The organism is Micromonospora profundi (assembly GCF_011927785.1).
Lineage (GTDB): Bacteria > Actinomycetota > Actinomycetes > Mycobacteriales > Micromonosporaceae > Micromonospora > Micromonospora profundi.
The window spans coordinates 6,202,501-6,260,171 of the sequence record NZ_JAATJK010000001.1 but is presented as its reverse complement, the minus strand read 5'-3'; the positions used below and the strand labels follow the sequence as shown (position 1 = coordinate 6,260,171).

Sequence of the window (57,671 nt, the reverse complement as noted above, 5' to 3'; positions counted from 1 at the left end):
TTGTCGGGCTGGCCCGGGCGCTGGAGGGGGCGTTGCGGCACGGGGACGAGCTGTACCGGATCGGTGGTGACGAGTTCGTCGCGGTGATCGAGGTGAACCGTCCGGAGGAGGCGGTCCGGATCGCCGAACGGCTGGCCGAGGCCGCCCGCCGCATCGGGCGCACGATCAGCGTGGGTGTTGCGCTGCCCCGCCCCGGCGAGTCCCCCGACGGCACCCTGCGAAGAGCCGACCAGGCCCTCTACGCGGTAAAACGCCAAGGCCGAGACGGAGTCCACCTAGCAGCGGCCTAACCAAATCTGGCCCTCGCGCTGCTCCCCCGCGCCCGCGCGCCCTCCCCCTGCGGGGTCGATCATGGAGTTGTGGTGCCTCATAAACCGGGCATCACGACACCATCTGCCCACCACAACTCCATGATCGACGGGGGCGGGGAGGGCAGGGCAGGGCAGCGACGGGGCAGCGCAGGGCAGGGGCGCCGGTTACTGGTTTTTTAGCTCTTTGGCTATTAGTTCGGCTATCTGGGCCGTGTTGAGGGCTGCGCCCTTGCGGAGGTTGTCGCCGGTGACGAAGAAGTCCAGGGCGCGCGGGTCGTCGAGGGCGCGGCGGATCCGACCCACCCAGGAGGGGTCGGTGCCGACCGCGTCGATCGGCATCGGGAACTCCCCAGAGGCGGGGTCGTCGACGAGGATCACGCCGGGCGCGTTGCGCAGCGCCTCGCGGGCGCCTTCGGCGTCCACCTCGGTGGCGAAGACCGCGTGGACGGCCACCGAGTGGGCGGTCACGACTGGCACCCGGACGCAGGTGGCGCTGACCTTGAGGTCGGGCAGGCCGAGGATCTTCCGCGACTCGTTGCGGATCTTCATTTCCTCGGACGACCAGCCGTCGTCGGCGGGTGAGCCGGCCCAGGGCACCACGTTGAGCGCCAGCGGGGCCGGGAACGGGCCGAGGTCGTCGCCGACGGCCTGGCGGACGTCGCCGGTGCGCGAGCCGAGCGCGCGATCACCGGCGACCTTGGCGAGTTGGTCGTGCAGGATGTCCACCCCGGCTTTGCCTGCTCCGGAGACCGCCTGGTAGGAGGCGAGCACCAATTCCCGCAGGCCGTACTCGCGGTGCAGCGGGGCGACCGCGACGATCATCGCGAGGGTGGTGCAGTTGGCGTTCGCGATGATGCCCCGGGGCCTGTTGCGTACCTCCTCGGGATTGATCTCCGGAACGACGAGCGGGACGTCCCGGTCCATCCGGAAGGCGCCGGAGTTGTCGACGGCGATCGCGCCGCGGGCGACGGCGATCGGCGCCCACTCGGCGGAGACCTCGTCAGGCACGTCGAACATCGCCACGTCGACGCCGTCGAAGGCCTCCGGTGTCAACGCCTGGACGACGAGTTCCTCGCCCCGGCACTGCACCCGCTTGCCGACCGACCGCTCGGAGGCGAGGAGCCGGATCTCACCCCAGACGTTGCGACGCCCGGTGAGCAGCTCACACATCACGGTGCCGACGGCACCTGTCGCTCCGACCACGGCGAGGGTGGGCAGCGCCGTCATGGGGCGCTACCTACCCGTCCCCGCGTAGACAACGGCTTCGCTGTCGCCGCCCAACTCGAACGCGTCGTGGATGGCGCGCACCGCGGCGTCGAGGTCGGTGTCCCGGCAGACGACGGAGACCCGGATCTCGGAGGTGGAGATCATCTCGATGTTGACACCTGCCGCGCCGAGCGCGGCGAAGAAGCCGGCGGCCACACCGGGGTGCGAGCGCATGCCGGCGCCGATCAGCGAGACCTTGCCGACGTGGTCGTCGTAGAGCAGGCCCTTGAACTTGACCGGCTCCTGGATCTTGCTGAGGGCGGCCATCGCGGTCGGGCCGTCGGCCTTGGGCAGCGTGAACGAGATGTCCGTCCGGCCGGTGCCCTCGGTGGAGACGTTCTGCACGATCATGTCGAGGTTGATCTCGGCACCGGCGACGGTGTCGAAGATCCGCGCGGCGGCACCCGGCTCGTCGGGCACGCCGACGATCGTGATCTTGGCCTCGCTGCGGTCGTGCGCGACCCCGGTGATCAGTGCCTGCTCCATGGAAAGGTCCTCCATCGATCCGGTGACCATCGTGCCGGTGTTGGTCGAGTATGACGAACGGACGTGGATCGGCAACCCCGCCCGGCGGGCGTACTCCACGCTACGAAGGTGCAGCACCTTGGCGCCGCACGCGGCCAACTCCAGCATCTCCTCGTAGGTGATCTGCTGGATGTGCCGCGCGTTGGGCACGATCCGAGGGTCGGCGGTGAAGATGCCGTCGACGTCGGTGTAGATCTCGCACACGTCGGCGTGCAGCGCGGCGGCGAGCGCCACGGCAGTGGTGTCCGAACCGCCCCGACCCAGCGTGGTGACGTCCTTGGTGTCCTGCGAGACGCCCTGGAAACCGGCCACGATCACCACAGCGCCCTCGTCGAGCGCGCCCTTGAGCCGCCCGGGGGTGACGTCGATGATCCGTGCGCGACCGTGCACCGAGGTGGTGATCACGCCGGCCTGCGAGCCGGTGAACGAGCGGGCTTCGTACCCCAGGTTGTGGATCGCCATGGCCAGCAGGGCCATCGAGATCCGCTCCCCGGCGGTGAGCAGCATGTCCAGCTCGCGGCCCGGCGGCAACGGGCTGACCTGATTGGCCAGGTCGAGCAACTCGTCGGTGGTGTCTCCCATCGCGGAGACCACCACCACGACGTCGTCGCCAGCTTTACGGGCGGCGACGATGCGCTCGGCCACCCGCTTGATGCGCTCGGCATTGGCGACGGAGGACCCGCCGTACTTCTGCACCACGAGTGCCACGACGGTGCACTCCCTCCCAGCGTCCCTGAGCGTGCCGACGCCGCCGGAACCGGGGCCGGCGGCGCGTGTCAGACCCCATGAGGGTATCCGGCGGGTCAGGACGCCGGGTTGTGTGATCCCACCATCCGGCCCGCGCGGGCCAACGGCCAGCGCGGGTGACCAGGTCCGCAAGCCCGCACGGTACGTCGGCACGCCGCGCCCGACACGCCGAGGGCACGCCGCGCGCCGCTTCCCCGCGATCCTGCGGCACCCATCAGAATGAGCCGGTGCCCGTCCTCATCCGCTCGGCCGGCCGCGTGCTCGGGCCGCTCGTGTTCGCCCTGCCTGCTGTCCTGGTCTCCTGCACCAGCGAGCAACCCGCTCCCCCACCGCCTGTCGATCCCGGGCCGGTGAGGGTGGACGCCGCCCGGGACGAGCTTGCCGCCCTGGCCGCGGCCGCGCAGGATCGCCACCTCGTGGCGCAGTACGTCTTCAGCCAGCCCGGCCGACCGGACCGCAGCATCGTGTTCACAAGCGCGAACGACGGCAGTTGGCGGGTCGACGTGCCAGGTGGTGCGCTTGGCGGCACCGTCGACGTCTCGCTGGCGGCCACCACCGACGGGCTGTTCCAGTGCGCCCTGCCGTCGAGCGCTCGACCGGAGCCGGCGCACTGCGTACGCCTCGGGGATCGCGACGACGCGCTCCCGCGCCGGTTGGACCCTCGCGTCCACCATCCGCTCACCGACTGGCTGGCTGTGCTTACCGACAGGCGTGCGCCGTTGGCGGTGGCTCCGGCCAGCCCGCAGGAGGGCGTCACCGGCGCCTGCTACTCGGTGGAGTCCACCTCGGCTTCGCTGAACGCCCCGTTGGACGTCGGCATCTACTGCTACGACCGGGACGGCACGCCGACAGGTGTCCGGACGGCGGCCGGGACGCTGCGGCTGGCCGCCCCGCCCGGTCCCGCGCCGGCGAGCGTGCAGTTGGCCGGGCCGGTGGTGGTGGACGTGGAGCCCCTCGGCACGGCGGCGCCGCCGACTCCTGACCCGTCGGACAGCCCAGGCGCGGGAACGTCTTGACCTTCGTCCCGTTACGGGTGTCATTGACCACATTTGGGGAGCCCATCCTGAGCGGCGAATCACCCATACAGGACGATTCTCGGCATGGCTGACCTCACCCCGCTGCTCGCCTTCCGCTGGAGCCCCTGGGCCTTCGACCCCCGCGCCGAGCTGACCCCGGACGAGGCGGCCTCACTGCTGGAGGCCGCGCGCTGGGCGCCGTCGGAGGAGAACGGGCAGCCCTGGCGGTTCGCCCTCGGTCACCGGGACGACGAGAACTGGAAGCGGATCATGGTCAGCCTCCCGGACGACGACCAGTGCTGGGCCCGGCACGCCGCAACACTGGTGGTCGGCGCGCACACCGGCGGGGACGCCGAGCGTGCCGCGTACGACCTCGGTCAGGCGATGGCCCACCTGACCCTTCAGGCCACCGCGCTCGGCCTGCACGTGCGTCAACTCACCCGCTTCGACCAGGTCAGCCTCGCCACCGAGCTCAACCTGCCCGTCGGCGTACGCCCGCTGGTTGTCGCCGCCGTCGGCCGTCTCGGGGACCCGTTCGCCCTCCCGGCCGACCTGCGCGCCCGCGAAACCGGCCTCCGTCACCGCCGCCCGGTCACCGACCTGCTGCTCTGCTGAGCGCCCCTCGGATCACCCGCCACGGCTTGCCCGGAGCAGGACCTTCGCGGCCTCGGTATTGCCGTAGAGGACGTGCCGGCCCTGCCGAACCCGGTGGACCAGGCCGGCGGCGTGCAGCGCGGCCAGGTGCTGGGAGACGTTCCCGGCGGACATCCCGGTGAGTCGGGCCAGATCGGTGGTGCTGGTCGCGGTGTCGAGCAGGTGCAGCAGCGCCGCCCGGCCCGGGCCGACCACCCGTGCCAGCGAGTCACCAGGTGGCGACGGGGTCGCCTCCCAGAGCGTTCCGACAGCCCGGACCGGGTACGCGCCGGCCGGCAGCGAGTCCTCCAGCAGGTTCCACAGCACCCGCCGCTCGGTGAACACCGTCGGGTTGAGCGCCAACCCACGACCGCGCAGGTCGAAGTCCCGCTCGAACGGGTCGTCGCTGACCACCCGGTCACCGAGCCAGCGCAGGCTCGGGTGGAGCTGCTCGAAGAACCGGCCGGCACCGCCCTCGGCGAGCTGAGCGGCGCGGTACGCCACATCGGCGTCGAGAAGCGCCCGCATCCGCGGCCAGTCCGGGGCGATCGCCTCGTCGTACCAGACCCGTACGGCGTCGACGAGCTGCGGCAGCAGCCCGCGGGGATCGGCGAGCAGCGCAAGCCCGAACGGGCTCAGCGGCCGGCGCGGGGTGGTCGCCAGCAGGTCCTGGACCACCACGGCCGGCGGCGTCGCGGCGATCTGGTCCAGTTGCTCGGCCATCTCCACGTTCGGTCGGGCCGCCGGGGTGAGGAAGTCGGGCAACCAGCAACCCGCCCGGGCCAACTCCGTGAGCGGGCGAACCCGGGCGGCCACCTCGGGACGACGCACCGTCACCCGGGCCCTGTCGATCCAGGGCAGGTGCACCGCATAGCGGACCGGGCTGCCAAGCGCCCACATGCTCATGACCGTCTCGTTGACCGGCGACACGGCGAGCCGTACTCCCGCGACGTCGGCCAGGCTGAACCGCAACTCCGACACACGCACCCCCGCACGATTCGGCCCAGCCTAAAAGGTTCGACCGATGCCGTGGGGGCACGATTCACTCAGCAGCCATGGGGGCCAGAGACATCATCCGCACCGCCGTCCGTAACGTCGTACCGCCGCCCGGGCTGACCCGCGCCCTGGCCGTGCAGGCAATGGTCTACGCCGTCGGTAGCGGCCTGTTCCACGCCGGCAGCGCCGTCTTCTTCACACGGGCGCTCGGGCTCAGCGCCGCCCAGGTCGGGCTGGGGCTGTCCATCGCGGCGGGGGTGTCGCTGCTGGGCACGGTCCCGCTGGGCGGGCTCACCGACAGGTACGGACCGCAGCGGGTCTGGGTGTTCGGGCTGGTGCTGGACGCGATGCTCTTCGCGACGTACCCGTTCGTCGGCGGCTTCGCGGGCTTCCTCGCCGTGGTGGTGGCGCTGGCGACCGTGGACGCCGCCACCGGCGTGGCCCGTCAGGTCTACTCGATCAACGCGCTCCCTCCGGCGGAACGGGTCACGGGGATGGCGTACCAGCGTTCGTCGCTGAACGTCGGGTTCGGGCTGGGCGCGGTGATCAGCGGCGTGGTGCTGGCGGTGGACACGATGGCGGCGTACCGGGGGATGGTCTGGTTCATCTCGACGGTGATCCTGGTGACGGCCCTGTTCGTGCGGCGACTGCCACGGCTGCCCCACGTGGTCCGGCCCACGGAGCCGATGAGCCGGCTCGCCGTACTGCGGGACCGGCCGTTCCTGGCGGTGTCCCTGCTGTCCGGGCTGCTCACCGCGCACGGGGTGCTGTACCTGACGGTGATGCCGCTCTGGATCCTCACCCACACGGATGCCCCGAAGACGGTGATCGCCGCTCTGGTGCTGCTCAACACGGTCCTGATCGTGCTGCTCCAGGTACGCGTCAGCCGGGGCGCCGACACCGCTGCGGGCGCGGCGCGGGCGTCGCGCCGGGGCGGCCTGCTGATCGCCGTGTTCTGCCTGGTCCTGCCGATCTCCGGCGTTACCCGGGGTGGGCTCACCATCGTGGTGCTCGTGGCCGCCGCGACGCTGCTGATCCTCGCCGAGTTGATCGAGTCGGCGGGCACCTGGGGCCTCACGGCCACCCTGCCACCGGCCGACCAGCGCGGCGCCTACGTGGGGGCGTTACGCCTGGGCACGCAGGTGCAGTTCCTGATCGCCCCGGCCGGGCTGACGGCGCTCGGGGTGACCACCGGCGGATGGGGCTGGTATCCGACGGCGGCGATCTTCGTTCTGGTCGGGCTCGCGATCGTGCCCGTGGTGGCCTGGGCTGAGCGGACTCCGAGGCTGGGTGCCATGGCCCCGGAGGAGAACATGACGTCGGTCCCATAGTCCGGACGTTCCTTTCCACCCCCAGTTCCATCACGTAGGGTGACCTGGTCATGTGGCAGGCGCTTCTTCTCCTTAGCCGCCGCGACGAGGCCTAACCGGCCGGCACCTCGTCGCGGAGTCGCATCGCGCCGTCCAGCACATCCGAGCTTTTCATCGGCAGTCGCGTGGGCACCGCAGCCCGACGCCTCGCCGACACCTTCCGATCTGCTGACGCCACATGTTCCAGGGAGCACTCTGAGATGGCTCAACCTGTCACCGACGCTGAGACCGATCCCTTCGCCCGGCAGCGCCCGAGCGGAATGCCGTACCACCGCTACCAGCCGTACCAGGAGCAGTTCCGCATCGACCTGCCGGATCGCACCTGGCCCACCCGCCACGTCGAGGCCGCGCCGCGGTGGTGCGCGGTAGACCTGCGCGACGGCAACCAGGCGCTGATCGACCCGATGTCACCCGAGCGCAAGCGCCGGATGTTCCAGTTGCTGGTGCAGATGGGCTACAAGGAGATCGAGGTCGGCTTCCCGTCGGCGAGCCAGACCGACTTCGACTTCGTCCGGCAGCTCATCGAACAGGACATGATCCCGGACGACGTCACGATCCAGGTCCTCACCCAGTGTCGGGAGCACCTGATCGACCGGACGTTCGAGTCGCTGCGCGGCGCGAAGCGGGCCATCGTGCACTTCTACAACTCGACGTCCACGCTCCAGCGCCGGGTCGTATTCGGCCTGGACCGCGACGGCATCGCCGACATCGCCACCAGCGGCGCCCGGCTCTGCCAGAAGTACGCAGAGATCCACACCCCGGACACCGAGATCTTCTACGAGTACTCGCCGGAGTCCTACACGGGCACCGAGCTGGAGTACGCGCTGGAGGTCTGCTCCCGGGTCATCGACGTGATCGACCCGACGCCCGACCGCCCGCTGATCATCAACCTGCCGGCCACCGTCGAGATGGCGACGCCGAACGTGTACGCCGACTCGATCGAGTGGATGCACCGGCACCTGCCGCGCCGCGACAGCGTGGTGCTGAGCCTGCACCCGCACAACGACCGGGGCACCGGTGTGGCCGCCGCCGAGCTGGGCCTGCTCGCCGGCGCGGACCGCATCGAGGGCTGCCTGTTCGGCAACGGCGAGCGCACCGGCAACGTCGACCTGGTGACGCTGGGGCTCAACCTGTTCTCCCAGGGCATCGACCCGATGATCTCCTTCTCCAACATCGACGAGATCCGGCGGGCCGTCGAATACTGCAACCAGCTGCCCGTGCACGAGCGCCACCCGTACGCGGGCGACCTGGTCTACACCGCCTTCTCCGGCTCCCACCAGGACGCCATCAAGAAGGGCTTCGACGCCCTCAACGCCGACGCGAAGGCGGCCGGCGTGCCTGTGGACGAGCAGACCTGGGCGGTGCCGTACCTGCCGATCGACCCGAAGGACCTGGGCCGCACCTACGAGGCGGTCATCCGGGTCAACTCGCAGTCCGGCAAGGGCGGCGTCGCGTACATCATGAAGAGCGAGCACCAGCTGGACCTGCCCCGGCGGCTCCAGATCGAGTTCTCCGGTGTGGTGCAGCAGGTCACCGACCACGACGGCGGCGAGGTCGAGCCGGCCGCCATGTGGGAGATCTTCGCGACGCACTACCTGCTCGACCACCAGCCTGACCCGGCGGTCCGGCTGGCCGGCTACACGATCGGCACCACCGACGGCAAGGTCGAGATCGAGGCCCAGGTCGGCGTCGGCGCCGAGGAGCGGTCGCTCACGGCGATCGGCAACGGCCCGATCGATGCGTACGTCAACGCGCTCCAGTCGATCGGCGTCGGCGTCCGGGTGCTCGACTACCACGAGCACGCGCTGTCCTCCGGTGGGGACGCGCAGGCCGCCGCGTACGTGGAGTGCGAGGTGGACGGTCACACGGTGTGGGGTGTCGGCACCGACGCCAACATCGTCACCGCCTCGATCAAGGCGGTCACCAGCGCCGTCAACCGCGCCCGCCGCTGAGCTGTAAGGAAGGGCCCCTTGTTAGCGCCCAGGCGTTAACAAGGGGCCCTTCCTTACATCGGGGCGTTTCCTATCGCGGAGGTGTCGCGGCGGGCATCGAGTGGCAGGGCTGCGACGGCGGGGCCGCGCGGGGCGGTCGGTGGACCAGCACGAGCGCCAGCGCGGCGCCGGCCAGCAGCAGGCCCGCACACCACAGCAACGAAGCACGGTACGCGTCGGTGAGCGCGGCCTTCTGCTCGTACCCGCCACCGGAGAGGCCGACAAGCAGCGGCAATGCGGCGACCGCTAGCAGACCGCCGGCCCGGGACGCGGCGTTGTTGAAGCCGCTGGCCACCCCGGAGAACCGGTCCTGCACCGCCGCCAGCACCGACGCGGTCAGGGGCGCCACCACAAGGGTCAGTCCGAGACCGAAGAGCAGCACTCCCGGCAGTACGTCCCGCCAGTACGACGCGCCCGGCCCGACGCCGCGGAGCAGCAGCAGACCGGCGGCGGCCACCACCGGCCCGACGGCAAGCGGCAGCCGCGGGCCGATCCGCGCGGACAGCGCACCGGCCCGTGCCGATCCGACGAGCAGCAGGACCGTCATCGGCAGCAGCGCGATCCCGGTGCGGAAGGCCGACCACTCGACGACGTTCTGGAGATAGACGGCGAAGAAGAAGGTGAAACCGCCGAGCGCCGCGTAGACCACCACTGTGAAGATGTTCAGCACCGAGAAAAGTCGACTGCTGAAGAGCCCGGTGGGCAGCATCGCCGTGTCGCCGCGTCGCCGTTCCAAGAGGACGAACGCCACTGCGGCCAGCACTCCGACGAGCGCCGCGACAAGCACCGGGGCGGAGGTGTGGCCGCGCGCGGGCGCGTCGATGAGGGCGTACGTAATGCCGGCGAGTGCGAGCGCGCCGAGCAGCGCCCCGGCCACGTCGAACCGGCGTCGGGTGCGCCCCGGTCCCTGCGTCCGCGAGACGTTCTCGTCACGGCTCTCCGGCACCCACCGCACGGCGGCCAGCACCACGAGTACGGCGAGCGGCACGTTCAGGAAGAAGATCCACCGCCAGGACAGGGCGTCGATCAGCCAGCCGCCGATGAACGGACCCAATGCCGTGGAGACACCGGACAGTCCGGCCCAGGCACCGATCGCCCGCCCTCGGTCGTCGGGGTGGAAGCTCGCCTGGAGCACCGACAGGGACCCGGGGGTGAGCAGCGCGCCGCCGATACCCTGGAGGAACCGGGCCGCGATGAGCGCGCCGGTGCCCTGGGCCAGCCCGCACAGCACCGAGGCTACGGTGAACCACACCACCCCGATCAGGAAGACCCGACGCCTGCCGAAACGGTCCCCGAGTGCCCCGCCGAGCAGCACGAACGCCGCCAGCATCAGCAGGTAGCCGTTGACGGTCCACTGAAGATCGGCCACATTGGCATCGAGATCCTGGCCGAGTTTCGGCAGCGCCACGTTGACGACGGTGCTGTCGAGGAAGACCATTCCGGAGGCGAGGACTGCGGCGAGCAGCGTCCCCCGACCGGCGGCGGTGCCCATCCGCAGAGCGGGCGCGGGTGCGGAGGCGGTCATCTCACCAATCTGCCCTGCAGGATGTGGGAGACGCCACGAAACGCCGAAACCGTTCCCCGGGTACTGTGCGCAATCGCCGGGAGCCCGCAAGCTGGAGAGGTGTCGTCTGTGCGTACCAGATCAGGATCGCGCGCGGCGGTGACCGCGCTCGTCGCGGCGCTGGCGCTTGGCGTTGCCGGTTGTGTCCCACCGGATGAACCGGAGGCTGCCCCGTCGTCGGGTGGCGGCGGCAACACGGCCCAGCAGTTGGGTGAGCTGACCGTCGCCGAAGCAGGCTCGATGAAGGGCTACAGCCGGAGCCGTTTTCCGCACTGGCGGAACACCGGCAAGAACTGCGATGTGCGGGACACCATCCTGCAGCGCGACGGCGAGGACGTGAAGCTGTCGGGCTGCAACGTGGTCGGTGGTCGGTGGGAGAGCGTGTACGACGGTCGCAGCGCCGCCGACCCCTCCGACGTGGACATCGACCACATGGTGCCGTTGGCCAACGCGTGGCGCTCGGGTGCCGACGAGTGGGACGACGCGAAGCGCGGCGATTTCGCGAACGACACCACACGACCGCAGCTCTTCGCGGTTTCGGCGTCGTCGAATCGGTCGAAGGGTGACCAGGACCCGTCCCAGTGGAAGCCAGCAAACCGGTCGTACTGGTGTCAGTACGCGGAAGACTGGGTAGCCGTCAAGCACTACTGGCGACTGACGGTGACCAGTGCGGAGAAGTCCGCTCTGACCGACATGTTGGAGGGCTGCAGGGTGGGGAGCAATTCGTGACAGAGGCCGAGGGGGCTGGTGACAAGACCCCGGCCACAGCAGGCATGACCGCGGACGGTGCCGCCGAGACCCCGGCCGCCGTGCCGGGGGCCGGCATGGTCGCGGATTCCGACGGTGCCGGCGGCGCGCAGAGCCGTACCGCCGACATCGTGCCGGGGCCGGGCGGGGTGATGACCGACGAGGTCGGCGTCGTCACCGGCGAGTTGACCCTGCGCACCGATTACGCGGACGGCAAGGTCACGCTGCAGGTGCAGTACAAGGACGCCGACGAGTGGTACGCGGTGACCGGCGGGTCGGTCCCGCTGGGCGACCCGGCAGGGCTGGACGCGGTGCACGGTGTCGCTGTGGCACTGCTGCACCGCCCGGAGGGCTGACCGCGCCCGACAAAGTGATACCTCTGAGTCATCTTGATGACTCAGAGGTATCACGCTCACGAGGCAACGGCCCCGCGCCCCGTCAGACGTACGAGCCGGGCTCGCTGGGTGCGGAGACCACGCCCGGTGACTCGCCCTCGCCCTCGGGGCGGACGATCTGCACGCTGACCTTGTGCGGGCGCAGTTCCCCACTGGCGATCTGCTCGGCGAAGTGGCAGGCCACCCGGCTGGTGCCGATCTCCCGCAGCACCGGCCGCTCGTCGGCGCAGCGGGTGGGCTGCGCCCACGGGCAGCGCGTGTGGAAACGGCAGCCGGACGGCGGGTTGGCCGGCGAGGGCAGGTCGCCCGCGAGCAGGATCCGCTCCCGCCGGTCCTCCACATCCGGGTCCGGCACGGGCACCGCGGACATCAACGCCCGGGTGTACGGATGCAGCGGCTCGGTGTAGAGACGGTCGCTCGGCGCTTCCTCGACAAGCGCGCCCAGGTACATCACGCCGACAGTGTCGGAGATGTGCCGCACGACCGCCAGGTCGTGCGCGATCACCAGGTAGGTCAGCCCGAGGCTGTCCTGTAGCTCGTCGAGCAGGTTCACGACCTGGGCCTGGATCGAGACGTCCAGCGCCGAGACCGGCTCGTCGGCGACGATCAGCTCCGGCCCGAGCACCACCGCACGGGCGATGCCGATGCGCTGGCGCTGCCCGCCGGAGAACTCGTGCGGGTAGCGGGACAGCGCCCAACGGGGCAGCCCCACAGCGTCAAGGGTCTCGCCGATGATCCGCCGACGGTCGTTGCGGTCGGCGCCGATCCCATGGGTCTGGAGGCCCTCGGTCAGGATCGACTCGACGTTCTGCCGGGGGTCGAGGCTGGACATCGGGTCCTGGAAGATCATCTGCATCCGGCGCCGCATGGTGCGCAGCTTGCCCGCCGGCAGCTTCGTCAGCTCGACGCCGTCGAAGTTCACCTCGCCCGCGGTCGGCGGTGTGAGCTGGAGCAGTGCACGACCGAGCGTCGACTTTCCGCAGCCGGACTCACCGACCAGCCCGTACGTCTTGCCGCGCGGGATGCTCAGGTCGACCCCGTCGACGGCCTTCACATGCCCGACCACCCGGTCGAAGAGCACTCCCCGTCTGATCGGGAAGTGCACCTTCAGGTCGCGTACCTCGACGAGGATGTCGTTGTCGCTCACGCTGGCTCCTCCTCGCGTGGGGCGGGCACCGTGCCGGGCACGGGCTCCGGGTTGACGCACCGGTAGCTCCGCCCGTCGTAGGTGTGTACCAGCTCCGGCGACTGCCCCACACACTCGTCGGTCCGACGGGCGCAACGCGGGGCGAAGGCGCAGCCATCCGGCCAGGGCAGCAGATCCCGGACCGAACCGGGAATCGGGGTGAGCTTCTCGCCCCGCCCGGCGTCCAGGCGCGGCACCGAACCGAGCAGACCCACTGTGTACGGGTGACGCGGCTCGCGGAACAGCGGACGACGGCGGGCCGTCTCCACCACCCGGCCGGCGTAGAGCACGTTGACGGTGTCGACCATGCCGGCCACCACACCGAGATCGTGCGTGATCATCAGCAGCGCGGTGCCGGAGTCCCGGACCAGTTCCTTGAGCAGCTCCAGGATCTGGGCCTGGATGGTGACGTCCAGCGCGGTGGTCGGCTCGTCGGCGATCAGCAGCCGAGGCTGGCAGGCCACCGCCATCGCGATCAACGCCCGCTGCCGCATCCCGCCGGAGAGCTGGTGCGGGTACTCCTTCAGCCGGCGCTTCGGGTCCGGGATGCCGACCCGGTCCAGCAGCGACGCAGCCTCCTTGGCCGCGGTCTCGCCCTTCATCCCCCGGTGCCGGGCGAGCACCTCGGTCACCTGCAACCCGATCGGGATCACCGGGTTCAGCGAGGAGAGCGGGTCCTGGAAGATCATCGCGATGTCCCGGCCCCGGATGTCACGCCGGGACCGGTCGTCGAGCTGGAGCAGGTCGGTGCCGTCGAAGACGGCCTTGCCACCGACGCGCAGGCCAGGCTGCTTCGGCAACAGGCCCATGATCGCCAGTGACGTGACGCTCTTGCCGCAGCCGGACTCGCCGACCAGGCCGACGACCTCACCGGCGTCGACGGAGAAGGACACGCCGTCGACCGCGTGCACGGCCCGCTGGCCCCGCCGGGCGAACGTGACGGACAGATCATCCACTTCGAGCAGTGCCATCAGGGGGCCTACTTCCGCAGCTTCGGGTCGAGGGCCTCGCGCATCGCCTCACCCAGCAGGGTGAAGCCGAGCGCGGTGATGATGATCGCGACCGCCGGGTAGATCGCCAGTGACGGTCGGATGCCGAGGTACTGCTGCGCGTCGGCGAGCATGACCCCCCATTCCGGTACGGCGGTGTCGGGGTTGCCCAGACCCAGGAACGAGAGCGCCGCGGCCTCGATGATCGCGGTGGCCAGGGTCAGGGTGGCCTGCACGATCACCGGGGCGAGGGAGTTCGGCACCACGTGGGTCAGTGCGATCTTCGACTTCTTCACGCCGAGCGAGGTGGCCGCCAGCACGTAGTCGCTGTTGGCCTGGGAGATCATCGAGCCGCGCAGCAGCCGGGCGAAGACCGGCACCGAGACCACGCCGACCGCGATCATCACAGTGGTCAGGCTGGCACCGAGCAGCGCGGCGATGCTTACCGCCAGCAGCAGGCTCGGCATCGCCAGCAGCATGTCGACGAACCGCATCAGGGTGGTGTCGATCCACCGCCCCCACCGGCCACCGAGGCCGGCCGCGGCACCGGAGACGCCGCCGATGAGCGCGCCGACCGCCAGGCCGATCAGTGTGGAGACCACGCCGACCAGCAGAGTCTGCCGGGCACCCACAATCATCCGGCTGAACTCGTCACGACCCTGGTGGTCGTAGCCGAACCAGTGGTCGCCGTTGGGGCCGGGGATGACACCCGGCTTGATCAGACCCTCACGGATGCCGATCGTGTCGGTCGGCGCGTACGGCACGAGGAACGGCCCGATCACCGCGACCAACACGAAGATCGCCAGGATGACCGCACCGACGACTGCCGCCGGGTTACCGCGCAGCCGGCGGAAAGCCTCCTGCCACAGGCTGACGCCACGCTCGTCGTCGCGGGCGGCCAACTCCGAGAGCCGGTCGATCTTTTCGCGCTTCTTGCCCGGGCTGAGGGTCATCGCACCCTCACCCTCGGGTCGATGAAGCTGTAGGAGAGGTCGACCAGAAGGTTCACCAGCACGTACACCACCGCGATGATCAGAATGAAGCCCATCAGCACCGGATAGTCGCGTTGGCCGATGGCCTCGGCGACGAAGGCCCCGATGCCGCTGAAGGCGAAGACGGTCTCGGTCAGTACGGCGCCGGAGAGCAGACCGCCGGCGAGCAGGCCGATCGACGTGGCCACCGGCAGCATCGCGTTACGCAGCACGTGCCGGGTACGGACCGTCCGCTCGGTCAGACCCTTGGCCTCGGCGGTCCGGACGAAGTCCTCGTTGAGCACCTCCAGCACGCTCGCCCGGGTGATCCGGACGATGATCGCCAGCGGGATGCTGGCCAGCGCGATGGCGGGCAGCACGAGATGCCAGAGGGCGTCGGCTGCCGCGTCCCACTCGCGGGTCATGAGCCCGTCGAGGACGAAGAAGTTGGTGATCCGGGTCGCGCCGAGCGTCGGGTCCTGCCGACCGCTGGACGGGAACCAGTGCAGGTTCTCCGAGAAGATCGCCTTGAGCACGTAGCCGAGGAAGAAGACCGGGATGCAGATGCCGATCAGCGACCCGCCCACCGAGGCGTGGTCCAGGAACCGGCCCCGACGGCGGGCGGCCAGATAGCCCAGCGGGATGCCGACGCCGATCGCGATCACCATCGCGGTGATCGTCAGCTCCACGGTTCCGGGGAAGCGCTCGATGAACTCGGTGGTGACCGCCCGCTTCGTGGAGGTCGAGGTGCCCAGATCGAGCTTGATCATCCGGCGAACGAACCGCCCGTACTGCACCAGGATGGGCTCGTCGAGGCCCATGTTGCGGCGGATGGCGGCACGCATCTCGGGCGTACCGCGCTCGCCGAGGATCGCGGTCTCCGGGCCGCCGGGCAGCCGGCGGAGCCAGATGAAGAGCAGAAGGGAGAGCCCGAACAGCGTGGGTATCAGCTGAAGCAGGCGCCTGACGATGAACCGGAACACGGCGGCCTCGAAGGGGTGCGGAGGGTTGCGGGCGGGCGCTGTGCGACAGCGCCCGCCCGCGTTCCTTGCGTCAGATCAGGACTTACTTGAACTCGGCGGTGGCGAAGCGCTCGTCGGTGAGCGGGCTCGCCTTGACGCCGGTCACGTCCTTGCCGAACACGATCGCCGGCGGCGAGTGCGAGATCGGCACACCAGGCAGGAAGTCCATCACGGACTTGTTCAGGGCCTTGTACTTCTCGGTCCGGGCCGCGATGTCGGCGGTGCCGTCCGCGTCCTTGAACTGGTCGAACAGGGCCTTGTTGTTGAAGCCCCACTCGTCCTTCGGCCGGTCGAAGAACGTACCGATGAAGTTGTAGGCGTCGCCGTAGTCACCGGTCCAGCCGAGGAAGTGCAGGTCGTGCTTGTTGCCCGAGGTCGTAGCGTTGAGGTAGTCCGGGCTCCACTTGAGCGGGATCGCCTCGACCGTGATGCCGACCGCCTTCAGGTCCGCCGAGAGCAGCTCGAAGATGTCCTTCGGGTTCGGCATGTACGGCCGGGTGACCTCGGTCGGGTAGTGGAACTTCAGCGTGAGGTTCGACGCGCCGGCCTCGGCCAGCAGCGCCTTCGCCTTGGCCGGGTCGTAGGTGTACTTGGTGACGTCGCCGTTCCAGCCCTCGACGGTGTCGGGCATGAAGTTGTCGGCGACCTTGGCGCCCGGGGGCAGCTTCGAGTCGACAAGCTGCTGACGGTTCAGCGCGTACGCGATGGCCTGCCGGACCTTCAGGTCGGCGAGCTTCGGGTTGCCCTTCTGGTTGATCGCCAGGTAGAGCACGTTGAACGCCGGGCGGGTGAGCATGTTGAAGCCCTCGCTCTTCAGCGGCTCAACGTCGGCCGGGCCAACCAGGTCGTAACCCTGGATGTCACCGGAGCGCAGCGCCTGCTTGCGAGCGTTCTCGTCCGAGATCGTCTTGAAGATCAGGGTCTTCAGCTTGGCCTTGGTGCCGGCGTAGTCCTCGTTGCGCTCCAGGGTCAGCGTCTTGTTCGCGACGTCCCAGGACTTGAACTTGAACGGGCCGGTGCCGGTCGGGTGCTCAGTGGCGTACGACGGGTACTTGATGTCGTCCGCGGTGCCGCCCACGTTGCTGGCGTCGAACTCCTGCAGCGCCTTCGGGCTGTGGATGGAGAACGAGGGCAGCATCAGCGCGGCCGGGATCTTGCTGGAGACCCGCGTGAACGACAGGTCCACGGTGGTCGCGTCCTTGGCGGCGCAGGACTTGAAGAGGCTCGGCGGCAGGTCCGCGTTCTCGTTGGCGGCGAAGCCACCCATGACGTCCTGCCAGTACGCGGTCACGTCCGGGCTCTGCATGAGGCCCTTGGCGTTGTACCAACGGTTGAAGTTGACGCAGACGGCCTCGGCGTTGAAGTCGGTGCCGTCGTGGAACTTCACACCGGAGCGGAGCTTGAAGGTCCAGGTGGTGCCGGCGGCGTCCGGGGTCCAGGACTCGGCCAGACCGGGGGTGACCTTGGTGCCACCCTCCTCCGGGCGGACCAGGGTCTCGAAGACCTGACGCGCCACACGCAGCGACTCGCCGTCGCTGGCGAAGCTCGGGTCGAGCACCTTCGGGTCTCCGGCGACGCCGAAGACGAGGGTGTCCTTCTTACTATCGCTGGAACTGTCGTCGCGGTTGCTCTCGGCGCAGCCTGCTACCGCGAGGGCCGCGACCGCGACGGCCGCGATCGCGACCTTCGGCCTGGGTGCACGCATCGTGCTTCACCTCGTCCTTGGGGGTACGGACAACGTGGTGACAGGGGTCACCGATGGCGGTGACCATAGCTCCCGTGGCGTCCAGCCGGAAACAGGCGGGTGGACGGTTGGTATCGGATCGTGCCCCAACAGCCGTTTGACATTCGAATCGAAGGCCAACATCGCTCTGCACCGAACAATCTGAATCCACGATGCCAAACTGTTACGTCTAACCGGCCCGATGAGCACGCAGGTGTCAGATCAATTCAGGGCAGCGACAAGGGCATGACGTGGTGATGGTCGGCACCCGGACCGGGTGCCGACCATCGGCTGCACGAAACGGATTTCAGACTGCCCGGCGCCCCTCGAAGGCCCGACCAAGGGTGATCTCGTCGGCGTACTCCAGGTCGCCCCCGACCGGCAGCCCACTGGCCAACCGGGTCACCGCGATGCCCATGGGCTTCACCATCAGCGCCAGGTAGGTGGCGGTCGCCTCGCCCTCGGTGTTCGGGTCGGTGGCAAGGATCAACTCCCGCACCGTCCCGTCACCGAGCCGGATCAGCAACTCCCGGATACGCAGGTTGTCCGGCCCGATCCCCTCCAGCGGATTGATCGCGCCGCCGAGCACGTGGTAGCGACCCCGGAACTCGCCGGTCCGCTCGATGGCCACCACGTCCTTGGGCTCCTCGACCACGCACAGCACCTCGTTGGTGCGGCGCGGGTCGCGGCAGATCCGGCACTGCTCGGACTCGGCCACGTTGTAGCAGGTCGTGCAGAACCGCACCAGCTCCTTGACCTTGCGCAGCGCGCCGGCCAGCCGGTTGACGTCGGCCGGATCCGCCGACAGGACGTGGAACGCGATCCGCTGAGCGCTCTTCGGGCCGACGCCCGGCAGCCGACCGAGCTCGTCGATCAGGTCCTGGATGGCACCTTCGTACATCTGCCGGCTCAGAAACCGGGCAGGCCGAGGCCGCCCATGCCACCGGCGACCGGGCCCATCTTGCGCTCGGTCAGCTCCCGTGCGGCCTCGGCGGCGTTGTGCACGGCCGCAACCACAAGGTCCTCAAGCGTCTCAACGTCGTCCGCGTCGACGGCCTTCGGGTCGATCTTGATCGCCTTCAGCTCACCGGAGCCGGACACGGTCGCGGTGACAAGTCCACCGCCCGCCGTACCGGTCAGCTCGGCCTCGGCCAACTCGGCCTGCGCGGCGGCGATCTGCTGCTGCATCTTCTGCGCCTGCTTCAGCATCTGCTGCATGTTCGGCTGTCCACCTGGGCGCACGGATGGCTCCTTCTCGCACTCGTCTGCTCGGCCGCCGCCCAGCCTAACCGCTGTGGCCGCCCCCGCCCCGCCCGGTGCGCGCGCCCACGCCGAGCAGCCGGAACGACCCCGGGTACGGCTACCACCACCCTCAATCGGCCATCTGGCGGTAGTGCGCCGGGCACCGCCGCGCTGGTCTGCTCGACGTCATGAATCTCAACCGCACCGGCCGCGTCGGCGCGTTGTGCTTGGTGGCCGCGGCACCGGTCTTCCTGGTCGCCAACCTGGTGACCGGCCTGCGCTGGCAGGACCCCACCTACAGCTGGGCCACCAACAACATCAGCGACCTCGGCAACGTCCACTGCGGGATCTGGGACACCACCCGCCCCCGCTACGTCTGCTCGCCCTGGCACCCGCTGATGAACACCGCGATGCTGGCCACCGCCGCACTCCTCGCCGTCGGCCTCCTGCTGACCTGGCGCATCCTCGGTCGCGGCGGTGTGGTCCGCTCGGCCCAGGCGCTGCTACTGCTGGCCACCATCGGGTACGCCCTCGCCGCCCGCTACCCGGCCGACGTCGACGAGAACCTGCACGTCCTCGGCGCGTTCCTGATCATGGGAGTGGGCAACATCGGCCTGCTCCTCGCCGGCTTCGCCCCAGGCAGCACACTGCTCGGCCGGTGGCGGCGGCTCACCCTCGCCGCCGGGCTCACCGCGCTGGTAGGAACAGTGCTGTTCGCCGCCCAACAAGGCATAGGGATCGGGGTAGGAGGCATGGAACGCATAGCCGTACTCCCGTTCCCCCTGTGGGCCTGCTGTGCAGGAGTCCTACTAGCCGAAACTCCAACCCCAGCCCCCGGCGCCCCTGCCCCGCCTAGCCCCGCCCTGCCCGTCCCACCCTCGCCCCGTCGATCATGGAGTTGTGGTGCCCGCTTTGATCAGTGAAGGGTGGTTTGTCCCCCACCACAACTCCATGATCGACGCGCGAGGTTGGGACGGGCGAGGTTGGGGCGCGCACGGTTTGACTAGCGGGCGTCGACCTCGTCGATCTTCTCGGCGCCGAACGTCTCGCGGAGCAGCCGTACCGCCTGCTCCTCGCTGGACTCCCGGGCGGTCTTCTCGTCGATGACCTCGTCCAACGGCTCGTCGCCCGGGTCGAATCCCTCGTAGGTGGGCGTCGCCGCCGGTGCCGCCGCGCCGGGCCGCCCGCCCCGCAACGGTCCGTCGAAGTCCGGGTCGTAGGGCGGTTCGCCGGCCCATTCGGCGTCCGCGGGAGGCCGGCCTGCCGATGCGGTACGCGCACCGCGCCCCGCAGCCGCCGCGCGAGCTGCGGCGATGGCACTGCTCACCGGGGCACCACCGGCTGAAGCCGGCTGCCGGGCCGCCGGTGCCGAGTTCCCGCGCGCCCCCGGGTTACCGCCGCTGGCGGCTGGACCGGAATTACCTGCTCCAGCGCTGTGCGCGCCGGTGCCGTGACCGCCGGCACCGTTGCTGCCCGTGCCGATAGTGCCCGTGGCGTTGCTGCCCGTGCCGATAGTGCCCGTGGCGTTACTGCCGGTGCCGATAGTGCCCGTGCCGTGCGTGCCGGTCGCTGTAGGCGCCGAGCCGGAGCCGTCAAGTGCGCCGGTGCCCGCGTCGCTTCCGGCCGACACGCCACCCGGACGGGCGGCCTCCGGCCAGTCCTCGTCATCCGTCGCCTCGGCAGCGGCGGCATCGCCGCCGGGGCGGGCCGCCTCCGGCCAGTCGTCATCGTCATCCGCCGCAGCGGTGGGCGGCGCTCCACCCTGCTGGCCCGCACCGTGGCCGCCGGAGCCCAGGCCACTAGAGCCCAGGCCACCGTTGCCGTGGCTACCGGAGGCGGGTCCCCCGGAGCCCTGGCCACCGGGCGCACCCGTTCCAGCAGCTACGCCGCCACGGGCACCCGGGCCGGCGACGCCTGTCGGATTCGCTTGGGCAGGCGGCGCGCTGGTCGGGCCGGAAGCGGCGGTTGATATCCGCGCGGTGGGCTGAGCGCTCGGCGGAGCAGCAGTGGTGTTGATGCTCGTCGCGGGCTGCGCGCCCGACGTGGCGTGCACGTTCCCCGAGGCGGGTTGCGCGCCTGCGGCGGCAGCGCCGTGCATGTTCGAGGCACCCGGTGCGCCCGACGGGGCGTTCAGGCTCGTCGCGGCCGGCTCCGTGCCCGGCGTTGCGACTGCGGCAGATGGATTCGGTGCCGACGGCTCGGCAGGTGCGGCCGGCGGTGCGGCGGGACGGGCCGGTGCGGCTGGCTGCGAGCGCGGCGGGCCGGACAGCGACGCGGCGCCCCGTTCGCCGGCCACCTCGCAGCGGATCTGCCAGCGCCCGCCCAACTCCTCGTAGAGCGCATCGGTGAGCACCGCCGCGTGGTCGGCCATCATCTTGGCCAGCACTGTCGACTTCACCGTCAACACCAGCATGTCGCCGTCGAGTTCGCGTACCACGGCGTCGCGCATGAGGGCGGCGATCCGCTTGTTGGTCCGGTTGACCTTGCCGACCACGTCGGGCCAGACCCGTCGGACCGCTACCGCGTCCAGCGCAGCGGCCGGCGCACCCGGTCGAGGCGGCTCGGGCGTGGCCGGGTCGGGTAGCACCGCCGACGGCGGCACCACACGGCGTGGGGCCGGCGAGCCGGTGCCCGGCCCGGCGGGCGAGACGGGTACGGCCCGATCGGCGACTGCCTGCCCGCCGGCTGACGCGCCGGGCGACACCGCGATCGGCGAGTCGACACCCGCAGCATGCGACGCGGCAGAGCCGGAATCGGTAACACCCGAGGCAGCGGTGGTCTGCGCCGAGGGCGCCACCGGGTCGACGGACCATGGCGGTGCAGAGGTCGGTGCGGCAGCCGGAACCGGAGGGGCTTGCTGTGGGCGTACCCCTGGGTTGGTTGCGGCGGCCGGCGGCGCGTCGGTGCCGGTCAGGGTGAGACGGCGCTCCATGCGTTCCAGGCGTTGGAGCAGGCCGCGGGTGGAGTCGTCGGCGCCGGGCAGGAGCATCCGGGCGCAGATCAGCTCCAGCAGCAGCCGGGGCGCGGTGGTGCCGCGCATCTCCACCAGGCCGTCGTGGACGATGTCGGCGCAGCGGGACAGCGTGCCCGGGCCGAGCTGGGAGGCTTGGGCGGCCATCCGCTCGATCTGGTCGGCGGGGCCGTCGATGAGGCCCTTCGCGGCGGCGTCCGGCACCTGCTGCAGCACGATCAGGTCGCGCAGCCGCTCCAGCAGATCGGCTGCGAACCGGCGTGGGTCGTGGCCGGCCTCGGCCACCCGGTCGACCGTGGCGTACGCGGCGGCGCCATCCCCGGCGGCCAGCGCGTCGCACATCTCGTCGATGAGCGCGGCGTCGGTGACCCCGAGCAGGGCCGCGGCCCGCGCGTAGCTGACGCCTTCGGGGCCGGCGCCAGCGATGAGCTGGTCGAGCACGGAGAGGCTGTCCCGGGCGCTGCCGCCACCGGCACGGACCACGAGCGGGAAGACCGCCGGTTCGACCGCGACGCCCTCGGCCTGGGTGAGTTGCTCGAGGTACGGGCGGAGCACCTTCGGCGGGATCAGCCGGAACGGGTAGTGGTGGGTCCGCGACCGGATAGTGCCGAGGACCTTCTCCGGTTCGGTGGTGGCGAAGATGAACTTGACGTACTCCGGGGGCTCCTCGACGAGCTTGAGCAGGGCGTTGAAGCCCTGTGTCGAGACCATGTGCGCCTCGTCGATCACGTAGATCTTGAAGCGGCTGCTGGCCGGCGCGAAGAACGCGCGCTCGCGCAGCTCACGGGCGTCGTCGACACCGCCGTGGCTTGCCGCGTCGATCTCGATCACGTCGATGGATCCGCCGCCGTCGTTGGCCAGTGAGCGGCAGGACTCGCACTTGCCGCACGGCTCGGGGGTGGGGCCCTGCTCGCAGTTGAGCGAGCGGGCCAGGATCCGGGCGCTTGACGTCTTGCCGCAGCCACGAGGGCCGGAGAAGAGATAGGCGTGGTTGAGCCGGCCGCTGCGCAGCGCCTGCGACAACGGCTCGGTCACGTGCTCCTGACCGATGACCTCGGCGAAGGTACGCGGCCGGTACTTGCGGTAGAGCGCCAGCGTCACTCGTCCCGCCTCCTCTCGACCGAGCCATTCTGCGCCGGTCGGGCGCGGGTGACCACCCACCACCCCGGCGCGCTGGGGTTGCCGGAGGTTGCCGCGCTTGATCGACCCGTCTTCCTGGAAATCGGGGTGTCCGCAGGCCCGGGACACCCCGACATCAAGGATGTCGAGTGGATCAACCGGCCCGCAGACAAAAAGGCCTCCCGTGCACCCGGCAGAGCTCGCTTATCCTTGCTGCCTTCCGGCCCTGGGGAGGTTCACGAGATACCGCCGCACGGGAGGTGACGCCCAGCCTACCCGACGGCCCGTCGATCTTCAGGGGGTGGTGGGGTGGCCCAGCCGACGAGGGCCTGTATTCTGGCTCGCGGAGGATTCGCCTAGAGGCCTAGGGCGCACGCTTGGAAAGCGTGTTGGGTTTACACCCTCACGAGTTCGAATCTCGTATCCTCCGCTCGCTTGAGCAGCACGAACGCCCGGCAGACCTTTATCGGTCGGCCGGGCGTTCGTCTTGTGGTCTCATCGATGCCGTGACCGACGCGGCGTGGCAGTGGGACGAGACGTTGTACGCGGGCAGCGCCAGTCACTACAGCGTCGGACGCATGCCGTACCCGCCCAGCCTCGCGGACGCCGTCGCGACGGCACTCGGGCTCGACGGCACCGGCCGGCTCCTGGACGTCGGCTGCGGGCCGGGGTCGTTGACGCTGCTGCTCGCGCCCCTGTTCGAGGCGGCGGTGGGCGTCGACGCCGACCGGGACATGCTCGTCGAGGCGGGCCGCAGGGCGCGCGAGGTGGGACTGACAAGCGTCGAGTGGCGACATTTGCGCGCCGAGGAACTGCCGGCCGATCTGGGTACGTTCCGGGTGGTCACGTTCGCCCAGTCGTTCCACTGGATGGACCGGCCGCTGGTGGCCGGTCGGGTCCGGAGCATGCTCGTGCCCGGCGGGGCGTGGGTCCACGTCCACGCCAACACGCACCAGGGCGTGACGGGGGACGACCCGCTGCCGTACCCCCGGCCACCGTGGCGGCAGGTCGACGACCTGGTCGCCAGCTATCTGGGGCCGGCCCGCCGGGCGGGGCAGGGGTGGCTGCCGGCGGGCACCCCGGGCGGCGAGGACGAGATCATGCGGCAGGCGGGCTTCGCCGACCCCACTCATCTCACGATCGACCAGGGAATGGTCGTGGAACGCCGCGTCGAGGAGGTCATGTCGGCGGTGTTCTCGCTGTCCAGTTCGGCGCCGCACCTGTTCGGTGGACGGCTCCCCGCGTTCGAGTCGGACCTACGTCAGCTGCTGGAAACGGCGGCACGGGACGGCCTGTTCGCCGAGCGTCGGCGCGAGGTGGCCGCGTCGATCTGGCGTACCTGACCACCTTGCCTCGAGGGCGACCCCAGGACACGAGATCTTGGACAGTTTCCGTTAGCGGCTAACGGAAACTGTCCAAGATTCGGTTCGGTTTCACCGTCCCGGCCGAACGGCTGGTTGAGCGATCCGGGGATCGATGCCGACCCGGCCGGAGCCCGTCGTACACATGTTCTATCCACAGGCTGTGGACGGCGGTCAGGAGCCGTCGCGGAGGTCGGCGAGCCGTTCCGGCCGGAAGCTGATCTGGTCGAAGGTAGCGCTGCATCCTTCGCCGGTCGGTGACTGGCCGGCGAAGCCGATCCGGTCGCCGGACGGGTCGCCGTCGAAGCCGAACACGCGGATCAACTGCCAGGTCGTGCCGTCGACCGAGGCGTGGTACGCGTAGACCCGGCCGATCCGCGAGACCCGCAGCCACACCGTCCGGTCGGGTACGACGAAGGCGTTCGCGTCGTCGGCGACCCCTCGACAGATGACCGACACGATCATGGGCTCGGCCTCGGGCGAGGACTCGAAGCACAACTTGCCCCAGCACCGCTCGTCGCGCCAGAGCAGGAGCACTCCGGCGTCGAAGGTCGAGGCGAACTCCACTGTGACCCGGGCGCTGAACTGGAAATCACCCACCGGAGGCAGGTCACCGAGCAGCGTCGCCGCGTTGAGGACAGGCGCGGGGCCCCCGCCCGCCTCGACGCCATCGCCGCTCGGGTCGATGAAGATGTCCGTGCGCGGCTCCGCCGACACCGTCACCGCACCCGCTGACTCGTCGATCCGCCACAGCCCCGCGGACGAGGGCGTGAGCAGGGACGGCATGCCGGGGACGGTCAGTCGATCAGCCATTGGCCGACCGTACAGCCCGCCGCCGGGCAGGACGCCAGACCGGGTACGGTCCGGGATATCGACGCCGGGCGACGCCGTCGTACACATGTTCTATCCACAGGCTGTGGACGGCGGAGGGTTCGATGGGTTACCAGCTCAGCGCGGTCGTCGCGGACGCCGAGCTGCTCCGCGAGCACACCGCCGAGCTGGACCACGCGGTCCTCGGCGAGCTGCGGCAGGACTTCGCGCTGCTGCCGGTGACCCCGCAGTTGGTGGTGGAGCTGACCGGGTCACTGCCGGACTTCGCGGTGGACGACCGCACGGCCGAGCATCCGTTCGGGCTGGTCCTGTCGCCGGTGCTGACCGAATTGCTGAGCGGATGGTCAGGTCTGGGGCCGCTGGCGTACGTCGAGGCGGAGTTCGGCGGCGGCGCCGGCTACCAGTCGGCGATGGTGTGGCTCGGCGGCGCGGTGTCGTGGGGTCCGTGCTTCGACGACGTGCTGGACGGGCCGCGCGAGCAGTGGCCGATAAACGCGGCACTCCTCCGGCTCGGCGTCGAGCGGGGCGCGTGGATCGATCCGTTCGCCGAGGTGGGCTTGCACCTGGAGCGCAGCACCGACGGTTGGCTGGCGCACGGGCGGCGGAGGCTCAGTGCCGACTACTGGGACGAGCTGGTCGAGCAGTGGGAAAACCAGTAATCCGGCGACTGGCAGCAACCTGAGCGGCCCGCTCCCGTTGGGGACCGGGGGGATTCCATGAAATTGCGACAATTCGCGTTTATTGCCATGCTGATGACTGCTGCCTCGATCGCCGGCAGCGGCGCGCCACCACCCGGGTCGACCCCGGCCAACTGGCCCGCCACCAACGAGGTCGTCGACCTGAACGGCCTGCGCAACATCGAGTTCGGCGACACCGAGGACGAGCTGACCCGCCGGGGCATCCTGCGTACCGACCTGGACGGCTGCGGGCCGACGCTCACCGGCCACGACACGGTGAGCCCCGTCTTCGTGGAGACCAAACTGGTGCTGCTGTGGGCCGGCGACCCCATGCGGACACCCGAGGGCATAACGACCGGCTCACCCGTCGACCAGGTCTGGTCGCGCTACCCAACTGTCACCAGGTTGCCCGCTCCACAGGGGACACACCGCCTCGACGGGCTGCTCGCCCGCACCGGCGACCGCGCGTACCTGTTCCTGCACGACGGGCGCACGGTCCAGAAGACCATCGCCGGGTACGCCGACTGGGCCCGCCGCCTCTTCGACGAGGGAGCGGGCCCCTGCTGAATCGTGGGGCAGAACGCGGAACGCCCGGTCGATCCTCGCGGATCTGCCGGGCGTTCTCGCTGTTCACTGGCGGTGGCGGCGGGATTTGAACCCGCGGAGGGCGTAAACCCTCACACGCTTTCGAGGCGTGCTCCTTAGGCCACTCGGACACGCCACCGCCGACGAGGGTACAGGACCGCCGGTTCCCACGCCGAACCGGTATCACCCGAGTCGGCCTGGCAGGATCTTTGCCATGAGTACGCACATCGGCGCGAAGCCGGGCGAGATCGCTGAGCGGGTCCTGATGCCGGGCGACCCCCTGCGGGCCAAGTGGATCGCGGAGACCTACCTCGAGGGTGCCACCTGCTACTCGACGGTTCGGGGCATGCTGGGTTTCACCGGCCGCTGGAACGGCGTCGAGGTCTCCGTCCAGGGCTCCGGCATGGGTATGCCGTCCGCCTCCATCTACGCCCACGAGTTGATCAACGAGTACGGCGTGAAGACCCTGATCCGGGTCGGCTCCTGCGGCGCTCTCAGCGCCGACCTGCAACTGCGGGACGTGGTCGCGGCGATCGGCTCGTCCACCGACTCGAACATGAACCGGATGCGGTTCGACGGGTTGATCGACTACGCGCCGGTGGCCGATTTCGGGCTGCTGCGTACCTCGGTCGAGGTGGCTGAGCGGCGCGGCATCGCGATGCGCGTCGGGCCGATCCTGGCGGCGGACGCCTTCTACACGGATCGGCCGGACCTCTACGACACGCTTGCCGACTACGGCGTGCTGGCGGTGGAGATGGAGTCGGCGGCGCTCTACACGATCGCCGCCCGGTTCAAGGCTCGCGCGCTCACCGTGTTGACCGTCAGCGACCACATCAAGACCGGCGAGAAGACCACGTCGGAGGAGCGGGAGCAGACCTTCAGCCAGATGGTCGAGATCGCCCTCGACACGATCGTCGCCTGACCCTTCGTCGCATCTCTGCCGCCCCGCCGTCCGGATGGACGGCGGGGCGGCGTGTTTCCGCGGGGCGAGAGGGTGACGACGGTCACCGACTAAAACAATACGACCGATCGTGCTTATTGAGTACGGTGTCCGCATGACCGTCGACGGACGCCTCGCCCGAGGTGAGCGCAGCCGCAATGCCGCGCTTGACGCGGCAGTTGTGCTCGCCACCGAGTCCGGCCTGGACGGGCTCAGCCTCGCCCAGCTCGCCGACACACTTGGCGTGAGCAAATCGGGCCTCTTCGCGCACTGGCGGTCGAAGGAAGCCCTACAGCTCGCCGCGATCGACAGGGCGGTGGCGCTCTGGCGGGAGCGGGTGATCGCACCGGCGTTGCTCGCCCCGCAGGGCGTACGACGGCTCCGCGCGCTGCACGACGCCCGCCTCGACTTCTACGCCACAGGCGTACTCCCCGGCGGCTGCTTCTTCGCCAACACCCAGTTCGAGTTCAACGCCCGCCCCGGCCCGGTCCGCGACCGGCTCGCCGAGGCGTACACACGGTGGACGGCGTTCCTCGAAAACCTCGTGCAGCAGGCGGTCGACGTCGGCGAACTCCCCGCCGACCTGGACGTCCCGCAGTTGGCGTACGAGATCGACGCGCTCGGGATGGCAGCAGCCATGAGCTCCCGGATGCTCGACCCGGACGCCGCCTACCGGCATGCCCGCGCCGGCCTGCTGAACCGCCTACGGGCGCTCTGCCCCGACCCCGCCCTGCTAACGGAAGGCCCCACATGAGCAACGCAGTCGCCGACCAGCCCGCCATCGCCGACCAGCCCGCGGTCACCGGCCAGCCCGCCGTCGAATTCGGGCACGTCGAGCACGTCACTGTGCACTTCGACGACCTCGACGCGATGGGAATCCTGCACAACGCCCGGTACGCGGTGCTGCTGGAACGTGCCCTGACGCCGTACTGGACCGAACGCGGGCTTGCCTACCGGGGCAGCGCCACCCCGCCGGACCTGTTCCACGCGGTCCGCGAGTTCACCATCAGCTACCGGGCGCCGATCGTCACGACAGGGCCGGTGGCGGTGCACTTCTGGCTCGAACACTTCGGTGCCAGCAGCGCCGAGTACGCCTTCCAGTTCCGCTCGGTCGACGGCAGCAACGTGCACGCCGAGGGGCGTCGGGCGATCGTCCGCCTCGACCCGGCGACGCTACGGCCGGCACCGTGGACCGAGGCCGCGCGGGCGGTGGCCGCCACCCTGCTCCGCCCCGCCGCCGTGGCCTGACCTGAGCCGCGTCCGTCCCAAGGGGGAAGGATCAGCGGAAGAACGCCCGCAGGACGGCTGCGGTTTCGGCTTCGAGTACGCCGCCGTACACCTCGGGTCGGTGGTTGAGCCGGCGGTCACGCAGCACGTCCCAGAGGGAGCCGGCCGCGCCGGTCTTGGGTTCCCAGGCGCCGAAGACGACTGTGGAGACCCGGGCCAGCACCAACGCCCCCGCGCACATGGTGCACGGCTCCAGGGTGACAACCAGGGTGCAGCCGTCCAGCCGCCACCTGCCGGCGAGTTCGGCACCCCGGCGCAGGGCCAGCACCTCGGCGTGGGCCGTCGGGTCGCCGGTCAGCTCCCGTTCGTTGCGCCCGATCGCGAGTTCGGTGCCGTCCGGCCCGTAGAGCACGGCACCCACCGGCACGTCGTCGACGTCGGCTGCGCCCGGGTCGTCGGTGGTCGGACCGGTGACGGCGACCTCCAGGGCCCGGCGCATCCACAGCTCGTGTCGCTGCCGCCGGCCCATCTGCCCCGGCTCGGCCAGCCCTTCGTGAGCACCCGGCCCGGCCCGACCGAGTACGCCAGTCGTCTCCAGCAGAGGATCAGTGGCGTCGGCCGGCTCCGCACCGCCGGTCGGCACCGACCCGACTGGATCAGACCTCACGCAGCTCCTCGACCTCGTCGGAGCAGCCGAGCACCTCGCAGATCTCGGCGGTGACGTCCGCCGGCAACATCCCCTCGTGGGTGCAGAGGTTCAGCAGCTTCTGCGCCGGGATGCCCAGGTTGGCCAGCAGGTCCGCCTCGCCCACCGGGTCGGCCTCCGGGTCGACGGCGGGCTGCTCGCTCTCCTCGTCGCCGCTGGCCGCCGGCCGGGGCTCGTCGTCGCCGTCGAGCCCGGTGACCGAGGTCTTCAGGTCACCCACAAGCAACTGACCAAGCCGGGACTCCTCGGCGAACGCCGAGTCCGACCCGAACACCCGCAGGTCCTCGCCCTCGTCGAGACGCAGGATCACCAGGTACGCGTCGTCGGCCTCGACGAAAAGCAGCGACACGTCGGCCTCCAGGTCGACGTCGCGCAGCCGATCGGCGATCTCGTCGATGTCGGTGGCGCCCCGCAGGTTGACCTCAGCGGCGGTCCAACCGCTGTCGTCGCGCACCACGGCCGCAGCGAAGTACGACACGGTCCCCCCAATAGCCCTCGGCACAGCGCCGACTTCTTACGCGTGCACGTTAGCCGGTCGGGTCGGCAGGCGACCGGTCAACGCCCCGACAGGCCGGCCAAACCTGACAAAATTGGATCAGCTGGCGACGCGGCGACGGGTGGCGATGAGCTGACGTAGACGCTCCGTGCGCAGGCGCTGCGGCCGGGTGCGCTGTCGTACCGACCGAGCGCCCGCCAACTCGGCGAGCAACTGGAGGCGACGGCGGCTTCGATCCGGGTCCTGCCGCGAGGTGGTCCAGGCCATACCGCCGAGGGTGCCGAGTCTCGGCGGCCACGTCAAGACGGCGTTCGCTACGCAGCCAACCGGGCACTCGGCGCAGTCATCCGCGCCCGCGCGACCCGCTCACAGGAGGCCCACTCACCACAACGGCCAGTCACCGGTGCCCGCCCAGCGCACCGCCACCACGGCGGCGGCGATGCTCCAACCACCTGCGGTGACAATTGCCACGCCGGTGCCGACTCCCCGATCGCCGTAGCGGACCAGCACCAGGGCGGTCGCCCAGGCCAGCAGGCCGGCGAACACCGTCCACCACACGTAGGTGGCCAGGTCGGTGCCGAGCAGGCCGAACAGCAGCAGCCATGCCGCCGCCATGCCGCCGCCTGCCGCGACGCCGCCGCCGGTCACCGGGTGCGGTTCGCGGTAGGTGGGCCTTGTCGGTGGCCCCGCCGGAAACAACCCCGAGGGGGTACGCGGCAACGGGTGCGCGGCGAAGCCGGGATCCCGGTCGGGGCCGGGTCGGGCGATGGTCACCGTCGCTGCCCTCCCTCACGCGCGTCGCTCGTGCCCACGGTACCGGTCTGCCAGGATGACCGGATGCCCTCGCCGACGATCCGCCGCGTGCGTCCGGCGTACCTGATTCTGCTGGTGCTCGCCCCGGTCCTGGCTGGCGGCTGCGCGACCACGCGGCCTGGGGTTCCGGCGGGCAGCGCCACGCCGACCGCGCCTGCGGTCTGGGAGACCGCCGATCAGCCGCCGGCGCCCTCGGCGAGCGGGCCAGCAAGCCCGGCGCCGTCGTCGGCCGCGCCGTCGTCGACAGCGCCCCGCGCCGGGCTGCGGCACGTCTTTCCGGTACGCGCCGACGACGTCGCCTATCACCCGACGCACGGCGCGTACCCGGCGACGGACATCTTCGCCGACTGCGGGGAGCCGTTCGTGGCGGTGACCGACGGGACGGTGCTGGAGGTGAGCCGGGTCGACAGGTACCGCAAGCGCGGGCCGCAGGGGCCGGACAACGGCGGCCTGTCGGTGGCCCTGCTCGGCGACGACGGGGTGCGCTACTACGGCTCGCACCTGAGCGCGGTGACCGCGGGTGTCGACGCCGGGGTGCGGGTCCGCGCCGGGCAGCAGCTCGGCAAGGTGGGCCGCACCGGAAACGCCAACAACGTCTGTCACGTGCACTTCGGCATCTCCCCGCCGTGTACGGGCAAGGACGGTTGGTGGATCCGGCGCGGCGTGCTCTGGCCGGCGCGTTACCTGGACTCGTGGCGACGCGGCGACAATCGTGAGCCGGCCGCCGAGGTGACCGCGTGGCAGCGGAAACACGGCTGCCCGAAGGCTCCCTGACGAGCCCCGTACCCGCTAGGTTCGGTGGGATGAACGCCCGGGACCCCATCGCCGACCTACGCCGGATCGCGTTCCTGTTGGAGCGGGCGAACGAGGCCACGTACCGGGTGCGGGCGTTCCGGTCGGCGGCGAAGGCGCTCGCCGGCCTGCCGGCGGCCGAGGTCGCCGAGCGGGCCGGCAACGGCACGCTCACCACATTGGCCGGGGTGGGTGATGTGACGGCCCGGTGTGTCGCGGAGTCCCTGGCCGGTGAAGAGCCCGTCTATCTGCGCAGGCTCGTGGCCACCGAGGGCAGCGACCTGGATGCCGAGGCGGCGGCGCTGCGCGCCGCCCTGCGCGGCGACTGCCACACGCACTCCGACTGGTCCGACGGCGGCTCCCCCATCGAGGAGATGGCGCTCGCCGCGGTGGAGTTGGGCCACGAATACATGGTGTTGACCGACCACTCGCCCCGGCTGACGGTGGCGCGCGGGTTGACCGCCGACCGCTTGCGTCGCCAGTTGGACCACGTGGCGCAGGTGAACGCGGCGCTGCCGGAGGGCTTCCGGATCCTGACCGGGATCGAGGTGGACATCCTCGCCGACGGCTCGCTGGATCAGGACGAGGAGCTGCTGGCCCGGTTGGACGTGGTGGTGGGATCGGTGCACAGCGGCCTGAAGGACGAGCGGGCCAAGATGACCCGGCGAATGCTGACCGCGGTCGCCAACCCGCACCTGGACATTCTCGGCCACTGCACCGGGCGGATGGTGTCGTCCCGACCGGCCGGCGTGACCGGCCCAGGTGACCGGGGGCATCGGGCTCGCACCCGGGGCGAGAGCGACTTCGACGCGGACGCGGTGTTCGCCGCCTGCGCCGAGCACGACACCGCCGTCGAGATCAACTCCCGACCGGAGCGGCAGGACCCGCCGAAGCGGCTGATCCGCCGCGCCCTGGAGGCCGGCTGCCGGTTCGCCATCGACACGGACGCGCACGCACCCGGTCAGCTCGACTGGCAGCGGTTCGGCTGCGAGCGGGCGGCCCTCTGCGGCGTTCCGGCCGACCGGGTGGTCAACACCTGGCCAGCGGACCAACTGGTGGAGTGGACCCACAGCCGAGGCTGACTGCCCCTCGGCAAAGGCGCTTGATCGACGCTGCTTGATCGGCTCGGTCAGCCGCGGGCGGGCTCGGCCGCAGGCGCGGCCCCGGGGGCGGCGGGCTCGGTGCCGGGTGCGGCGGGTGCGCCGACACCGATCACCGGGCGGGGCTTCCGGCGGCCGAAGGCTCCCTGCGCGACCGCGACACCCAGCAGCACGATGAGCGCGCCGACCGGTTGGTGCCAGTTGAGCCGTTCGCCGAGCACGACAGCGCCGATCAGCACCGCGAAGATCGGGATCAGGTAGGTGACTGTGGACGCGGTACTCGCGCCGGCCACCCGGATGTTCCGGATGTTGATCACAAAGGCGAGCCCGGTGCCGAGGGCACCGAGAGCCAGCACGCTGCCCACCACCTTCGGCGACAGGTCGGTGGGCAGCGGCGGGGCGCCCGCCACGAACGGGGTGACGACGGCGAGTTGCCCGGCGGCCAGCAGCACCTGCACCGTGGAGAGCGACAGCCCGGAGTGGGTGCTGCCGGCGACGAACCGCTTCTGGTACGGGATGGCGACGCCGTAGCAGGCGGCCGCTCCGAAGCACATCAACTGCCCGACGAAGTGCGCGCCGCCGATGCCCTCCCAGACCCCGAGCACCACGAGTACGCCGAGGAAGCCCAACCCGAGCCCGACCCCACGGCGGACGGTCAGCCGCTCGGTGCGGAAGACGAGCACCGCCAGCGGCAGCACGATGAGGGGCGTGGTGGCGTTCCAGATGCCGGCCAACATCGACTCGACCCGTTGCTCACCGTAGCCGAAGAGGGTGAACGGCACGGCCACGCCGAATGCGGCGACGACGAAGAGATGCGCCCAGATCCGAGGCTCGCGGGGCAGCCGGTCGCGCAGCACCGCGAGGACGACAAGCAGCGTCACCGCACCGGCGAGGACCCGGTAGAGGGTGAGCTGGACCGGGTGCAGCTCGGCTACCCCGACCTTGATGAACAGGAAGCTGGAACCCCAGATGGCGGCGAGGGCTAGGAACCCCGGCAGCCAGCTGCGCAGCGGCGCCTTGTCAGGAGTGATGTCGGTCGTCACCCCTGACACTGTGCCGGACAGGTGCGACAAAGTCGCGGGACTTTCGACAGCCGAATCGGACACTCGAACACGCCAAATGCCGTCGACATCGGGGCGGGCTGGTCACGTAGTGTCGCAGCGTGGGACAAATTGATGAACTCGCCAACCGCTACGTAGCCGAGTGGGCACCGTTGAGCCCCACCGGCGCGACCTATGTCGGCATCGCCGGCCATGACGACCGGCTCGACGACCTCTCACCTGAGGGCTACCGGGCACGCGCCGACCTGACCCGCCGGACGCTCGCCGAGCTGGACGTCACCGAGCCGGACACCGAGGCGGAGCGCACCGCCAAGGAGGCCATGCAGGAGCGACTCGGCCTGGACCTGGCCCGGTACGACGCCGGCGAGGCGACCAGCGAGATCAGCGTCATCACGAGCGGGCTGCACGAGGTCCGCATGGTGTTCGACCTGATGCCGACGGCGACGGCCGACGAGCAGGCCAACATCGCCGCTCGGCTCAACGGCCTCGCCGGGGCTCTGGAGGGCTACAAGACCACCCTGCGCGAGGCGCTCGCCGCCGGCCAGGTCAGCTCCAAGGTGCAGCTGGTCGAGGTGGCCAAGCAGTGCGACATCTGGACCGACCCGACTGGGGACAACTTCTTCCACGGGCTCGTCGAGCGGCTGGACGCGGACGGCACGCTCGGCGCGGAGCTGCGTCGGGGCGCGGCGTCGGCCACCGCGGCGACAGCCGAGTTCGGTCAGTTCCTGCGCGCCGAGTTGGCACCGCACGGGCGGGACAAGCAGGCCGCCGGGCGCGAGCGCTACGAGCTGGCCTCGCAGTATTTCCTCGGCGCGAAGGTCGACCTCGACGAGACGTACACCTGGGGGTTCGCGGAGCTCGCCCGTCTGGAGGCGGAGATGCGGGTCGTGGCCGGGCAGATCGCCGGCTCGGGCGCCACAGTCGACGAGGCAGTGGCCAAGCTGGACGCCGACCCGGCGCGGACCATCCAGGGCAAGGAGGCGTTCCGCGACTGGATGCAGGCGCTCGCCGACAAGGCGATCACCGAGCTGAACGGTACGCACTTCGACATCCCCGAAGAGGTCCGCCGGATCGAGTGCTGCCTCGCCCCGACCAGTGACGGCGCCATCTACTACACCGGTCCGAGCGAGGACTTCTCCCGGCCGGGTCGGATGTGGTGGGCCGTTCCGCAGGGGATCACCGACTTCTCCACCTGGCGGGAGGTGACGACGGTCTACCACGAGGGCGTACCGGGTCACCACCTTCAGGTGGCGCAGACCGCCGTCCGCGCTGACCTGCTCAACCGCTGGCAACGGCTGCTCTGCTGGGTTTCCGGGCACGGCGAGGGTTGGGCGCTGTACTCGGAGCGGCTGATGGACGAGTTGGGCTACCTCCAGGACCCGGGCGACAGGCTGGGCATGCTCGACGGCCAGGCGATGCGCGCCGCCCGCGTCATCGTCGACATCGGCATGCACCTGGAGTTGGAGATCCCGAAGGACAACCCGTTCGGCTTCCACCTGGGTGAGCGGTGGACGCCCGAGTTGGGCTGGGAGTTCATGCGGGCGCACTGCCGGGTGCCGGACGAGAACCTGCGCTTCGAGCTGAACCGCTACCTGGGCTGGCCGGGGCAGGCGCCGTCGTACAAGGTGGGTGAGCGCATCTGGTTGCAGGCCCGCGAGGACGCGAAGGCCCGCAAGGGCGCCGACTTCGACCTGCGGGAGTTCCACCGGCAGGCGTTGGACCTTGGCGCATTGGGCCTCGACCCGCTGCGCAAGGCGTTGGCCCGGCTCTGAGCCGGTGACGGTTCCGGGCGTCGGCGGTACGTCCGCCGGCGCCGTTCCTGCCGGTACGCCCGTTGGCGTGCCTGGTACTCGCGGACGTCCACCTGGACGTCCGCGAGTACCGCGACGCGCGTCGACCCCGCCGACCGGGCCGAAGGTGCCGTTCAGCCGAGGGTCAGCGCCAACGCCGGTCGGGCGGTGAGCGTGTTGCTGGTGACGTACGCCAGGTCGATGACCGGGTCGGTGAACGAGACCGGGATGGGCACCGTGACGGGGAGGCCGTCGGGGAACGGCAGGTCCGGCGTGAGCGTGATCTTGATGCCGGCCAGCTTGCCGACGAACCGGGTGGAGTAGAAGGCCACGTCACCGCGCACGGTCAGACGGTCGGTCGCGTACCTCTGGGTGCGGCCCTGCGGACCGTCGGCGGTGAGCAGGAAGTCGTCGGTGACGGCCTCCTTCATGCTGAACTTCAGCACCTTCAGGGTGCCCTTCTGGGTTTCCAGATCGGTGATCCCCTCGAACCGCAGCCCGGTCATTGTCACAGTGGATCCGGTTAGCTTCGACGGGGTCTGCGCCACCCTCGGCAGACCCGGGTCGGCGGCGATACGCGGCAGCGGCTTGCCCGGCTCCACCTTGGCCGGCTTCTCCGGAGTCGTCGTACCCGGCTTACCGGGGGTCGTCGTGCCCGGAGACGGGCAGGCGGTGGGCTTCGGCCGGGCCGTCGGCGTGCTGGTCGGTGTGGGGGTCGGGCTCGCCGACGGCGTCGGGGTGGCCTTGCGGCGTCCACCGGTGAGCAGGTCGCCGATCCCGTCCAGGATGTCGGTGATGATGTTGCCGTCCCGTCGCGGGCTGGCGCTCGGGCTCGGCGTCGCGGCGCTGGGCGACGGCGCGACCGGCCGGGACGGGGTGGGGCAGGCGCTCGCGGTGGGCCGGGCCGGCGCCGCCTGTACCGCTCGCGGCTGTGTTGCCACCCCGGCGGCGGCGAGGCCGAACACCACCAGGACGATGCCGAAGGTACGCGGATTCGCGGACCGGTTGGGCCCGGCGGGCGGAGGGCTCGCGTCAACCGCCGCCGCGACCGGCCGCACGACGGCCGACTGTTCAGCGGTCGGCTGCTCAGCGGTCGGCTGCTCAGCGGTCGGCTGCTCAGCGGTCGATTGCTCGACGGCCGGCTGGTCGGCCGTCGGCTGGTCGGCCGTTGGCGGCTCGACAGCTGGCTCGGCGTCGGCCTCGGCGGGCGGGGGTGCTGCCGGGCGGGCGGGTGCCCAGGCGAAGGCGAGCGCGCTGCCGATGATGCCGAGCAGCAGGCCGACGAAGAAGCCGCCGAGGTTGAGCCCGATCAGTGAGTAGACGGCCGTGACCGCAGCGACGACCGAGTAGAACAGCCGCTGCGCGGGGCTGAGCCAGATCAGCAGGCCGCAGGTCACCAGGATGACCGGGATCAGCAGTGACAGCAGGCCACTGGCGCCGCTGTGGAAACTCAGGCCGTTGATGGTCATGCGCGTGGAGGCGAACATCTCCGCACCGGCCAGGATTGTGAAGAGGCCGCCCCAGAACGGCCGGCTCCGCTGCCAGCGGCGGAAGCTCCGCCACGCCTCGGCAGCCCTGCTCGGGCGGGCGTGGGACGGGTTGGCGGTTGTCACGTACTCCTCCTGGCGGAGCGGGGACGGGGGTGGGCAGCGGCGTGGCCCGCGGTGGTCTGCCACCGCGGGCCGTACTCAGCTCAGAAGCACTCCTTGCCCTTGGCGTCCTCGCCCACGTTGACCTTGAGTCGGAGGCCAACCAGGTTGAAGGTGGCCGCGGTGGTGTAGCGGGACACCTGCTGCAGGTTGCGGATGCTGACGCGCTCGGAGTTCTGGCCGAACGAACCCTTCTGCGCCGTCGGGTTGAGGTCGGTGGCGTCCCGGCCGATCTGGATGTTGGTGAAGGTCGCGTTGCCGTTCAGCGAGTCCATCGCAATGAGCAGGTCCTTGGCGCGAGCGGGCTCCTTGCCGTCACCGGCGTTGATGGTGAGCACCACAGGCAGGCCGGGCAGGTCGGCGCGGACGGACTGGCAGAGGTTGTACAGCTCGGCGCTGCTGATCTCGGAGAGGGCGATGGGGTGGACCTTGCCGTCCTTGCCCTTCTCGCGGACGATCCCGCCGTACTGCTTGAAGCCGTCGCCCTCCAGGCGATCCGCCGCGATCTTGAACGTCTGCCCGGAGACGGTGATGTCGGACGCGATCGCGCCGCTCGACATGCCGAACAGGATGGCGCCGGCGGCGGCCGTGGCGGGCACCATCATGGCGGCGAACCGACGCCACCGGGTACGACCCTGATTGTCCTGCACCGGTTCCTCCTCGGGGTGGGTGTGCGCGGGGCCGGTCTCGATCCGGAAGGGCCCGCTATTACCGGCGGGTAACGATCGGGCTTGATGGTGCACCCGTTGCGACGCAGCTCACAACCCCCCGATTACCCGGCGGTAACACGAGGTTGGCCAACAGGCAAGCGATCTACACGATGCGTCAGGGACATAAGCCGCATACGAGGATCAGACCCGCAGATGACCTTGTCCGCGCAGCGCAGGGTAGCGGCCCATCGATGGATTACAATCAGGTAACGAATGTAAAGTACGTCGTCCTCTGCTGACCTTTCGGGTCGCCGCTCTCGTCCGAACATCCCAGCGTGCGGGGACCGCGTCGATCCCGATCGACGCCTGGATGGCCTAGGGTTTCGGCGTGAACCTGAACGACGTGCGGCGCGACTGGACCAAGCTGGGCGCCGAAGATCCGCTGTGGGCCGTCCTCGTCCAACCCGGCAAGCGCGGCGGGCGGTGGGACGTCGAGGAATTCCTGGCCACCGGCCGCGCCGACGTCGAGGAAACAGCCGGCTGGCTGGGCCAACTCGGCCTGCCCACCCGGTGGGAGCGGGTGCTGGACTTCGGCTGCGGCGCGGGTCGGCTGTCGCAGGGGCTCGCCCCGCACGCTGACGAGGTCGTCGCCGTCGACATCGCGCCGTCGATGCTGGAGGCAGCCCGGCGGCTGGACCGCAGCGCCGGAAACATCCGCTTCGTCCTCAACGATGCGCCGGACCTGAGCCAGTTTCCCGACGGTCACTTCGACCTGGTCTACAGCGCCCTGGTGCTGCAACACCTGCCGCGGCCGGCCATCGACAGCTACCTGGCCGAGTTTCTCCGGGTCCTGCGACCCGGCGGCATCGCCGTCGTCGGGCTGCCGACCGAACCGGCGCGTACGGCCAAGGGCGTCATCTGGCAGGTCGTGCCATTTCGCCTGATCAGCTGGGCGCAGCGTCGGCTGCTCAACTACCCGGCTCCGATGAGCATGACAGCCGTGCCGCACGCCGACATGGTGCGACTGGTGGCGGCTCACGGAGGAGAGATCGTCGGGCAGCGGCCCGATCTTCCGTACACCGAGGACTGGGTGTGCACCCGGTACGCGGTGCGGCGCGTCTGACCCACCGCCGGGCGGCGCCCGGCGACCCTGAGACATGAGCGGGCCGGCCGATCCTGGGGATCGGCCGGCCCGGCCAGCTCGGTGGGTGGTGGCGTTCGCGTGTTGTTACGACTCGCTGCGCTCCACTGCGTGGCGCCCGCCAGCGGGCGTCGTGGAATCGTCGGCGGGCTCCGCTGACCGCTGCGACGGCAGCTCGGTCGTCGGCTGATCGCCGGACCGTACCGGCGCCCCTGAGGGCCCACGGCGCGTCGCGCGGATGATGATGAACATGCCGAGGAGGACCAGCAGGAGACCGAGGACACCGAGCGCGATCGGCACGGTCCTGGTCAGCAGGTTGATCTGACCGCGGGCATCCTTGGCGGCCTTGGCCTGCTGCTTCTGCGTTTCCTCGTTGAAGATCAAGGTGGCGTCAATGATCTTGACCTTGTCCGTGCCGGTCGCGTCACGCAGCGTCTGGAGTTGCTTCTCCTGACCCTTCACGATCACGCCGCTGTCCGGCTCCACCCACAGGGTGCGGGTGTTGGCGTAGTAGCGGCCAGCGGTGACCGTGGGCTCCGCCGAACCGACCAGGCTGCCCGGGACGTCGATCTCGCTGATCTGGACCGGCTCGGCCGTCATCTCGAACTTGTAGACGGTCAACCCTTGCAGCTTCTCGGTGCCCAGGTACTTGGCGGGGTACGCCTTGCGGGCGGTGTTGTCGAAGTACTGGTAGGTCTTCTTCTCGGTGCCGAACGGGAAGGTGTAGGTCAGGCCCTCGTGCTTGAAGGGCGCACCGTTGATGTCCTCGGCGCAGCAGGCGACCGCCTCCGCGGTTCGCCGGTCGAGGGCAACCCGGTCCGTGCTGACCGTGATCTCCTTGTCGGCGTCGTCGATCACCCGCACACCGACGTTGAAGACCGCCCGGTCGGCGTTGCCGTCGTTGACGTCGCCCCGCACCGCGCGGTGGGCGGTCAGGTTGACGCCACTCCGCTCGGAAAGCGTGCTGAAGTCAAGGACGGTCGCGTTCTGGGCCTCTGAAACCGTTACCGAACTCTGGTCAAGGGGCACCTTGACGAGAGCGGGCGCGACGATCAGCGGCGTCGCCACGGCCCCGACGATCAGGAACGCGCCTGCCGCCACCAAGATGGCACCCGACGTGGGTCGCATGTAACTCCTCCCCTTGTAAAGACTCGACTAGTCGGCTGACAGTACATGACGACGCCGATTTCGGATATGGTCCCGACGCAACCTTCGGGGCGTACCGACTCCGACACCAAGCAGCCACCTGGCTGCGGGGATCAAATGGATGTTGAGGGAACTGTGAGCCGACCTGTCAGACCGCACTCGATCAGCGCACAGGCGAGCCATTCCGCGCCGAGCACTGGCCGTTCGGATGGCTGGCTGCCCTCTTTGGAAGGGCTCCGAGCCTTGGCGGTACTCGGCGTTGTCGTCCACCATGTCTCCTTTCTCAGCGGCCTCACAAACTCGTTCGAGCCGCTAGCAGGTCCGCTGGCCAGGCTGGATGTCGGGGTCGCGATCTTCTTTGCGTTGTCCGGTTTCCTCCTCTACCGACCGTTCGCGCTGGCCACAATTCACGGGCACGCCCAACCGCCCATTCGCAGATACCTCTGGCATCGCGCGCTGCGCATTATGCCCGGGTACTGGGCGATGGCTGCCGTCGCACTCGTATGGCTCAACATCGATTACATGAAGTCGGTCTGGGATTGGGCGATACCCCTTCTGCTGGCACAGATTTATCAGCCATTGCGACTGCCGGTCGGCATGGAGCAGACCTGGAGCCTGGCTACGGAGGCGACTTTTTACCTGGCGCTGCCGGCGATAGCGGTGCTCGGCCACCGAATTGGTGGTCGCACCCCGCTCGTCCGAGCCCGACGCCAACTGGCAATTGGTGCCTTACTCGTCCTTGCCGGCCTTACCTGGAACGCGTACGCGCATGGTCCCGACTCGCCACTACCGGGACTCGCGGTGCTCTGGCTGCCCGCCTTTCTGGACTGGTTCGGCCTCGGAATCATGCTGGCCGTGCTCGCCTCGTGGCCCTCCCGCACGACCTCGCCCCCGTTCCTCACGGACCTCGCTGGAGGCGAGCCCGGGCGCGGTAACGAGGACCTGTGGTCCGCTACGCCGCGCGGTCTGCGCGTCGTCACGTTCGCCCCCGGAACGTCGTGGCTCATCGCCGGCGCGCTGCTGTGGATCGCCAGTACGCCGATCGCCGGCCCGCGCGGGGTCGAAGGCGCCACGCCCGTCGAGTCCGTCACCGAGCACCTGCTGTTCCTGGCCATCACCTGGTGCGTGATCGCCCCGCTCGTGGGCCCGGGCTCGGGCGGGGTCCCGCGTGCGCTCCTCGGCCACCGGGCGGTCCTGTTTCTCGGCCGAATCTCCTACGGCATCTTCCTCTGGCACCTCCTCGCCCTCGAGGCATGCTTCCGCCTGCTCGGATTCACCCGGATGAGCAGCTCGTTCTGGGTTCTGCTCGTGCTCACGATGGCCCTCACCATCCCGGTCGCGACGGCCAGCTACTACCTCATCGAGCGGCCCTCTCGGCGACTGCGGCGAATCTGGCAGCGACGGGCCGACCGCCCCGGACTCGACGTCGGAGCCGACTCCCTGGTCCAGACGCCGGCGCCAGGGCCGCGGGCCACGTCGCCCGTTCCCGCCGGACCGCCGACCCTCGCAGCGCTTCTCGTACCGTCCACGGACACGCCGGAACCGCAGTATCAGGGCGGCGATCGCAACGAGGAGCAGCCCCGTCGGGAGCACGACCAGTAGATCGGCAAGCCGTTCCGAACCGACCCTCGGCAGCCACCACCGTTGAGTCCCGTAGACCGCGAGGCCCAGGGTGGCGGGTATCCAGATCCATCCGGGGCTGGGCATCCGACGACGGTGCAGCACCAGGACAACGGCGGCGCAGCCGAGCCCGACCAGACCGCCCAGCAGCGCCGGCACACCCACCGCGAGCAGCGGCGCGCTCGGCATCGACGCAGGCACGACGGGGTACGCCGGCCGGTGACGTCGCGCGGGGATCAGCGCCGCGACGACCAACAACAGCAGCAGACCCCCGGCGATACGCAGAACGAGGGCGTACTGCTCCCCGGGCGTGAAGACCAGATCGACGCGGCCGGCAGCCCCGGCCGGCACGAACCATGCCTGCTTCCACCCGTCCAGTCGCGTCGGCACGAGCGCCGCTCCGTCGAGGGTCGCCCGCCAGCCGGGGTTGGCGTTCTCCGGGACGACGAGGTAACTGCCCGCGCCCGTCCCGACCTCGACCGACCGGTGCTGGTCGTCCCAGCCGAGGACCGTCACTGCCCGACGGGGCGGCTCGACGCCCGCTGCCGCGGCGGGCAACTCGGCCGGGTCACCGGTCAGGATCACGCTGTCGACGATGAACCGGTCGGGTGGTGCGGAGACCTCGTTCGGGCCAGCCCGCAGCGAGACGCGCTCCGCGCCTGCCTTCGGGGTGGCCTTGGCCCGGCTCGCCGGCTCGTTGTCGAGGACACAGGCGCGGTATCGCAGTGGCCGCAGGTCCCGTAGGTCCCGCAGCGTGCCGGAGGCCGTCGTCGGCACCGATGCCCCGTTGACCACGATCGTCGGGCCCGCGCCACACGGCAACGTCACATTACGGTCGACTCCGCGAGGCTGGTTGGCCTCGGGCACGCCTTGCACATCCACGCCGCTGAGGCCGACCGGGAGCGGCTGCGGCTCGAACAGGGCCGTCGACCGGCTGACCCTCGGCACCGTCGAGGTCACGGCCACGGCGATACCTCGGGTACTCAGGGCCGGGAAGCGGGCCACACCGTCCAGGTCCACCGCCACCTCCCGAATACCGTCGTCGCCGGAGATCCGGACCGTCCTGGGCGGTGCCGCGACGAGGGTCTCCGGGAACCGCAGGCGTACCCAGCTCACCTTCCGCACCTTGGCCCAGCGCACCTTCACGGTCGGCTGCGGGTCGCTCGGATCCGCCCACCACGCCGTGCCGTCGTCCCCGTCGCCAAGCGACCTGGATGAGGCGACCGGGTCCGCGAACCACGAACTCGACGTGGTGTACGTCGCGCCGCCGGTCATCTCGTCGTACACAGCGAGCGCTGTCGCGGGCGTCGCGCGGGCCAGCCCGGTGAGGTCGTTGGTGGAGGCCACCGGCTGGTCGAAGCGCCGGGGCGCCAGCCCTGTCTCCTCGCCCTGACGGATGAGGCTGGGCGCGCACAGGTAGTGGTCACCGGTGCTGGCGCAGGCCGGCCGGTCCACGGCCTTGCGGGCCAGCGCGACAACCTCGGGCGCTCTGGTGGCATCGGGCGACGCGGGCAGTTGCAGATACCGCTGCGGGCTCACCCCGGCGACGCTCACCTCCCGGATGCCGGCCCGCCGACCAGGCACATCGACGCCCGCGACACCGTCGATAGTCACCCGGAGCCAGGTGGTACGCCCCGACGGCAGCGACAGTCGCAATGGCGCCTGCCAGCTGTCGACCACCGAGTGGACGTACGAACCACCTTCGGTGCTGACCTCGACCCGGGTGACAGGTGCGCCGACAACCTCGTCACCAACGACCTGCAACTCGACCGATCCGGCCTGGACCTTGTCCTGGAACCGGATCTCCACCCACTGGCCCACTGGTTTGCGTGCGCCGTCGGACAACCACGACGTGCCGTTGTCGCCGTCGATGGCCGAAAACGGAGTGGCGGACGGGTCGCGCAACCCGGCCGGCCCGGCGACGTCGGCCGCGCTGGAGGACGCCCTGACGCTTGTCACCCCTGTGTATCCCGACGAGGTGACCGACGACTTCCACGCGGGGTCGATGATGTCGTTTTCCAGGCGCGCGAGTTGCGGCTGCTCCTGCGGTGTCAGCGTCCGTGAGGTGTTGCCACGGACGAGGCCGAAATCGACCTCCCGCTTGCGCAGGCTGTCGGCGAGCACCACGCCCGCGTCGGTGGCCTGCGGGGCGTCACCGTCAAGGATCACCGGCCGGTTGCCGAGCACACCGGCGTCGCTGAGGTCCAGCAGCGTCTCGGGTGCCCCGACCAGGTTGAGCGGCTGCGCCGCGTCCGCGAGCGTGGCCCGAGGGGTCGGCCGGTCCACCTCGTAGATCTCCACAGCCGGATACGGCTTGTGCAGCCCGTAGTCCCACGCCCCGCCGAAGTCTGGCGGCGCACCGGTTTCAGGGCCGAACGCGGCCACCCTGAACAGCCCGGGAGCACTCTCCAGCGTTCGGTGCACAAGAACCGGCCAGGCGATGCCACCGACCGGCTGTCGAAGATCATTGCGGACGAGCAGGTACCGCACGCCGAGCCGACTGAGCACGTCGGCCAGCCCTGGCGAGGCGGTGCCGGAGGCGAGCCGCTCGTCGATCGCGGAGAGCAGCCGGGCGTTGCCCGCCGACCCGGTCGGCACCAGCGACCGCACCGCCCACGGCGAGTCCAGCAGGGGCTGGACCGGTTCGTCCAACGGGCGTCCCCAGTTGTACTCGGCAAAGTTGGAGCCGGGTACGAGCAGCGTGGTGCCCTCGGCGGCGTTGCGGTCAAGCCATTGGGTCGCCTGCCGCCAGTGGTCGGGCACCGCCCAGAAACCACCGCCCGCCGCGAGCCCCGCGCTTCCCGCACCGCCGGTGACCGCGACGAGCGCGACGGCGGTGACCCCCAACGCGACCCGTCGGGGTGCCATGTTTGTAGGACGCGTGAACCGGCGGATGACGGCGATCCGCCCGACGGTGTCCAGCATGTGCGCGGTGGCCAGGGCCAGCGCCAGGCGAATGACGACGTCGAACTTGTGCAGGTTGCGCAGCGCGGCGAGCGGGCCATCGAGGACCTCGCGTACGACCGGGGCGAAGGCGGCGCCTCCGTTGGACAGGTTTCCCGCGGTAAGGGTCAGCAGCCCGACCAGGGCCCCGACGAGCAGGAACCTCCGCTCCGGCAGATCCCGACGGGCCAGCCCGGCCAGGCCGATGCAGGCGATCAGGCCGGTGAGCACCACCATCCACTGCGTCGTGATCAGCGCCCACCCCGAGCGCCACCAGGGCACCCCGTCGACGGCGAGGTAACCCACCCAGTGGGTGGCGCCCCGCACGGCTGACGGGAGCGACGTCACGCTCGTCGTGACCGCGGCGCTCTCGGTGTACGGCAGGAACGGGAACCCGTACTGCTGGAGGAGCAGCAGCGGTACCAACCACCAGAAGGTGGCCGCGACCATCGCCACCGTCCACCAGGCCAGCAGGCGGATCCGTCGCCAGCCGGGTGCGCGGGTCACGATATAGAGAAACGCCGGCAGTACGGAGCACGCGGCGGCCGCACCGTTTGCTCCACCCATGCAGACCACAGCGAGCCCGCTGAGCGCGGCCGCCCGCCGCAGCGAGCCACCCGCAGCTCCCTTGACCAGTGGCAGCAGCACCCACGGGGCGACGCAGTAGGGCAGCAGTTCCAGCGATACGGTGCCGACCAGGGAGAGAGCCCGGGGCGACAGCGCGAACACCGCGCCGGCCACGAGCCGCGACGCCGGGCCGCCGAGGTCGAGAGCGCGCGCCAGGCGCACCACGCCGGTGAGGGCCACGCAGAGCAGGGCTGCCATCCAGAGCCGCTGGACGAGCCAGGCCGGCAGGCCGACCGCCTCGCCGAGCAGGAAGAACGGCCCCATCGGGAAGAAGTAGCCGACGGCCTGGTTCTGGAGGGTGCCGAACTGCCAGTCCGCGGTCCACAGGTTGACCGCCCGGGCGAGGAAGCCGCCAGGGTCCAGGGCCATGTCAATCTTGGTGTCGGGCACGATCAGCCCGGGTTCCTGGGTGACGCAGAGGCCGATCAGCGCGAGGCAGACCAGCAGCTCACGCAGACGCCACACCGCCAGGGACACCGTGGCGGTCGGTATTCCGGGGGCGCGGCGAGCGGTCGACCAGGCGGTCAACACTGTCGTACCGGAACTCCGGTGAGCAGTTCGTCCCCGCTGGCGTCCCGCTCGCTGATGTCTTTGGCCTCGACGCCCGCCCCGAGCAGCAACTGCCGGACGGCGGCCGGGTCCGCACCCGGCACCAGGATCCACAGGCCGCGTTCGTCGACCGCGACGTGTCGGGTGTGCGGGAGGAGAGGAGCGACCCGGGCGAGGAGGTCCTCCGGCTCGTCGGTCCGGACCACGAGAGCCGCGTTTCCCGCCGCCCACGGCACCGCACGCGGCTCAAGCAGATCCCCGAGGATCGCCCGGACCCGCCGGCCGGTGTCGGACCAGCGGAATGCGTCGCTCCACTGTCGACACTCGGTGGCCATCCGGGCCGCCTCGGCCGGCACCGCGAGGGAGTCCAACGCGCTGTCGAGACCTGCGGCCAGCCCGTGTGCGGGGTTGTCACCCTCGCTGACCAGCCAGCCGGTACGGCCCGGCCGGACGGCGTCGCGGAGCCCGTCCACGTCGAAGGCGAGCGTGGGCAGTCCGGCGGCGGCGGCCTCCACCACGACGAGACCCCAGCCCTCACCCCAGGAGGCGGAAACGTGCAGCCAGGCGGCTGCCAACAGCGCGTCCCGCTCGGCGGTGGGCAGGTGCCCGTGCACCGTGACGGTGTCGGACAGCCCACGCTCGTCGACCTGCCGGCGGATCGTCGCCACGTCCGGCCCACCACCGACGATGTCCAAGCGCAGATCGGGCCGTTTCGCCCGGAGCTGGTCGACGGCGTCAAGCACCAGGTCCACCCGCTTGTGCCGGGTCACCCGGCCGACGCAGACGACGCGGGGACGGGTGTCGCGGGCCCGACCTCCGGCTGCCGGCGGCGACGCGTCAGCACCGTTGGGCACCACCACCACCGGGCCGGCCCAGCGAAGCCGGTCCCGGACGGCCACGGCGGTCGACGGTGAGACCGCGAGGGTCACCGCACGGCGATAGACCCGTCGGGCGACAGGTCCCTCCAACCACGCCCCGAACCGACCCACGACCGGGCCGAAGTACAGCCGGAACTGACGGTCGTGCACATGATGGATCACGCACACCACCGGCACGTCCGCCGGCAGGACCCCCGGGCTGAAGAACGGGATGCCGTTCTGACAGTCGACGACCACGTCGAACTGACGCCGGCGTCGCGCCAACCAGGCCAGCACCCGGGGGTAGATGGTCCACCGGCCACCGACCCGCACGATCCGGATGCCGTCCCGAATCTCATCGCCGAGCTGGCCGGCCGGGCGTGCGGTGACGAAGGTGACCTGCGCACCGGCTGTCACCAGGTCGCGGGCGACCTGCCAGGCGTAGACCTCGGCGCCCCCGGCGTCCGGATGCCAGGGGTCCTTCCAGTTGAGCACCGCGATCCGGCGGCCCGCGACCGTGTTGTCGGTGCTGGGAGCCGCGGCAGTCCGGGATGGCCCGACACTCACGGCCGCAATCCAACGGCGGCGGCGCCACCGGTGACGTCCGGGCTGACCGGAAGGGTGACGACCGGCATCGGCATCGGCGGGGCGACGTCGACGCCCCGGAGCCGCCACTGGATCTTCGCGACGTCCACGAAGCTCTGCCATCCGTGGCTGACCGGCGAGAAGCGTGAGCCGGGCACGTCCACCCAGTGCACGGGGACCTCCACGAGCCGGGCACCGGCCCGCTGGGCGCGGCCCAGCACCTCGACGTCGAAGGCGAACCCACCGCACCGAAGTGGTGCGAACGCCCGCCGAGCGACATCGTTGCGGAAGAACTTGAACCCGCACTGCGTCTCACTGACGCCGTGCACCACCTGCCGGACGGCACCTCGGAACGCCACTGCGCCCCACCGTCGGAGCAGGCTGTGCCGCTCCTGGACGACCGACTCGGGGTGAGCCCGCGACCCGACCACCGCGTCGGCGCCCTCGGTCAGGAGACTCAGCACCTGCCCGAGAGCGTCCGGCGCAGTGGCCAGATCGGCGTCACAGAACCCGACGAAGCGCGCGTCACTCGCCAGCACACCGGTCCGCACCGCGAAGCCCTTGCCCGGCTCACCGCACCAGAGCAACCGGACGGGGACCGGGCCGGACGGTGCGCCCAGCACCACGTCACCTGTGCCGTCGGTGCTGGCGTTGTCCACCACGGTGACCCGGCAGGGAACACCGAGGTCGGCCAGCGCCGCCCGGAGCAGGACCAAGGTGTCGGGCAGCCGGAGTGCCTCATTGAACGCGGGAATCACGACGTCGAGTACGACCACATCTGACGACACGTCAGGAGGAGAGACCTCCATGGAGGGCCGTCAACGCTCGCCGTACACGATGATGGGCTGCTCCACGTTCGCAGGCTTGCTGTTGGTGTTGACGATGGTGGACGTCCCGATCGAGACGGCCAGGATTCCGAGCACGGCACCCACCGCCGCGGCGACAACCGCGGTCAGGAGGGGGTTGAAGGATGCCTTCATCGATGATCCCTTCGGAAAAGGTACCGAAGAGTAACATGCGTCACGCCCGTTGGGGCCGGTGCAAAAGGGTGATCAACAAGGTGGCCCCGAGTACCGAATAGCCCAAGAGTGGAACTATCCCGACACGTCCGGTCGACTCGACGAAATCGGCACCAGGCAGGCGTAACAGGGTCAACGCTCCGTCCCGCCGCACCACCTCGGCGTTCGCGAAGCGGGCTTCGACCTGGGCACCGTCGGGTTGATCGGTTTGAATGAGTACGTACCGCACACCGAGCCGACGGAGGGCCGGCCCGGGATCGCCGGGCGCTGCCAACGCCGCCGCCACCCGATCGGCCTCACGGCTCTCCCCTCGAATCCGGTCCCGCCCGACCAACACGTCCTGGTCCCCGATCACCGGCCGCTGGAACGCACGCGACGCCGGATCGAGCACGGGCACGTTGCCCGCCCACCGATAAGCCCGGAACGAGGACCAGGGCAACGAGACGAGGCTGCCTCCAGCCGGATCGCCGTTCACGTCGGCGCGCACCGCCGACCACTCCTTCGGATACCGGACCGTGTCGAGCTGACCACCGAGACCCCACGCCAGACCGGGCAGGAGCACCAGCGGAGCGACCACCACCAGCGGCGCCCACGCCCGGGCACCCGCCGTCGCCAGCGACTCCGCCAGCATCCCGAGCCCCACCGCCTGCACCAACGCCAGCGGGGCGAGCAACCGGGTGCCGTCCCGGACCGCGCCGGCGAGGGGAACGTGCTCGACCAGCGCGACCATCCCCTGCAAACCGGCAGGCCAGGCCGGTGCCACGGCGATCACGGTGCCCAGCACCGCGCCGACGAGCAGGCCCCACCAGGCCGCCGACGGCCAACGACGACGGGTCAGCACGTACCCCCAGAGGGCCGCGCCGGCGAGGGCCAGCGCGAGCAGCGCGACCAGCCACTGGTCCCGACCGGGAGGTACGGCATGCCGACTCCAGATGCCGCCGAGCGTGCCGACGCTGCCGAGCGCCCCCAGCGGCGTGTCCGGGCGGACGGCGAAGGCGGCGACGCCCCGCTCGTCGAGACCGACGGCGCCACCACGGTTCACCAGCGCCAGCCACCACGGTGCGGTCAGGCCCACCAGTGTCGCCGCGCCCGCGACCACCGCCCGCCATGGCCGCGCCAGGGCCAGCGCCGGAGCGCAGGCGAGCACCGCCGCCAACACCATCGCCGGACCGCCCAGCACCACAGTGAGCCCACCGGCCACGGCGGAGCGCCGCCGCGGACCGAAGCCGTCCGGCGGCGGGCGCAGCACTCCGAGCACCCAGGAGAACGCCCACGGCAACGCGGCGTAGCCCGCGATGACCGCCCACTGGCCGAGGTGCAGTCGCCCGTACACCCAGGGGTTCCAGACGTATGCGAGCCCGGCGGCGATCCGCGCCACCGGGTGGCTCACGGGAGCCAGTCGGGCGGCACCCACCGCCGCCAGGGCGAGGCAGCCCCCGAGAAGCAGCTTCTCAGCCACGTCAGCGGGGACCAGCTGGGCCAAGCCGACCGCGAGCAGTTCGCTGGGCACCGCACGGGGCAGCTCGGACCCGCTGCCCCAGACCATCGCGCCGAAGGGCGGGTCGGGCACGAACACCAGGTCGTACCGGAGGACGAAACCGCGGCGGAGCACCGGACCGAGAATCGCGATGACCACGCCGAACCCGAGCGCCATCTCCGGCCACCACCGACGGAGTACGACGGCAGCCCGCAGCAGCACCGGGCGTAACTCCGGTGACGGTCGACGCACACGAACCCCCATGGACCTGGACCGGACTCGGGCCCGACATCGCTCCCGGGACTCCGGACAGCACTCTAGGCAGAGGGAAGCGCGGACGGTAGCTTGCCAGACAACTCGACGAGCTGCCGCGACGACGCGAGGCTCGGGACGAACCCGTTCCCCCGGCGAACCGACATGAGGCGCGATGACAGAGACGACGGCTGGTCCTGGCGCGGGCCGCATGGGAGCGGCGGGCGCGGCGGTGGCGGTCGCCGCGATGGTGACGAACGGACTTGCCTACCTGCTCCCGATGCTCGGCGCCCGGCGCCTGGCGGTCGAGGAGTTGAGTGTGCTGGCCACCGTGCTGGCCCTCGTCGCGATAGCCGGCGTCGCAGGTGTGGGCCTGCAGATGGCGATCGCCGTGCACCGGGCCCGGCACCCGGGCGCATCGACCAGCCGGGTCTCCCTCGTCACCACGGCCGTCGCCGGTGGTGCCGTCGTCGTGGCCACGCCGCTGATGATTACCGCGCTGCGGCTGTCGTGGACGGTCGCGGTGCTCGTCGCCGCCACCACCGTCGCGGTCGTCCTGGCCGCCCGATGGCTCGGCGAGTTGCAGGGTGACCAGCGCTTCCTCCGCCTCGCGTGGGCGATGGGGCTGGTCGCGGTCGGCAGGTACGGCGGCATGATCGTCGCGCTCGTCCTCGGCGCCGATGTCGTCGACACCCTCGTGGCCGGCATGGTGACCTCGTACCTGGTGCTGCCCGTGTTGGCGTGGGTCGCCCGACCGGTACGGCAGGCCACCTCGGACGGGGACAGCGCCGTGGGCGCCCTGCGCATCCGGCAGGTGACGAGTGCAGGCACGGCCGCGCTTGCCATGCTCGCCGTGTCGTACGCCGACCTGATCTTCGCCCGCCAACTGCTGTCGCCTGCCGACTCCGGGGCGTACGCCGTCGGAACCGTGCTCACCAAGGGTGCGCTGTGGGCACCTCAGGTGATCGTGGTGCTGGCACTGCCCCGCTTGGCCGTGGGAGACAACCGGGTCCGCACTGTCGTGCTCGCGATCGTCGCCGGCTGCGGTGCCGTGCTCGTCGCCGCCTCGGCCCTGGCCGGCGGCTTCGCGTTCCGGCTCGTGGGCGGCGAGGACTACGCGTCCCTGGGTGAGTACGCCCCGTTCTTCGCCGCCACCGGTGCGCTCTACGCGCTGGTGTTCGCGGCCGTCAACGCGAAGATCGCGGCGGGAGCACGCTGGCCCTCCGCGCCGCTCTGGGTGGCCGCGGGTGTCCTGGCCTTCCTGACCATGGCCGTCGCGCCACGCACGCTCGAGGGAATCATGTGGTGTGCGCTCGCCACCGCCGCGGCGACCGCGCTCGTGATGATCCTCAGCCTGCCGTCAGCCACTGACCGAGCATCTGGTGATCGATCGAGTCCACCCGACCGAGCTGACGACCTGCCGCGACCCGCTCCCGCAGTTCCGCCCGTGTGAACCAGCGCGCCTCCAGCAGCTCCACGCCGTCGACGCGCACCTCCTCGGACGTGGCGGTGGCCCGGAAGCCCACCATCAGGCCTGCGGAGAACGGCCAGCCCTGCGAGCCCTGGTAGGTCACGTCGGTGACTGTCACGCCCGCCTCCTCGGCCATCTCCCGGCGGACCGCGTCCTCCAGGCTCTCGCCGACCTCGACGAAACCGGCCAACGTCGAGTACGACCCTTCGGGCGCGCCCGCGTGCCAGGCCAACAGGCAACGGTCCGGCGGGCCGGGCGCCTCCACCAGCACGATGACCGCCGGCTCGATACGGGGAAACAGCAGCCGACCGCAGCCTGCGCCGCCGCAGGTCCGGACGTGTCCGCCGCCACCGGCGACAGCCAGCGCACCGCACGCGCCGCAGTACCGCGACTGTCGGTGCCAGTGCAGCAGCCCTCGGGCGTACGCCTGGACGGCCGCCTCGGCCGGGTCTAGCCGCCCCACCAGGGCCCGGACGTCGACGGCCCGTGCCGCACCGACCATCTCGACGGCCGACCGCTCGTTGAGCGCGGAGAGGTCCACTGCGAACACGGCGGCGTCTCCGTCGAGCCCCAGGAAGACGGTCTCGTCGGCGGCGGCCCGGACGAGGGACGTACGGTCCGCGGTGAGCCGGACCGGGCCGTCCCCGTCGACGAGACAGCGGTCGCGCCACAGCGGCAGCACCACCGTGGTCGGCTCGGTCAGCAGCGCTTCCAGTCGGGCCGGATCGGCGCGCAGCGGGCCTGCCCGGTCCAACCAGCCACCGCCGTACGCCAGAACCCGCTCCGCAGCGTCCACCCCATCACCGTGCCACGGCGGCGAAGGGACGCCCCCACCAACCCCGGCTCCCGCACCCACCCCGCTGTCCACCGGCCCGGGTTCCGCGACACGCGGGGCGACACGCGGCGGCGACGCGGGTGGTCGCAGCCGGCAACGACGACTGATCATTGGCTACCGTAGGTGTTCTCCGGGAGGGAGGACCTTCCGCGGCACCTGGCGATCGAGGTTGTAGTGACGCTGTACGGCGAAAAACGTCCATCCGCCGACGACCGGCCCACAGTGCAGGTCACCGCGGTCACCTGGCCGGACGACGGGTCGGAGTCGGTCACACCGCCTGCCCCTGCTGCTGAGCAGCCGGTGGACGCTGGGCGCCGACCCCGGCGGGCACGGATGCTGCTCGCGGCCGGCGTCACCGGTGGCGTGCTCGCGGCAGTGGCGGGCGCCGGCGCCTGGGCATACGCCGGGGACGTACCGCGGGGCACAAGCGTGCTCGGCACCGAGCTGGGCGGACGGAGCCTCACCGCCGCGGACCGGGAGCTGCGGGCCGAGTTGGACCGGCGTGCGGCGGCCCTCGCCGCGCCGCTGAAGGTCACCGTCGGCGAGCGCACCGCCGAGATCAATCCTGCCGACGTGGGGTTGACAGTCGACGTCGCGGCGACAGTGGCGGCGGCGGCCGAAGCCGACGCGCACCCGGTCAGCCGCCTGGTCGGCTCCCGCACCGTCGACCCGGTGGTCACCGTCGACACCGACCGGTTGGACGCCGCACTCCGTAAGGTGCTCGGCGACCAGGCTCGCCCCATGACCAAGCCGGCCATCACCTATCAGGGCACCACGCCGAAGGTGGTGCAGCCGAAGCCGGGGCTGGCGTTCGACCCGGAGCGTTCCGCCGACGCCGTCCGCGCTGGCTGGCTGGCCGGCACCCCGGTCACCGTGCCGCTCGTGGAGAGCCAGCCCGCGACCACCGCCGAGGAGTTGGACCGGCTGGTCACCGAGCTGGCGAAGCCGGCCGTCGCCGCGCCGGTCACGCTGCGCACCGACAAGGGCTCGGTGAAGGTACCGCCCGCCGCCATCGCGAAGAGCCTACGGTTCACCGCTGACGGTGCCGGCAAACTCACGCCGTCGGTGGACGTGAAGCGACTGCGCGCAGCCCTCGGCGACAGCCTGAACGCGATCGAGGTGCCGCCGAAGGACGCGACGATGACCATCGCCGGCGGAAAACCCAAGGTCACCGAAGGCCGAGCCGGCCAGCAACTGGACAGCGCAGCCCTGGGCCGCGACCTGCTGGCCGTGCTGCCGAAGACCGACGGGCGCGAGGTGACCGGCGAGGTGAAGGAGACACCGCCGGAGCTGACCGCGGAGAAGCTCGCCGGCCTCGGCATCAAGGAGCGGGTGTCCACGTTCACCACCCGGTTCACCGGTGGCCTGGCCTCTGCGCGCAGCCAGAACATCGTCACCATCGCCAAGAAGGTGGACGGCACTGTGGTGCTTCCCGGGAAGACGTTCTCGCTGAACGGGCACACCGGGGAACGCGGCTACAAACAGGGCTACCGGGACGCGCCGGTGATCCTCGACGGCAAGCTCGTGCCGGGCGTGGGCGGCGGCACCTCGCAGTTCACCACCACGCTGTTCAACGCCACCTACTACGCCGGGTTGGAGGACGTCGAGCACAAGCCGCACTCGTACTGGTTCGACAGATACCCGGCGGTCATCGAGTCGACAATCTTCTGGCCGAACCTGGACTTCAAGTTCCGCAACAACACCGAGCACGGCGTGCTCATCGACACGTCGTACACGTCGAACTCGATCACCGTGTCGATCTGGAGCACGAAGATCTACGACAGCGTGAAGACGGAGTACGGGCCGCGGCGGAACATCACCGCACCGAAGCTGATCCATCTGGAACCCGGCCCGACGTGCATCGCGACGAACGGCATCAACGGCTTCACCCAGGACGCCTTCCGGGTCATCAAGAAGGACGGCAAGGTCGTCAAGCGGGAGAAGTTCACCTGGCGCTACGACGCCGAGCCCCGCTACGTCTGCGGGCCGAAGCCCTCCTGAGTCAGCTGTCCCGGGCGGTGCCCGCTCCCACAGTGGAGCGGGCGCCGCTTCCGTATTCGAGGTTCGTAGCATGGTCGGCATGGCGGCCAGACAGCTCAAGGTGGGCCTGCGGGTCCGCGACCTCGACAGATCGTTCGACCTCTACCGACAGATCGGCTTCCGGCACCTTCCTCAGCCGCAGCAGGCAAACCTGCGCTACCTGACCTTCGGTCACACCTGGCTGATCCTGTCGCACGTCGACAAGCACGGCTATCACAACGCCGAACGCGAGAGCCAGACCAGATCAGGGCCGCCTGGACTCGGCTTCGTGCTCGTCGTACCAGCCGCCGACCTCGATGCGACGTACGCGCTGTGGAGGCGCGAAGGTCTGCCGGTGACGCTCGAACCGGAGGACGTCGGGTGGGCGCGTATCTTCTACGGCCTGGACCCCGACGGCTACGAGGTCATGTTCGAGGAGTTCCCCGCATAGCGGCAGGCTCGCGGCCTGGCCACTGCATTCTTCGTTGTGGAGAAACACGTCAGGGCCACCCCATTACTGGGGTGGCCCTGACGGAAAGATTGTCCGGCGGTGTCCTACTCTCCCACACCCTCACGAGTGCAGTACCATCGGCGCTGGAGGGCTTAGCTTCCGGGTTCGGAATGTAACCGGGCGTTTCCCCTCCGCCATGACCGCCGTAACTCTATAGACATATCAAACAACACCACACAACCGGGGCTTGTTCGTTTGTCTAGAGTTGCACAGTGGACGCGTAGCAGCTTAGTAGTCAAGTCCTCGGCCTATTAGTACCGGTCAACTGAACCCGTTACCGGGCTTACATTTCCGGCCTATCAACCCAGTCGTCTAGCTGGGGGCCTTACCCCACCAAAGGTGGGTGGGATACCTCATCTTGAAGCAGGCTTCCCGCTTAGATGCTTTCAGCGGTTATCCCTTCCGAACGTAGCTAACCAGCCGTGCCCCTGGCGGGACAACTGGCACACCAGAGGTTCGTCCGTCCCGGTCCTCTCGTACTAGGGACAGCCCTTCTCAAGTATCCTACGCGCACGGCGGATAGGGACCGAACTGTCTCACGACGTTCTAAACCCAGCTCGCGTACCGCTTTAATGGGCGAACAGCCCAACCCTTGGGACCTGCTACAGCCCCAGGATGCGACGAGCCGACATCGAGGTGCCAAACCATCCCGTCGATATGGACTCTTGGGGAAGATCAGCCTGTTATCCCCGGGGTACCTTTTATCCGTTGAGCGACACCGCTTCCACTCGCAAGTGCCGGATCACTAGTCCCGACTTTCGTCCCTGCTCGACCTGTCAGTCTCACAGTCAAGCTCCCTTGTGTACTTGCACTCAACACCTGATTGCCAACCAGGCTGAGGGAACCTTTGGGCGCCTCCGTTACCTTTTAGGAGGCAACCGCCCCAGTTAAACTACCCACCAGACACTGTCCCTGAACCGGATAACGGTCCGAAGTTAGATACCCAAATCAACCAGAGTGGTATTTCAAGATTGCCTCCACCCATACTGGCGTATGGACTTCACCGGCTCCCACCTATCCTACACAAGCTAATTCGAGTACCAATGTCAAGCTATAGTAAAGGTCCCGGGGTCTTTCCGTCCTGCCGCGCGTAACGAGCATCTTTACTCGTACTGCAATTTCGCCGGGCCTGTGGTTGAGACAGTGGGGAAGTCGTTACGCCATTCGTGCAGGTCGGAACTTACCCGACAAGGAATTTCGCTACCTTAGGATGGTTATAGTTACCACCGCCGTTTACTGGCGCTTAAGTTCTCCGCTTCGCCCCGAAGAGCTAACAGGTCCCCTTAACGTTCCAGCACCGGGCAGGCGTCAGTCCATATACATCGAATTACTTCTTCGCATGGACCTGTGTTTTTAGTAAACAGTCGCTTCCCCCTGCTCTCTGCGGCCATACAACGCTCCACCCGCGCGGGGCTTCACGTCTCCGGCCCCCCTTCTCCCTAAGTTACGGGGGCAATTTGCCGAGTTCCTTAACCACAGTTCGCCCGATCGCCTCGGTATTCTCTACCTGACCACCTGTGTCGGTTTGGGGTACGGGCCGCTAAGAACTCGCTAGAGGCTTTTCTCGGCAGCATAGGATCACTGACTTCACCTGAATCGGCTCGGCATCACGTCTCAGCCTTAAAGTGTCGCGGATTTGCCTACGACACGGCCTACACGCTTACCCCGGCACAACCACCGGCCGGGCTCAGCTACCTTCCTGCGTCACCCCATCGCTTGACTACTACCCGCCAGGTTCCCACGCTCCCCACCATCCGTCCGAAGACATCAGGCAGCTCGGGTGGTTAGCACAACGAGGTTCATCAGGGACGCTCTTTCGCGGGTACGGGAATATCAACCCGTTGTCCATCGACTACGCCTCTCGGCCTCGCCTTAGGTCCCGACTCACCCAGGGCGGATTAGCCTGGCCCTGGAACCCTTGGTCATCCGGCGGAAGGGTTTCTCACCCTTCTTTCGCTACTCATGCCTGCATTCTCACTCGTGCCGCGTCCACAACTGGGTCACCCCGCTGCTTCACTCGCGGCACGACGCTCCCCTACCCATCCACACACCTGCACAAGGAATCAAGTCCAAGCGAGGTTAAAATGTGAATGCCACAGCTTCGGCGGTGTGCTTGAGCCCCGCTACATTGTCGGCGCGGAACCACTTGACCAGTGAGCTATTACGCACTCTTTAAAGGGTGGCTGCTTCTAAGCCAACCTCCTGGTTGTCTATGCGACCCCACATCCTTTTCCACTTAGCACACGCTTAGGGGCCTTAGCTGGTGATCTGGGCTGTTTCCCTCTCGACTACGAAGCTTATCCCCCGCAGTCTCACTGCCGCGCTCTCACTTACCGGCATTCGGAGTTTGGCTGATTTCGGTAAGCTTGTGGGCCCCCTAGACCATCCAGTGCTCTACCTCCGGCAAGAAACACGCGACGCTGCACCTAAATGCATTTCGGGGAGAACCAGCTATCACGGAGTTTGATTGGCCTTTCACCCCTAACCACAGGTCATCCCCCAACTTTTCAACGTTGGTGGGTTCGGCCCTCCACGCGGTCTTACCCGCGCTTCAGCCTGCCCATGGCTAGATCACTCCGCTTCGGGTCTAGGACACGCGACTGAATCGCCCTATTCAGACTCGCTTTCGCTACGGCTCCCCCACACGGGTTAACCTCGCCACATGCCACTAACTCGCAGGCTCATTCTTCAAAAGGCACGCCGTCACCCCGCAAGGCTCCGACGGATTGTAGGCGAACGGTTTCAGGTACTATTTCACTCCCCTCCCGGGGTACTTTTCACCATTCCCTCACGGTACTCGTCCGCTATCGGTCACCAGGAAGTATTTAGGCTTACCAGGTGGTCCTGGCAGATTCACGGCAGATTTCAGGGGTCCGCCGCTACTCGGGAACACCCACAGAAGGTCAGCAACTTTCACCTACCGGACTTTCACCGTCTACGGTCAGCCATTCCAGACTGTTCGACTAGCCACTGACTTTGTAACTTCTCGAACAAGTGTCAGCTTGTTCAGCAGGGTCCCACAACCCCGACCACGCAACCCCTGACAGGTATCACACGCAGCCGGTTTAGCCTCGATCCGCTTTCGCTCGCCACTACTCACGGAATCACTAAATTGTTTTCTCTTCCTACGGGTACTGAGATGTTTCACTTCCCCGCG

Annotated in this window: 48 protein-coding genes, 2 tRNA genes, 2 rRNA genes, 1 other RNA gene and 1 pseudogene (2 of these 54 only partly in view); 23 read left to right on the top strand and 31 right to left on the bottom strand. The window is 69.8% G+C overall.

Going from position 1 to position 57,671, the window contains the following annotated elements:
• A protein-coding gene (locus tag F4558_RS28015; RefSeq protein WP_167946697.1) for a diguanylate cyclase crosses the window boundary here: on the top strand, window positions 1-290 show its 3' end. It extends 1,132 nt beyond the left edge of the window; only the last 290 of its 1,422 coding nucleotides appear in the window; the start codon falls outside the window, past its left edge; the stop codon is at window positions 288-290.
• A gap of 186 nt (window positions 291-476) precedes the next feature.
• Here the strand turns inward: F4558_RS28015 and F4558_RS28010 are convergent, their stop codons facing one another.
• Together F4558_RS28010 and F4558_RS28005 are read right to left on the bottom strand one after the other, a co-directional pair.
• A complete protein-coding gene (locus F4558_RS28010; protein ID WP_053654872.1) occupies window positions 477-1,538 on the bottom strand; it encodes an aspartate-semialdehyde dehydrogenase in 1,062 nt (353 codons plus the stop codon).
• Window positions 1,539-1,544: 6 nt separating this feature from the next.
• Window positions 1,545-2,810, bottom strand: coding sequence for an aspartate kinase (locus F4558_RS28005; protein ID WP_053654874.1), 1,266 nt, complete (start codon window positions 2,808-2,810; stop codon window positions 1,545-1,547).
• Window positions 2,811-3,076: 266 nt separating this feature from the next.
• On the opposite strand from F4558_RS28005, the gene F4558_RS28000 reads away from it, so the two are divergent.
• A complete protein-coding gene (locus F4558_RS28000) occupies window positions 3,077-3,865 on the top strand; it encodes a hypothetical protein (protein WP_312877405.1) in 789 nt (262 codons plus the stop codon).
• A gap of 84 nt (window positions 3,866-3,949) precedes the next feature.
• On the top strand, window positions 3,950-4,480 hold the full coding sequence (locus F4558_RS27995; protein WP_053654876.1) for a nitroreductase family protein: 531 nt from the start codon (window positions 3,950-3,952) through the stop codon (window positions 4,478-4,480).
• A 12-nt stretch (window positions 4,481-4,492) separates the two neighbouring features.
• Here the strand turns inward: F4558_RS27995 and F4558_RS32275 are convergent, their stop codons facing one another.
• Window positions 4,493-5,485, bottom strand: a complete 993-nt coding sequence (locus F4558_RS32275) for an ArsR/SmtB family transcription factor (protein WP_167946696.1) — start codon at window positions 5,483-5,485, stop codon at window positions 4,493-4,495.
• Window positions 5,486-5,553: 68 nt separating this feature from the next.
• Here F4558_RS32275 and F4558_RS27985 point away from each other — a divergent pair, with 68 nt between their 5' ends.
• Both F4558_RS27985 and leuA read left to right on the top strand, forming a co-directional pair.
• Window positions 5,554-6,825, top strand: a complete 1,272-nt coding sequence (locus F4558_RS27985; protein WP_167946695.1) for an MFS transporter — start codon at window positions 5,554-5,556, stop codon at window positions 6,823-6,825.
• Between the two features lie 239 nt (window positions 6,826-7,064).
• Window positions 7,065-8,816 (top strand): 2-isopropylmalate synthase, encoded by a 1,752-nt coding sequence (leuA, locus tag F4558_RS27980; RefSeq protein WP_053654882.1) that lies wholly within the window; start codon window positions 7,065-7,067, stop codon window positions 8,814-8,816.
• 70 nt (window positions 8,817-8,886) lie between these two features.
• Here the strand turns inward: leuA and F4558_RS27975 are convergent, their stop codons facing one another.
• On the bottom strand, window positions 8,887-10,380 hold the full coding sequence (locus F4558_RS27975; protein WP_167946693.1) for an MFS transporter: 1,494 nt from the start codon (window positions 10,378-10,380) through the stop codon (window positions 8,887-8,889).
• 108 nt (window positions 10,381-10,488) lie between these two features.
• Here F4558_RS27975 and F4558_RS27970 point away from each other — a divergent pair, with 108 nt between their 5' ends.
• Complete coding sequence (locus F4558_RS27970) at window positions 10,489-11,148, top strand: HNH endonuclease family protein (protein ID WP_053655078.1); 660 nt, start codon at window positions 10,489-10,491, stop codon at window positions 11,146-11,148.
• On the top strand, window positions 11,124-11,522 hold the full coding sequence (locus F4558_RS27965) for a hypothetical protein (protein ID WP_053655080.1): 399 nt from the start codon (window positions 11,124-11,126) through the stop codon (window positions 11,520-11,522). Before F4558_RS27970 ends, F4558_RS27965 begins: the two co-directional genes overlap by 25 nt.
• An 82-nt stretch (window positions 11,523-11,604) precedes the next feature.
• On the opposite strand, the gene F4558_RS27960 is transcribed toward F4558_RS27965, so the two are convergent.
• The 7 genes from F4558_RS27960 to F4558_RS27930 form a co-directional block, all read right to left on the bottom strand.
• A complete protein-coding gene (locus tag F4558_RS27960) occupies window positions 11,605-12,708 on the bottom strand; it encodes an ABC transporter ATP-binding protein (protein ID WP_053654886.1) in 1,104 nt (367 codons plus the stop codon).
• The gene (locus F4558_RS27955; RefSeq protein ID WP_167946692.1) at window positions 12,705-13,718 is read right to left on the bottom strand and encodes an ABC transporter ATP-binding protein; all 1,014 of its coding nucleotides are present in this window, start codon (window positions 13,716-13,718) and stop codon (window positions 12,705-12,707) included. The genes F4558_RS27960 and F4558_RS27955 overlap by 4 nt, the downstream gene beginning before the upstream one ends.
• An 8-nt stretch (window positions 13,719-13,726) precedes the next feature.
• Window positions 13,727-14,689, bottom strand: a complete 963-nt coding sequence (locus F4558_RS27950; RefSeq protein ID WP_167946690.1) for an ABC transporter permease — start codon at window positions 14,687-14,689, stop codon at window positions 13,727-13,729.
• Entirely contained in the window at window positions 14,686-15,690 is a 1,005-nt protein-coding gene (locus tag F4558_RS27945) for an ABC transporter permease (RefSeq protein ID WP_053654892.1), read from the bottom strand. The genes F4558_RS27950 and F4558_RS27945 overlap by 4 nt, the downstream gene beginning before the upstream one ends.
• 82 nt (window positions 15,691-15,772) lie before the next feature.
• Complete coding sequence (locus tag F4558_RS27940; RefSeq protein ID WP_053654894.1) at window positions 15,773-17,434, bottom strand: ABC transporter substrate-binding protein; 1,662 nt, start codon at window positions 17,432-17,434, stop codon at window positions 15,773-15,775.
• A gap of 325 nt (window positions 17,435-17,759) precedes the next feature.
• Entirely contained in the window at window positions 17,760-18,353 is a 594-nt protein-coding gene (gene recR, locus F4558_RS27935; RefSeq protein WP_053654896.1) for a recombination mediator RecR, read from the bottom strand.
• 8 nt (window positions 18,354-18,361) lie between these two features.
• On the bottom strand, window positions 18,362-18,670 hold the full coding sequence (locus F4558_RS27930; protein WP_030489880.1) for a YbaB/EbfC family nucleoid-associated protein: 309 nt from the start codon (window positions 18,668-18,670) through the stop codon (window positions 18,362-18,364).
• Window positions 18,671-18,882: 212 nt separating this feature from the next.
• On the opposite strand from F4558_RS27930, the gene F4558_RS27925 reads away from it, so the two are divergent.
• Window positions 18,883-19,617: a DUF998 domain-containing protein gene (locus F4558_RS27925; protein ID WP_167946688.1), complete on the top strand. Its 735-nt coding sequence runs from the start codon at window positions 18,883-18,885 to the stop codon at window positions 19,615-19,617.
• An 80-nt stretch (window positions 19,618-19,697) separates the two neighbouring features.
• Here the strand turns inward: F4558_RS27925 and F4558_RS27920 are convergent, their stop codons facing one another.
• Both F4558_RS27920 and ffs read right to left on the bottom strand, forming a co-directional pair.
• The gene (locus F4558_RS27920; RefSeq protein ID WP_167946686.1) at window positions 19,698-22,766 is read right to left on the bottom strand and encodes a DNA polymerase III subunit gamma and tau; all 3,069 of its coding nucleotides are present in this window, start codon (window positions 22,764-22,766) and stop codon (window positions 19,698-19,700) included.
• Between the two features lie 191 nt (window positions 22,767-22,957).
• Window positions 22,958-23,047, bottom strand: an RNA gene (gene ffs, locus F4558_RS27915) — signal recognition particle sRNA small type.
• Between the two features lie 82 nt (window positions 23,048-23,129).
• Between ffs and F4558_RS27910 the strand changes: the two genes are divergently transcribed.
• A tRNA-Ser gene (locus tag F4558_RS27910) sits at window positions 23,130-23,214 on the top strand.
• Window positions 23,215-23,290: 76 nt separating this feature from the next.
• Window positions 23,291-24,127: a class I SAM-dependent methyltransferase gene (locus F4558_RS27905; protein ID WP_167946684.1), complete on the top strand. Its 837-nt coding sequence runs from the start codon at window positions 23,291-23,293 to the stop codon at window positions 24,125-24,127.
• 192 nt (window positions 24,128-24,319) lie between these two features.
• Here F4558_RS27905 and F4558_RS27900 read toward each other — a convergent pair whose 3' ends face one another.
• Window positions 24,320-24,958, bottom strand: coding sequence for a DUF1349 domain-containing protein (locus F4558_RS27900; RefSeq protein ID WP_167946682.1), 639 nt, complete (start codon window positions 24,956-24,958; stop codon window positions 24,320-24,322).
• Between the two features lie 122 nt (window positions 24,959-25,080).
• On the opposite strand from F4558_RS27900, the gene F4558_RS27895 reads away from it, so the two are divergent.
• Both F4558_RS27895 and F4558_RS27890 read left to right on the top strand, forming a co-directional pair.
• The gene (locus tag F4558_RS27895; RefSeq protein WP_167946680.1) at window positions 25,081-25,635 is read left to right on the top strand and encodes a hypothetical protein; all 555 of its coding nucleotides are present in this window, start codon (window positions 25,081-25,083) and stop codon (window positions 25,633-25,635) included.
• Window positions 25,636-25,728: 93 nt separating this feature from the next.
• Window positions 25,729-26,220: a thioredoxin domain-containing protein gene (locus F4558_RS27890; RefSeq protein WP_209274783.1), complete on the top strand. Its 492-nt coding sequence runs from the start codon at window positions 25,729-25,731 to the stop codon at window positions 26,218-26,220.
• A 67-nt stretch (window positions 26,221-26,287) separates the two neighbouring features.
• Here F4558_RS27890 and F4558_RS27885 read toward each other — a convergent pair.
• Window positions 26,288-26,377 (bottom strand) — tRNA-Ser (locus F4558_RS27885).
• A 75-nt stretch (window positions 26,378-26,452) separates the two neighbouring features.
• Between F4558_RS27885 and deoD the strand changes: the two genes are divergently transcribed.
• From deoD to F4558_RS27870, 3 genes are all read left to right on the top strand, one after another.
• The gene (gene deoD, locus F4558_RS27880) at window positions 26,453-27,160 is read left to right on the top strand and encodes a purine-nucleoside phosphorylase (protein ID WP_167946676.1); all 708 of its coding nucleotides are present in this window, start codon (window positions 26,453-26,455) and stop codon (window positions 27,158-27,160) included.
• Between the two features lie 133 nt (window positions 27,161-27,293).
• Complete coding sequence (locus F4558_RS27875) at window positions 27,294-27,932, top strand: TetR/AcrR family transcriptional regulator (RefSeq protein ID WP_167946674.1); 639 nt, start codon at window positions 27,294-27,296, stop codon at window positions 27,930-27,932.
• Window positions 27,929-28,426 carry an acyl-CoA thioesterase gene (locus F4558_RS27870; RefSeq protein ID WP_053654912.1) on the top strand — a complete coding sequence of 166 codons (498 nt, stop codon included), beginning with the start codon at window positions 27,929-27,931 and terminating at the stop codon, window positions 28,424-28,426. The genes F4558_RS27875 and F4558_RS27870 overlap by 4 nt, the downstream gene beginning before the upstream one ends.
• Before the next feature lie 31 nt (window positions 28,427-28,457).
• Here the strand turns inward: F4558_RS27870 and F4558_RS27865 are convergent, their stop codons facing one another.
• The 4 genes from F4558_RS27865 to F4558_RS27850 all read right to left on the bottom strand — a co-directional run bounded on the left by F4558_RS27865 (window position 28,458) and on the right by F4558_RS27850 (window position 30,381).
• On the bottom strand, window positions 28,458-28,934 hold the full coding sequence (locus F4558_RS27865; RefSeq protein ID WP_197281508.1) for a nucleoside deaminase: 477 nt from the start codon (window positions 28,932-28,934) through the stop codon (window positions 28,458-28,460).
• Between the two features lie 127 nt (window positions 28,935-29,061).
• On the bottom strand, window positions 29,062-29,589 hold the full coding sequence (locus F4558_RS27860; protein WP_053654914.1) for a tRNA adenosine deaminase-associated protein: 528 nt from the start codon (window positions 29,587-29,589) through the stop codon (window positions 29,062-29,064).
• Between the two features lie 117 nt (window positions 29,590-29,706).
• Window positions 29,707-29,874, bottom strand: coding sequence for a hypothetical protein (locus F4558_RS27855; protein WP_167946672.1), 168 nt, complete (start codon window positions 29,872-29,874; stop codon window positions 29,707-29,709).
• Window positions 29,875-29,988: 114 nt separating this feature from the next.
• On the bottom strand, window positions 29,989-30,381 hold the full coding sequence (locus tag F4558_RS27850) for a hypothetical protein (protein WP_370469169.1): 393 nt from the start codon (window positions 30,379-30,381) through the stop codon (window positions 29,989-29,991).
• Between the two features lie 63 nt (window positions 30,382-30,444).
• On the opposite strand from F4558_RS27850, the gene F4558_RS27845 reads away from it, so the two are divergent.
• On the top strand, window positions 30,445-31,194 hold the full coding sequence (locus F4558_RS27845; RefSeq protein WP_053654916.1) for a M23 family metallopeptidase: 750 nt from the start codon (window positions 30,445-30,447) through the stop codon (window positions 31,192-31,194).
• A 29-nt stretch (window positions 31,195-31,223) separates the two neighbouring features.
• Complete coding sequence (locus tag F4558_RS27840; RefSeq protein ID WP_167946670.1) at window positions 31,224-32,294, top strand: PHP domain-containing protein; 1,071 nt, start codon at window positions 31,224-31,226, stop codon at window positions 32,292-32,294.
• 47 nt (window positions 32,295-32,341) lie between these two features.
• Here the strand turns inward: F4558_RS27840 and F4558_RS27835 are convergent, their stop codons facing one another.
• Window positions 32,342-33,355, bottom strand: a complete 1,014-nt coding sequence (locus tag F4558_RS27835) for a DMT family transporter (RefSeq protein WP_312877404.1) — start codon at window positions 33,353-33,355, stop codon at window positions 32,342-32,344.
• Between the two features lie 119 nt (window positions 33,356-33,474).
• Between F4558_RS27835 and F4558_RS27830 the strand changes: the two genes are divergently transcribed.
• Window positions 33,475-35,145, top strand: coding sequence for a DUF885 domain-containing protein (locus F4558_RS27830; RefSeq protein WP_167946668.1), 1,671 nt, complete (start codon window positions 33,475-33,477; stop codon window positions 35,143-35,145).
• A gap of 152 nt (window positions 35,146-35,297) precedes the next feature.
• On the opposite strand, the gene F4558_RS27825 is transcribed toward F4558_RS27830, so the two are convergent.
• Both F4558_RS27825 and F4558_RS27820 read right to left on the bottom strand, forming a co-directional pair.
• Window positions 35,298-36,776: a DUF6114 domain-containing protein gene (locus tag F4558_RS27825; protein WP_167946666.1), complete on the bottom strand. Its 1,479-nt coding sequence runs from the start codon at window positions 36,774-36,776 to the stop codon at window positions 35,298-35,300.
• An 80-nt stretch (window positions 36,777-36,856) separates the two neighbouring features.
• Window positions 36,857-37,417, bottom strand: a complete 561-nt coding sequence (locus tag F4558_RS27820; RefSeq protein ID WP_167947705.1) for a DUF6230 family protein — start codon at window positions 37,415-37,417, stop codon at window positions 36,857-36,859.
• Between the two features lie 433 nt (window positions 37,418-37,850).
• Here F4558_RS27820 and F4558_RS27815 point away from each other — a divergent pair, with 433 nt between their 5' ends.
• The gene (locus F4558_RS27815; protein ID WP_053654924.1) at window positions 37,851-38,585 is read left to right on the top strand and encodes a class I SAM-dependent methyltransferase; all 735 of its coding nucleotides are present in this window, start codon (window positions 37,851-37,853) and stop codon (window positions 38,583-38,585) included.
• A gap of 105 nt (window positions 38,586-38,690) precedes the next feature.
• Here F4558_RS27815 and pgfA read toward each other — a convergent pair whose 3' ends face one another.
• A complete protein-coding gene (gene pgfA, locus F4558_RS27810) occupies window positions 38,691-39,731 on the bottom strand; it encodes a cell envelope lipid trafficking protein PgfA (RefSeq protein WP_167946664.1) in 1,041 nt (346 codons plus the stop codon).
• Window positions 39,732-39,776: 45 nt separating this feature from the next.
• Here pgfA and F4558_RS32400 point away from each other — a divergent pair, with 45 nt between their 5' ends.
• Window positions 39,777-41,351 carry an acyltransferase family protein gene (locus tag F4558_RS32400; RefSeq protein WP_376767602.1) on the top strand — a complete coding sequence of 525 codons (1,575 nt, stop codon included), beginning with the start codon at window positions 39,777-39,779 and terminating at the stop codon, window positions 41,349-41,351.
• Window positions 41,352-42,245: 894 nt separating this feature from the next.
• On the opposite strand, the pseudogene F4558_RS32425 reads toward F4558_RS32400, so the two are convergent.
• The 5 genes and pseudogenes from F4558_RS32425 to F4558_RS27785 all read right to left on the bottom strand — a co-directional run.
• Window positions 42,246-45,404 (bottom strand): annotated as a pseudogene (locus F4558_RS32425) (DUF3367 domain-containing protein); the annotation flags it as partial.
• Window positions 45,405-45,463: 59 nt separating this feature from the next.
• The gene (locus tag F4558_RS27800; protein ID WP_082377416.1) at window positions 45,464-46,912 is read right to left on the bottom strand and encodes a glycosyltransferase family 4 protein; all 1,449 of its coding nucleotides are present in this window, start codon (window positions 46,910-46,912) and stop codon (window positions 45,464-45,466) included.
• A complete protein-coding gene (locus F4558_RS27795; RefSeq protein ID WP_209273422.1) occupies window positions 46,909-47,718 on the bottom strand; it encodes a glycosyltransferase in 810 nt (269 codons plus the stop codon). The genes F4558_RS27800 and F4558_RS27795 overlap by 4 nt, the downstream gene beginning before the upstream one ends.
• Before the next feature lie 30 nt (window positions 47,719-47,748).
• Window positions 47,749-47,910 carry a hypothetical protein gene (locus F4558_RS27790; protein WP_157552422.1) on the bottom strand — a complete coding sequence of 54 codons (162 nt, stop codon included), beginning with the start codon at window positions 47,908-47,910 and terminating at the stop codon, window positions 47,749-47,751.
• A 40-nt stretch (window positions 47,911-47,950) separates the two neighbouring features.
• The gene (locus F4558_RS27785; protein WP_167946658.1) at window positions 47,951-49,690 is read right to left on the bottom strand and encodes an MmpA family trehalose lipid delivery protein; all 1,740 of its coding nucleotides are present in this window, start codon (window positions 49,688-49,690) and stop codon (window positions 47,951-47,953) included.
• Window positions 49,691-49,853: 163 nt separating this feature from the next.
• Here F4558_RS27785 and F4558_RS27780 point away from each other — a divergent pair, with 163 nt between their 5' ends.
• Window positions 49,854-51,131 carry a polysaccharide biosynthesis protein gene (locus F4558_RS27780; protein ID WP_053654933.1) on the top strand — a complete coding sequence of 426 codons (1,278 nt, stop codon included), beginning with the start codon at window positions 49,854-49,856 and terminating at the stop codon, window positions 51,129-51,131.
• Here the strand turns inward: F4558_RS27780 and nudC are convergent.
• Window positions 51,028-51,945, bottom strand: a complete 918-nt coding sequence (nudC, locus tag F4558_RS27775) for an NAD(+) diphosphatase (protein WP_053654935.1) — start codon at window positions 51,943-51,945, stop codon at window positions 51,028-51,030. The two genes, F4558_RS27780 and nudC, sit on opposite strands and share 104 nt — an antisense overlap.
• 213 nt (window positions 51,946-52,158) lie before the next feature.
• Here nudC and F4558_RS27770 point away from each other — a divergent pair, with 213 nt between their 5' ends.
• Both F4558_RS27770 and F4558_RS27765 read left to right on the top strand, forming a co-directional pair.
• A complete protein-coding gene (locus F4558_RS27770; RefSeq protein ID WP_167946654.1) occupies window positions 52,159-53,985 on the top strand; it encodes a VanW family protein in 1,827 nt (608 codons plus the stop codon).
• A gap of 79 nt (window positions 53,986-54,064) precedes the next feature.
• On the top strand, window positions 54,065-54,454 hold the full coding sequence (locus F4558_RS27765; protein ID WP_167946652.1) for a VOC family protein: 390 nt from the start codon (window positions 54,065-54,067) through the stop codon (window positions 54,452-54,454).
• A 91-nt stretch (window positions 54,455-54,545) separates the two neighbouring features.
• Here F4558_RS27765 and rrf read toward each other — a convergent pair.
• Both rrf and F4558_RS27755 read right to left on the bottom strand, forming a co-directional pair.
• Window positions 54,546-54,662 (bottom strand): 5S ribosomal RNA (gene rrf, locus F4558_RS27760).
• A gap of 83 nt (window positions 54,663-54,745) precedes the next feature.
• A 23S ribosomal RNA gene (locus tag F4558_RS27755) occupies window positions 54,746-57,671 on the bottom strand; it runs 185 nt beyond the window's last position.

What these genes read in the sequence shown, in the direction of transcription:
- F4558_RS27765 (WP_167946652.1), top strand. Translation starts at nt 54,065, where the DNA reads ATGGCGGCCAGACAGCTCAAGGTGGGCCTGCGGGTCCGCGACCTCGAC.
- F4558_RS27895 (WP_167946680.1), top strand. Translation starts at nt 25,081, where the DNA reads ATGGGTTACCAGCTCAGCGCGGTCGTCGCGGACGCCGAGCTGCTCCGC.
- F4558_RS27925 (WP_167946688.1), top strand. Translation starts at nt 18,883, where the DNA reads ATGAATCTCAACCGCACCGGCCGCGTCGGCGCGTTGTGCTTGGTGGCC.
- F4558_RS27985 (WP_167946695.1), top strand. Translation starts at nt 5,554, where the DNA reads ATGGGGGCCAGAGACATCATCCGCACCGCCGTCCGTAACGTCGTACCG.
- deoD (WP_167946676.1), top strand. Translation starts at nt 26,453, where the DNA reads ATGAGTACGCACATCGGCGCGAAGCCGGGCGAGATCGCTGAGCGGGTC.
- F4558_RS27950 (WP_167946690.1), bottom strand. Translation starts at nt 14,689, where the DNA reads ATGACCCTCAGCCCGGGCAAGAAGCGCGAAAAGATCGACCGGCTCTCG.
- F4558_RS27975 (WP_167946693.1), bottom strand. Translation starts at nt 10,380, where the DNA reads ATGACCGCCTCCGCACCCGCGCCCGCTCTGCGGATGGGCACCGCCGCC.
- F4558_RS27900 (WP_167946682.1), bottom strand. Translation starts at nt 24,958, where the DNA reads ATGGCTGATCGACTGACCGTCCCCGGCATGCCGTCCCTGCTCACGCCC.
- F4558_RS32400 (WP_376767602.1), top strand. Translation starts at nt 39,777, where the DNA reads ATGACGACGCCGATTTCGGATATGGTCCCGACGCAACCTTCGGGGCGT.
- F4558_RS27890 (WP_209274783.1), top strand. Translation starts at nt 25,729, where the DNA reads ATGACTGCTGCCTCGATCGCCGGCAGCGGCGCGCCACCACCCGGGTCG.
- F4558_RS27840 (WP_167946670.1), top strand. Translation starts at nt 31,224, where the DNA reads ATGAACGCCCGGGACCCCATCGCCGACCTACGCCGGATCGCGTTCCTG.
- F4558_RS27820 (WP_167947705.1), bottom strand. Translation starts at nt 37,417, where the DNA reads ATGATGGTGCCCGCCACGGCCGCCGCCGGCGCCATCCTGTTCGGCATG.
- recR (WP_053654896.1), bottom strand. Translation starts at nt 18,353, where the DNA reads ATGTACGAAGGTGCCATCCAGGACCTGATCGACGAGCTCGGTCGGCTG.
- F4558_RS27780 (WP_053654933.1), top strand. Translation starts at nt 49,854, where the DNA reads ATGACAGAGACGACGGCTGGTCCTGGCGCGGGCCGCATGGGAGCGGCG.
- pgfA (WP_167946664.1), bottom strand. Translation starts at nt 39,731, where the DNA reads ATGCGACCCACGTCGGGTGCCATCTTGGTGGCGGCAGGCGCGTTCCTG.
- F4558_RS27865 (WP_197281508.1), bottom strand. Translation starts at nt 28,934, where the DNA reads ATGGGCCGGCGGCAGCGACACGAGCTGTGGATGCGCCGGGCCCTGGAG.
- F4558_RS27955 (WP_167946692.1), bottom strand. Translation starts at nt 13,718, where the DNA reads ATGGCACTGCTCGAAGTGGATGATCTGTCCGTCACGTTCGCCCGGCGG.
- F4558_RS28010 (WP_053654872.1), bottom strand. Translation starts at nt 1,538, where the DNA reads ATGACGGCGCTGCCCACCCTCGCCGTGGTCGGAGCGACAGGTGCCGTC.
- F4558_RS27855 (WP_167946672.1), bottom strand. Translation starts at nt 29,874, where the DNA reads ATGGCCTGGACCACCTCGCGGCAGGACCCGGATCGAAGCCGCCGTCGC.
- F4558_RS27940 (WP_053654894.1), bottom strand. Translation starts at nt 17,434, where the DNA reads ATGCGTGCACCCAGGCCGAAGGTCGCGATCGCGGCCGTCGCGGTCGCG.
- F4558_RS27790 (WP_157552422.1), bottom strand. Translation starts at nt 47,910, where the DNA reads ATGAAGGCATCCTTCAACCCCCTCCTGACCGCGGTTGTCGCCGCGGCG.
- leuA (WP_053654882.1), top strand. Translation starts at nt 7,065, where the DNA reads ATGGCTCAACCTGTCACCGACGCTGAGACCGATCCCTTCGCCCGGCAG.
- F4558_RS27875 (WP_167946674.1), top strand. Translation starts at nt 27,294, where the DNA reads ATGACCGTCGACGGACGCCTCGCCCGAGGTGAGCGCAGCCGCAATGCC.
- F4558_RS27995 (WP_053654876.1), top strand. Translation starts at nt 3,950, where the DNA reads ATGGCTGACCTCACCCCGCTGCTCGCCTTCCGCTGGAGCCCCTGGGCC.
- F4558_RS27785 (WP_167946658.1), bottom strand. Translation starts at nt 49,690, where the DNA reads ATGGGGGTTCGTGTGCGTCGACCGTCACCGGAGTTACGCCCGGTGCTG.
- F4558_RS27930 (WP_030489880.1), bottom strand. Translation starts at nt 18,670, where the DNA reads ATGCAGCAGATGCTGAAGCAGGCGCAGAAGATGCAGCAGCAGATCGCC.
- F4558_RS27845 (WP_053654916.1), top strand. Translation starts at nt 30,445, where the DNA reads ATGCCCTCGCCGACGATCCGCCGCGTGCGTCCGGCGTACCTGATTCTG.
- F4558_RS27870 (WP_053654912.1), top strand. Translation starts at nt 27,929, where the DNA reads ATGAGCAACGCAGTCGCCGACCAGCCCGCCATCGCCGACCAGCCCGCG.